General features: G+C 61.2%; 54 protein-coding genes, 1 tRNA gene and 2 pseudogenes (2 of these 57 cut by a window edge). 23 read left to right on the top strand and 34 right to left on the bottom strand.

Features of this window, described 5'->3' with window-relative positions; translation table 11 throughout:
- Positions 1-88 carry the end of an Nramp family divalent metal transporter gene (locus LG376_RS10935; RefSeq protein WP_370633389.1) on the top strand. The gene continues 1,127 nt to the left of window position 1, outside the view, so 88 of the gene's 1,215 nt are visible here — the last part of the coding sequence; its start codon lies beyond the left edge, outside the window; the stop codon is at positions 86-88.
- Positions 89-102: 14 nt separating this feature from the next.
- Here the strand turns inward: LG376_RS10935 and LG376_RS10940 are convergent, their stop codons facing one another.
- Positions 103-1,344, bottom strand: a complete 1,242-nt coding sequence (locus tag LG376_RS10940) for an MFS transporter (protein ID WP_225747136.1) — start codon at positions 1,342-1,344, stop codon at positions 103-105.
- A 112-nt stretch (positions 1,345-1,456) separates the two neighbouring features.
- Between LG376_RS10940 and LG376_RS10945 the strand changes: the two genes are divergently transcribed.
- Positions 1,457-1,975 carry a hypothetical protein gene (locus LG376_RS10945; RefSeq protein ID WP_225747137.1) on the top strand — a complete coding sequence of 173 codons (519 nt, stop codon included), beginning with the start codon at positions 1,457-1,459 and terminating at the stop codon, positions 1,973-1,975.
- On the opposite strand, the gene LG376_RS10950 is transcribed toward LG376_RS10945, so the two are convergent.
- The 3 genes from LG376_RS10950 to LG376_RS10960 form a co-directional block, all read right to left on the bottom strand.
- Entirely contained in the window at positions 1,972-2,814 is an 843-nt protein-coding gene (locus LG376_RS10950; protein ID WP_225747138.1) for a hypothetical protein, read from the bottom strand. The genes LG376_RS10945 and LG376_RS10950 overlap by 4 nt on opposite strands.
- Positions 2,815-2,941: 127 nt before the next feature.
- Positions 2,942-3,790: a DNA primase gene (locus LG376_RS10955; protein ID WP_225747139.1), complete on the bottom strand. Its 849-nt coding sequence runs from the start codon at positions 3,788-3,790 to the stop codon at positions 2,942-2,944.
- Between the two features lie 81 nt (positions 3,791-3,871).
- On the bottom strand, positions 3,872-5,575 hold the full coding sequence (locus LG376_RS10960; RefSeq protein ID WP_225747140.1) for a carboxylesterase/lipase family protein: 1,704 nt from the start codon (positions 5,573-5,575) through the stop codon (positions 3,872-3,874).
- Positions 5,576-5,691: 116 nt separating this feature from the next.
- On the opposite strand from LG376_RS10960, the gene LG376_RS10965 reads away from it, so the two are divergent.
- Both LG376_RS10965 and LG376_RS10970 read left to right on the top strand, forming a co-directional pair.
- Positions 5,692-6,426, top strand: a complete 735-nt coding sequence (locus LG376_RS10965; RefSeq protein WP_049383629.1) for a hypothetical protein — start codon at positions 5,692-5,694, stop codon at positions 6,424-6,426.
- Positions 6,427-6,585: 159 nt separating this feature from the next.
- On the top strand, positions 6,586-10,326 hold the full coding sequence (locus LG376_RS10970) for a multifunctional oxoglutarate decarboxylase/oxoglutarate dehydrogenase thiamine pyrophosphate-binding subunit/dihydrolipoyllysine-residue succinyltransferase subunit (RefSeq protein ID WP_225747141.1): 3,741 nt from the start codon (positions 6,586-6,588) through the stop codon (positions 10,324-10,326).
- 431 nt (positions 10,327-10,757) lie between these two features.
- Here the strand turns inward: LG376_RS10970 and LG376_RS10975 are convergent, their stop codons facing one another.
- Positions 10,758-11,498: a hypothetical protein gene (locus LG376_RS10975; protein WP_225747142.1), complete on the bottom strand. Its 741-nt coding sequence runs from the start codon at positions 11,496-11,498 to the stop codon at positions 10,758-10,760.
- A 105-nt stretch (positions 11,499-11,603) separates the two neighbouring features.
- Here LG376_RS10975 and LG376_RS10980 point away from each other — a divergent pair, with 105 nt between their 5' ends.
- Positions 11,604-12,734 (top strand): Mrp/NBP35 family ATP-binding protein, encoded by a 1,131-nt coding sequence (locus LG376_RS10980; protein WP_040425048.1) that lies wholly within the window; start codon positions 11,604-11,606, stop codon positions 12,732-12,734.
- Between the two features lie 4 nt (positions 12,735-12,738).
- Here the strand turns inward: LG376_RS10980 and LG376_RS10985 are convergent, their stop codons facing one another.
- The 3 genes from LG376_RS10985 to sigE all read right to left on the bottom strand — a co-directional run bounded on the left by LG376_RS10985 (position 12,739) and on the right by sigE (position 14,496).
- On the bottom strand, positions 12,739-13,293 hold the full coding sequence (locus tag LG376_RS10985; protein WP_049378319.1) for a twin-arginine translocase TatA/TatE family subunit: 555 nt from the start codon (positions 13,291-13,293) through the stop codon (positions 12,739-12,741).
- A gap of 23 nt (positions 13,294-13,316) precedes the next feature.
- Positions 13,317-13,766 (bottom strand): anti-sigma factor, encoded by a 450-nt coding sequence (locus LG376_RS10990; protein WP_225747143.1) that lies wholly within the window; start codon positions 13,764-13,766, stop codon positions 13,317-13,319.
- A gap of 100 nt (positions 13,767-13,866) precedes the next feature.
- A complete protein-coding gene (gene sigE / locus LG376_RS10995; RefSeq protein ID WP_225747144.1) occupies positions 13,867-14,496 on the bottom strand; it encodes an RNA polymerase sigma factor SigE in 630 nt (209 codons plus the stop codon).
- Between the two features lie 151 nt (positions 14,497-14,647).
- Between sigE and LG376_RS11000 the strand changes: the two genes are divergently transcribed.
- A complete protein-coding gene (locus LG376_RS11000; protein WP_225747145.1) occupies positions 14,648-15,295 on the top strand; it encodes an O-methyltransferase in 648 nt (215 codons plus the stop codon).
- On the opposite strand, the gene glgC is transcribed toward LG376_RS11000, so the two are convergent.
- On the bottom strand, positions 15,292-16,509 hold the full coding sequence (glgC, locus tag LG376_RS11005) for a glucose-1-phosphate adenylyltransferase (RefSeq protein ID WP_225747146.1): 1,218 nt from the start codon (positions 16,507-16,509) through the stop codon (positions 15,292-15,294). The two genes, LG376_RS11000 and glgC, sit on opposite strands and share 4 nt — an antisense overlap.
- 109 nt (positions 16,510-16,618) lie before the next feature.
- Between glgC and glgA the strand changes: the two genes are divergently transcribed.
- Together glgA and LG376_RS11015 are read left to right on the top strand one after the other, a co-directional pair.
- Positions 16,619-17,773: a glycogen synthase gene (glgA, locus tag LG376_RS11010; RefSeq protein ID WP_225747147.1), complete on the top strand. Its 1,155-nt coding sequence runs from the start codon at positions 16,619-16,621 to the stop codon at positions 17,771-17,773.
- 12 nt (positions 17,774-17,785) lie between these two features.
- Positions 17,786-19,228 (top strand): GH32 C-terminal domain-containing protein, encoded by a 1,443-nt coding sequence (locus tag LG376_RS11015; RefSeq protein WP_198492842.1) that lies wholly within the window; start codon positions 17,786-17,788, stop codon positions 19,226-19,228.
- A 326-nt stretch (positions 19,229-19,554) separates the two neighbouring features.
- Here the strand turns inward: LG376_RS11015 and LG376_RS11020 are convergent, their stop codons facing one another.
- Genes LG376_RS11020 through dapE form a run of 7 tightly spaced genes read right to left on the bottom strand, consistent with a single transcriptional unit; the run spans position 19,555 to position 24,310 of the window.
- Positions 19,555-20,421, bottom strand: coding sequence for a methyltransferase domain-containing protein (locus LG376_RS11020; protein WP_049377983.1), 867 nt, complete (start codon positions 20,419-20,421; stop codon positions 19,555-19,557).
- Positions 20,422-20,430: 9 nt separating this feature from the next.
- Positions 20,431-20,598 carry a DUF3117 domain-containing protein gene (locus LG376_RS11025; RefSeq protein WP_005323535.1) on the bottom strand — a complete coding sequence of 56 codons (168 nt, stop codon included), beginning with the start codon at positions 20,596-20,598 and terminating at the stop codon, positions 20,431-20,433.
- A 12-nt stretch (positions 20,599-20,610) separates the two neighbouring features.
- On the bottom strand, positions 20,611-20,904 hold the full coding sequence (locus tag LG376_RS11030) for a DivIVA domain-containing protein (RefSeq protein WP_225747148.1): 294 nt from the start codon (positions 20,902-20,904) through the stop codon (positions 20,611-20,613).
- 3 nt (positions 20,905-20,907) lie between these two features.
- A complete protein-coding gene (locus LG376_RS11035) occupies positions 20,908-21,630 on the bottom strand; it encodes a glucosyl-3-phosphoglycerate synthase (protein ID WP_225747149.1) in 723 nt (240 codons plus the stop codon).
- Positions 21,627-22,439 carry a dihydropteroate synthase gene (folP, locus tag LG376_RS11040; RefSeq protein ID WP_225747393.1) on the bottom strand — a complete coding sequence of 271 codons (813 nt, stop codon included), beginning with the start codon at positions 22,437-22,439 and terminating at the stop codon, positions 21,627-21,629. The genes LG376_RS11035 and folP overlap by 4 nt, the downstream gene beginning before the upstream one ends.
- 14 nt (positions 22,440-22,453) lie before the next feature.
- A complete protein-coding gene (locus LG376_RS11045) occupies positions 22,454-23,218 on the bottom strand; it encodes a TIGR00730 family Rossman fold protein (protein ID WP_225747150.1) in 765 nt (254 codons plus the stop codon).
- 3 nt (positions 23,219-23,221) lie between these two features.
- Positions 23,222-24,310, bottom strand: a complete 1,089-nt coding sequence (gene dapE, locus LG376_RS11050; protein WP_225747151.1) for a succinyl-diaminopimelate desuccinylase — start codon at positions 24,308-24,310, stop codon at positions 23,222-23,224.
- A gap of 89 nt (positions 24,311-24,399) precedes the next feature.
- On the opposite strand from dapE, the gene LG376_RS11055 reads away from it, so the two are divergent.
- The 4 genes from LG376_RS11055 to LG376_RS11070 all read left to right on the top strand — a co-directional run bounded on the left by LG376_RS11055 (position 24,400) and on the right by LG376_RS11070 (position 28,905).
- Entirely contained in the window at positions 24,400-25,758 is a 1,359-nt protein-coding gene (locus tag LG376_RS11055; protein ID WP_225747152.1) for an amino acid permease, read from the top strand.
- Between the two features lie 17 nt (positions 25,759-25,775).
- Positions 25,776-26,747, top strand: coding sequence for a 2,3,4,5-tetrahydropyridine-2,6-dicarboxylate N-succinyltransferase (dapD, locus tag LG376_RS11060; RefSeq protein ID WP_225747153.1), 972 nt, complete (start codon positions 25,776-25,778; stop codon positions 26,745-26,747).
- 99 nt (positions 26,748-26,846) lie between these two features.
- Positions 26,847-28,178: an amino acid permease gene (locus LG376_RS11065; protein WP_225747394.1), complete on the top strand. Its 1,332-nt coding sequence runs from the start codon at positions 26,847-26,849 to the stop codon at positions 28,176-28,178.
- Between the two features lie 298 nt (positions 28,179-28,476).
- Entirely contained in the window at positions 28,477-28,905 is a 429-nt protein-coding gene (locus tag LG376_RS11070) for a hypothetical protein (RefSeq protein ID WP_225747154.1), read from the top strand.
- Here LG376_RS11070 and LG376_RS11075 read toward each other — a convergent pair.
- Entirely contained in the window at positions 28,892-30,121 is a 1,230-nt protein-coding gene (locus LG376_RS11075) for an IS110 family transposase (RefSeq protein ID WP_005324630.1), read from the bottom strand. The genes LG376_RS11070 and LG376_RS11075 overlap by 14 nt on opposite strands.
- Before the next feature lie 309 nt (positions 30,122-30,430).
- Entirely contained in the window at positions 30,431-31,774 is a 1,344-nt protein-coding gene (locus LG376_RS11080) for an IS256 family transposase (protein WP_005326230.1), read from the bottom strand.
- 72 nt (positions 31,775-31,846) lie between these two features.
- Here LG376_RS11080 and LG376_RS11085 point away from each other — a divergent pair, with 72 nt between their 5' ends.
- The 4 genes from LG376_RS11085 (at position 31,847) to LG376_RS11100 (ending at position 34,765) form a co-directional block, all read left to right on the top strand.
- Positions 31,847-32,920 carry an IS30 family transposase gene (locus LG376_RS11085; protein WP_225747155.1) on the top strand — a complete coding sequence of 358 codons (1,074 nt, stop codon included), beginning with the start codon at positions 31,847-31,849 and terminating at the stop codon, positions 32,918-32,920.
- A gap of 245 nt (positions 32,921-33,165) precedes the next feature.
- On the top strand, positions 33,166-34,026 hold the full coding sequence (locus LG376_RS11090) for a type IV toxin-antitoxin system AbiEi family antitoxin domain-containing protein (protein WP_225747156.1): 861 nt from the start codon (positions 33,166-33,168) through the stop codon (positions 34,024-34,026).
- Between the two features lie 54 nt (positions 34,027-34,080).
- Positions 34,081-34,290: a helix-turn-helix transcriptional regulator gene (locus tag LG376_RS11095; RefSeq protein ID WP_225747157.1), complete on the top strand. Its 210-nt coding sequence runs from the start codon at positions 34,081-34,083 to the stop codon at positions 34,288-34,290.
- Entirely contained in the window at positions 34,283-34,765 is a 483-nt protein-coding gene (locus tag LG376_RS11100; protein WP_225747158.1) for a transcriptional regulator, read from the top strand. Before LG376_RS11095 ends, LG376_RS11100 begins: the two co-directional genes overlap by 8 nt.
- 282 nt (positions 34,766-35,047) lie before the next feature.
- Here LG376_RS11100 and LG376_RS11105 read toward each other — a convergent pair whose 3' ends face one another.
- The 9 genes and pseudogenes from LG376_RS11105 to LG376_RS11145 form a co-directional block, all read right to left on the bottom strand.
- Positions 35,048-35,611 (bottom strand): GtrA family protein, encoded by a 564-nt coding sequence (locus tag LG376_RS11105; RefSeq protein WP_198492831.1) that lies wholly within the window; start codon positions 35,609-35,611, stop codon positions 35,048-35,050.
- 103 nt (positions 35,612-35,714) lie between these two features.
- Positions 35,715-36,934, bottom strand: a pseudogene (locus LG376_RS11110) (IS30-like element IS1513 family transposase).
- Positions 36,935-36,953: 19 nt separating this feature from the next.
- A pseudogene (locus tag LG376_RS12700) lies at positions 36,954-37,403 on the bottom strand (helix-turn-helix domain-containing protein); the annotation flags it as partial.
- Positions 37,404-38,234 (bottom strand): pseudouridine synthase, encoded by an 831-nt coding sequence (locus tag LG376_RS11120; RefSeq protein WP_225747159.1) that lies wholly within the window; start codon positions 38,232-38,234, stop codon positions 37,404-37,406.
- Positions 38,191-39,279 (bottom strand): succinyldiaminopimelate transaminase, encoded by a 1,089-nt coding sequence (gene dapC / locus LG376_RS11125; RefSeq protein ID WP_225747160.1) that lies wholly within the window; start codon positions 39,277-39,279, stop codon positions 38,191-38,193. Before dapC ends, LG376_RS11120 begins: the two co-directional genes overlap by 44 nt.
- 3 nt (positions 39,280-39,282) lie before the next feature.
- Positions 39,283-39,606 carry a ferredoxin gene (gene fdxA, locus LG376_RS11130; protein ID WP_005327491.1) on the bottom strand — a complete coding sequence of 108 codons (324 nt, stop codon included), beginning with the start codon at positions 39,604-39,606 and terminating at the stop codon, positions 39,283-39,285.
- A 53-nt stretch (positions 39,607-39,659) separates the two neighbouring features.
- Positions 39,660-40,037: a hypothetical protein gene (locus LG376_RS11135; protein WP_225747161.1), complete on the bottom strand. Its 378-nt coding sequence runs from the start codon at positions 40,035-40,037 to the stop codon at positions 39,660-39,662.
- Positions 40,037-40,906 (bottom strand): PIG-L family deacetylase, encoded by an 870-nt coding sequence (locus LG376_RS11140; protein WP_225747162.1) that lies wholly within the window; start codon positions 40,904-40,906, stop codon positions 40,037-40,039. The genes LG376_RS11135 and LG376_RS11140 overlap by 1 nt, the downstream gene beginning before the upstream one ends.
- Positions 40,896-42,527 carry an ABC transporter family substrate-binding protein gene (locus LG376_RS11145; RefSeq protein ID WP_225747163.1) on the bottom strand — a complete coding sequence of 544 codons (1,632 nt, stop codon included), beginning with the start codon at positions 42,525-42,527 and terminating at the stop codon, positions 40,896-40,898. The genes LG376_RS11140 and LG376_RS11145 overlap by 11 nt, the downstream gene beginning before the upstream one ends.
- Before the next feature lie 89 nt (positions 42,528-42,616).
- On the opposite strand from LG376_RS11145, the gene LG376_RS11150 reads away from it, so the two are divergent.
- On the top strand, positions 42,617-43,279 hold the full coding sequence (locus LG376_RS11150; protein WP_225747164.1) for a GPP34 family phosphoprotein: 663 nt from the start codon (positions 42,617-42,619) through the stop codon (positions 43,277-43,279).
- Between the two features lie 11 nt (positions 43,280-43,290).
- On the opposite strand, the gene typA is transcribed toward LG376_RS11150, so the two are convergent.
- Positions 43,291-45,201: a translational GTPase TypA gene (typA, locus tag LG376_RS11155; protein ID WP_049377965.1), complete on the bottom strand. Its 1,911-nt coding sequence runs from the start codon at positions 45,199-45,201 to the stop codon at positions 43,291-43,293.
- A 275-nt stretch (positions 45,202-45,476) separates the two neighbouring features.
- On the opposite strand from typA, the gene LG376_RS11160 reads away from it, so the two are divergent.
- The 3 genes from LG376_RS11160 to LG376_RS11170 are packed head-to-tail and all read left to right on the top strand — an operon-like array spanning position 45,477 to position 47,693.
- Positions 45,477-46,205: a hypothetical protein gene (locus LG376_RS11160; RefSeq protein ID WP_225747165.1), complete on the top strand. Its 729-nt coding sequence runs from the start codon at positions 45,477-45,479 to the stop codon at positions 46,203-46,205.
- Complete coding sequence (locus tag LG376_RS11165) at positions 46,206-46,742, top strand: DUF402 domain-containing protein (RefSeq protein ID WP_225747166.1); 537 nt, start codon at positions 46,206-46,208, stop codon at positions 46,740-46,742.
- A 3-nt stretch (positions 46,743-46,745) separates the two neighbouring features.
- Positions 46,746-47,693, top strand: coding sequence for a DUF808 domain-containing protein (locus LG376_RS11170; RefSeq protein ID WP_049361468.1), 948 nt, complete (start codon positions 46,746-46,748; stop codon positions 47,691-47,693).
- 28 nt (positions 47,694-47,721) lie between these two features.
- Here LG376_RS11170 and zupT read toward each other — a convergent pair whose 3' ends face one another.
- Positions 47,722-48,519 (bottom strand): zinc transporter ZupT, encoded by a 798-nt coding sequence (gene zupT / locus LG376_RS11175; protein WP_049377962.1) that lies wholly within the window; start codon positions 48,517-48,519, stop codon positions 47,722-47,724.
- 34 nt (positions 48,520-48,553) lie between these two features.
- Positions 48,554-50,491 carry a BCCT family transporter gene (locus tag LG376_RS11180; RefSeq protein WP_225747167.1) on the bottom strand — a complete coding sequence of 646 codons (1,938 nt, stop codon included), beginning with the start codon at positions 50,489-50,491 and terminating at the stop codon, positions 48,554-48,556.
- Between the two features lie 194 nt (positions 50,492-50,685).
- Between LG376_RS11180 and LG376_RS11185 the strand changes: the two genes are divergently transcribed.
- Positions 50,686-51,771 (top strand): hypothetical protein, encoded by a 1,086-nt coding sequence (locus tag LG376_RS11185; protein WP_225747168.1) that lies wholly within the window; start codon positions 50,686-50,688, stop codon positions 51,769-51,771.
- Between the two features lie 31 nt (positions 51,772-51,802).
- On the opposite strand, the gene selB is transcribed toward LG376_RS11185, so the two are convergent.
- The 3 genes from selB to LG376_RS11200 all read right to left on the bottom strand — a co-directional run bounded on the left by selB (position 51,803) and on the right by LG376_RS11200 (position 55,012).
- The gene (gene selB, locus LG376_RS11190) at positions 51,803-53,575 is read right to left on the bottom strand and encodes a selenocysteine-specific translation elongation factor (protein ID WP_225747169.1); all 1,773 of its coding nucleotides are present in this window, start codon (positions 53,573-53,575) and stop codon (positions 51,803-51,805) included.
- Positions 53,576-54,892 (bottom strand): L-seryl-tRNA(Sec) selenium transferase, encoded by a 1,317-nt coding sequence (gene selA / locus LG376_RS11195; protein WP_255632149.1) that lies wholly within the window; start codon positions 54,890-54,892, stop codon positions 53,576-53,578.
- Between the two features lie 25 nt (positions 54,893-54,917).
- Positions 54,918-55,012: transfer RNA gene (locus tag LG376_RS11200), tRNA-Sec, on the bottom strand.
- Positions 55,013-55,184: 172 nt separating this feature from the next.
- Here LG376_RS11200 and selD point away from each other — a divergent pair.
- Positions 55,185-56,168 (top strand): selenide, water dikinase SelD, encoded by a 984-nt coding sequence (gene selD, locus LG376_RS11205; RefSeq protein WP_225747170.1) that lies wholly within the window; start codon positions 55,185-55,187, stop codon positions 56,166-56,168.
- A 1-nt stretch (position 56,169) separates the two neighbouring features.
- Positions 56,170-56,760 carry a hypothetical protein gene (locus LG376_RS11210; RefSeq protein WP_225747171.1) on the top strand — a complete coding sequence of 197 codons (591 nt, stop codon included), beginning with the start codon at positions 56,170-56,172 and terminating at the stop codon, positions 56,758-56,760.
- On the opposite strand, the gene nrfD is transcribed toward LG376_RS11210, so the two are convergent.
- Positions 56,757-56,934: the 3' portion of an NrfD/PsrC family molybdoenzyme membrane anchor subunit gene (gene nrfD, locus LG376_RS11215; RefSeq protein WP_225747172.1), read on the bottom strand. The gene runs 938 nt beyond the window's last position; only the last 178 of its 1,116 coding nucleotides appear in the window; the start codon falls outside the window, past its right edge; the stop codon is at positions 56,757-56,759. The two genes, LG376_RS11210 and nrfD, sit on opposite strands and share 4 nt — an antisense overlap.

The following is a 56,934-nucleotide window of genomic DNA, read 5'->3' on the forward strand; positions in this document are numbered from 1 at the left end:
AAACGGCTGGATCGTCAACACGTTGATGGCGGTAATCTCCGTTGCCTTCGTTTATCTATGTGTTTCCCAACTGGGTGAAATTCTCTAGCCGAGAATACGTGCCTACTTCCCCTGCGGCACTCGCTTCGGCTTATTCCCCACCGCGGCGTGCGGATCGCGGCCGAATGCCCAGGCAATGATGCCGATGAAGGCCATGGCGCCGCAGACGGTGAAGGCGAGGGGGAAGCCGGAGGCGTCGGCAAGCAGGCCAATGAGCATGGGCCCCAAGATTTGGCCGAAGTCTCCTGCCATCTGGAAGGTGGATAGCACCTTGCCGCCGGAGCGGTCATTGCCCACGATGTCTCCCACCGCGGCCTGCTGGGAGGGGTTGATAAGCCCGGAGGAGGCGCCGGCGAAGGCGGAAATAAGCAGGAGGAACCACACGCTGGTAGCCATGCCCATCAGCACCATGAAGATGGCTGAGCCGATAAGGCCGATGAGAATGAGTGGCTTGCGGCCGTGGATATCAGACCATTTGCCTGAAAATTGCAAGACGATGGCGTTGCCGGCCGCGAAGACCGCGAGCGCCAGGCCGGAGGCAGCCGCGCCATTGTGGAAGATGGAGGCGGCAAAAAGCGGCAGGACGGATACGCGCACGCCCATGTTGATCCAGCTATGGGCAAAGTTGGAGGTCAGCACCGCGCGGTAGGCGGTATCGCCCCAGGCCTCCTGCAGGCGCATGGGCGGCAACTTATCCTTGCTGGCTTGTTTGTGGTTCACGCGGGGCATTTGCCACCAGACGACGAACGCGGCCAGCGCCACGCCCACACCGTAGATGAAAAATGGCCAGCGAAAGCCCAGGAAGGACAGGCTGGCACCAAGAACGGGGCCGGCGACGTTACCGAGCAGGAAGGCCGTGGCGTAGGTGGCAGAACACTTGCCACGAATCGTCGGCGGGGACATGCGCACAATAAGGCCCATGGCAGAAACGGTGAACATAGTAGAGCCAATGCCGGCTATGGCACGCAGGGCCACGATGTGCCAGTAGCTTTGCGCAATGGAGACTAGCCCCGTGGTCACTGCGACGGTCATGAGCCCGATGAGGTAAACGCGGCGCGAGCCGACGCGATCCACCAAAGAACCGGACATGGGCGCGAAGATAAGGCGCGAGGCGGCGAAGATGGAAACCACCAGGCCTGCGGCGGCCATGGAGACATCGAAGCTCACCACAAACTGCGGAAGGAGCGGGGCAATGAGGCCGTAGCCCAAAGCGATAATAAAGGCGGCGGTAACCATGACCCAGATTTCGCGTGGGATCTTTGGCGCTTCCTCGTGTTCTACTTCCCCGCTGTGTGTATTCATCATATCGGCTGCAACTCTAATCCTTGGCATCAGGGAAAGCCATTTGCAGGTTGTACTCGAACATGTGTTTGCTTTTGTTGGGGCTGTGTCCGCGCTGGGTTCTAGTGTGATGGCCATGCACAACGTACAAAAGAAGTTTCCCCAGCCCACCGCAATGAACCTGCCCCAGTCCGCCTCCGAGATTGCGGCGGACTTGCTCTACCACGAATATGACACCATCAATTCCATCGCCGCCATCATGCATCACCCACGCTCCCTCGCGCGCCCCACGCCCACGTGGCGCCCACCGATAAAGCAACTGCCGACGCCCGCCGGTGGACCGAGCGGAGAGTACTGCATGAGCATTACCCGCCACCGCGTAGGCGCGCGCGTGAAGGCCCGCGTGCGCGGCTTTGGGCAAGACCGCATTCCGGCCTATCTGATTACCATCCGCATTACCGAGAACTTTGGTCAGCCGGTAGAACCGGCCGTGGCCGAGGGCTGGGTGCGCACGCTCGTGCCGGCGGAGATGGTTGGCGCAGTCCACGAGGTCTCCCGTGGCCCGAATGCCACTTATGTGTGGCTCGTGGATAGCTCCTATCAGCCGGTCCACTCCCCTGAGTCACTCTTCGCCGGCTTCAGCCAAGCCGCCTAGGCGGTCGCGCTCTGTTTCGTTGACTGCGCAGATGCGTCTGGCCCTGCATGCGGGTCAGGTGCGTGGAGCACCTTCCTCATCACCTCGTGGTTGAAGGTCACCGTGTAGTGCCGGGCGATTGCATTAGGCATAAAGCGCACGACCAAGCAGGCGATGAGGACGGTAAAGACCTTATCCAGAATGTCCGAGGTAAGGCCCTGCAAGATGATGGCTAGGCGCTCGTCTTGGAAAATCATCTCGTAGAACTTGGTGAGGTTTTGTGGCCCCTTGCGCGGTCGTCCGCTGAAGGAAAAGATGAGCACGTACACGCTCATCACGCCGGAGCAGATGCCCATTCCAAGGCCGGAGAAAATGATCCATGACAGCCTGTTGAATACCCCGCGGCGAGCCAGTAGGCCCACGGCGGCGCCGATAAAGATGCCTACGGGCGCAAAGGCGAGATCATGGGCAAAGTACACTCCGCCCAATACGGTGGTGGTAAGCCCCGCGGCCATGCCGAGCACGGGACCGGCGATGATGGCGACGATGGCGGTGCCGACAGCATCGAAGAACATCGGCACCTGCGTGCGCACCGTCAACGAGCCCAACAGCAGGTTGATGGAGGCGCCGAAGATCGGATACAGGAGGATGCAGTTAGGCACCAGCCCATGCTGCGAGGTATATAGCAGCACCGCGGCCGCTAGGAGGAGGACCCAGACGCTGGCGGTCAGGTAGGACTCGAAAGTCATATTTACCGTGGAGTACACCCCAAAGACGGTACAAAGCCACGCGGCGAGCGAGAATGCCACGGCTACTACAACAAGGACGTAGCGCCACGTGGTGTCGCGGGTCATCGCCATGGTCTCCTCCTCAGAAGGCTAGGTTTAGGGCGAATTCCCAGCTGCAGGCTGGGATTGTCCTAAAGCCTAATTGGCGGCGCGCGAAAGTAGCAACACAAAAGGGCCTCTAAAATGGGGAAGGCCGGGACTACTTTTCGTCAGCTTCGCGGGCGTCGGATTCGTCGTCCAGGTCGACATCGTCGCCGTCCAGGTAGTCCTCGTCTTCGTCCTCGTCGTCTTCGCCGAAGATATCGTAGACGTCAGGTTCTTCGTAGTCTTCGTCATCGAAGGAGACGAGCTGTGCTTCCCAGTCCAGTGCCTGCTCGGAAACGAGGCCTAGGACATCGAAGAGGCGATCGAAGTCGGTGTAGGTGCCAAGCTCGAGGGCCTCGGCCGGAACCTCCACAATGGGAACGTCATCAAACTCGGCGTTATCAAAGAGAGCGAGGCGGTCAGACTCATCGAGGTCCTCATCCTCTTCGTCCACTTCCCAGGCGAGGGCGACTGCCTCATCCTCCATGTCATCGAGATCGTCTTCGTCGAAGTCGAAGGCAAGGAAGCGCACGATGGCGGACGGGACGCCGTCGATGGTTTCCACGAGCACGCGCAGCTCCGAGTCGTTGGCCACTTCAGCCACGACGAGGTGCGGATTGAGCTCATCTTGGGCAAATTCTAGTTCTGCGATGCGCTCATCGGTGCCCTCCAGCAGGTCCCGGAGGACGGTGACGACCTGGTCGGTAGCGATGTGGCGGGACACCGCCTCCACGGCATCGTCTACCGAGAAGGCAACGGAGACGAGGACTGCCTCGAATTCCTCATCGTCTTCATCGACATCCGCCGCGGCAATGTAGACATTCGCGGCGGGAAGAAGCGGATCGATTTCAATAAATTGGATTTCCAGATCAGAGGTGATCGGAACAAACATGACGTCATCATTGACGCGGGACTCGATGCCCTCGGCATCCAATGCAGAAGCAATATCTTCGAAAAAGCTCATGGTGGTTTAAAATCCATCCTTCGGAAGCAGAGGTTCCCACGGTAGGCAAGCCGCCGCCCGCGGTCACTGTGGAGTCTACCGTTATTCCCACCCGGATGGTTGGAAGCCCAAAGATCTCACCAGCTCCGGGCGCCCGCTTCCCCACTCCAACATGTGGTATCCCTCCCAGGCTTGCCGCTTGAGCTCGTGCGGCGCGTGCTCAATATAGGCCTCGGCATCGAAGATCATGGTGGCGCGCTGAGTGGCCCCGTAGCGCGGCCAACTCATCTCAGGGCGGCCGCCATGAATGAAGGCGGACCAGTGTTGCTGCATGGTGGCGGTAAGTTCTTCCATCTCCGCACGCGAGCCCCAATTGGTAAGGAAAGATGCGCGCGAGGAGTAAGGGTCACCGAATACATTGCCCAGCTCCATCGAATGCATGGCGCCGAGGCCCAGCCACTTGAGCACGGCAGAGGCGAAGTCGAAGCGATACATCCACGTTGGTGCCACCTGCGCATGGGCGGTAGCGATGCGGGTGGAAGGTGCCCAAAAGAGGGCGTCGGCAAGCAGGTGCGCAAAGTCCTCCCGGGCCACCGCGCCGTCATAGGCGGCGACGACTTCGGGGGCGTGCTGGGGATCGAAGGAAGCCAGGAGGCGCAAGGCGGCGCGCTCGCGGGAGCTTTGGCGCTGGAAGAGGAATTTACCAAAGCTAGCCTCGTCCGAGTTCGTGCCGATGAGCAGCGGAACCTGGTGCTGGTGCCCATTTTCAAAGGCAGCTATGGGGTGTTCCGGAATGAGCTCATCATCCACCGTGGGTGCGTAGCAGGAATTGAGGTGAATGAGCTCGCCAGCCCGCCACATCATGGATTGGCCCGAGCGCACCAGATCGGCAAAGTTCTCCTGGCGCAGGTCCTCCACCGAGGTGCGACGAGGTAAGGCCATGCGGTGGACTAACTCGCGCGCCCACAAGGTGGACTGGGCGCGGGAATGGATCATGGCAATCGGCGGGGACTGGGCAATGGCCCGGTGGAAGAGGCCTTCCGCGGCCGGGCTCGTCATGAGGGTGAGAACCGCCGCGCCGCCGGCCGATTCACCCATGAGGGTGACGGATTCAGGATCGCCGCCAAAGGCCGCAATATTGTCACGCACCCACTGCAACGCCAGGATCTGATCGGCCACCGCCGGGTTAGCGCTGCAGTCTCCGCCCAGGCTGCGCAGATCCAAATAGCCCAGGGAGTTGAGGCGGAAGTTAATGGATACGTAGATCACCTCCATGCGGGTAGCCAGCTCAAAACCGCGGAGCATGAGCATGTGCGACGAGCCCATGATGAAGCTGCCGCCGTGTAGGTAGACCACCACAGGAAGCTTCTCTTCGGTGCGCGGGCGCACGATGTCGAGGTGCAGGCAGTCCTCGGAGCCGATAATGCGGTCGGTCCAGGAGTACGTGGGCTGCGGGGCCGGCGGGCCGAATTGGCTGCAATCGCGCACGCCCTCCCAAGCCGGTGCAGGCTGCGGGGCGCGGAAGCGGTTGTCCCCGGCGGTGGTATCGCCAAAGGGGATGCCGCGCCAGGTGAGCACCGGCCCGGCGCTAATGGGGCGATCGGTGCGCAGGTCCTCCTCTATAACGCCGCGCACCCACCCGGAGGTAGTGCGGACGGTGAGCTCATCTGCCAGGGCGTTTTGGGCCTCTTCGTGCGCGCGGCGGGCGCGTTCGTGGGCCTGCTTGGCTTTCAGGCGCGCCGCCGCGGAAGACTCCTCCGGAGGGAAGTTCCCGGAATCACGGGTGTTCTCGTGCGGCGTAACCATGCCTTCTAGCTTAGGTGCCTTGCACGCCCTCGGCGATCTCTCTGCGGCGCGACGGCGTATTAATAGATCCTTTATTATGCTGGACGCAGATAAGTTTTAGCGAAAGAAAAGGACATATGGGTTTCTTTACTAAAGACAAGAAGGACAACTCCACCGAGGTCGACACCGTCGATACCTATGACATCGATCCGGAAGATACCAACCGCTTTACCTCCGCGCTCCTCAATTCCCTGGACCGCGCAGTAGCCGTGCAGTCCGGTGTCATCATCAAGTACGTCGACAACCTGAAGAAGCGCAATAAGGACGCGAGCCCGCAGCAGCTACAGGAGCTCATTGACAAGCACTTCTTCAATATCACCTCCGGCACCGGTGCGGCCGCGGGCGCTTCCGCTGCCATCCCTGGTGTTGGTTTGGTAACCGGCGCAGCTACCATCGCCGGCGAATCCGTAGTCTTCTTGGAGGCGGCCGCGTGGTACATCTTGGCTTCGGCCTACCTGCGCGGCGATGACATCAAGTCCCCCGAGCGCCGCCGCGCCCTTGTACTTTTGGTGCTGACCGGCTCGAAAGGCTCCGCTTTGGTGGATACCTTTGTGGGCGATCTCAATAGCGTGGCGGGCATGCGCTCGGCCGCTAGCCTCTCCCGCTTCTCCGGCCCGACGCTATCTGGCATCAACGGCCGCCTGACCAAGCTTTTTACCAAGCAGATCACCAAGCGCCTAAAGTGGGCGTGGATCAGCAAGCTCATGCCCATGGGCATCGGCGCCGTGCTGGGCACCACCGCCAACCGCAAGCTGGCCAAGCAGGTCATCGAGCACGCCAGCGAGCAGCTTTCTCCCCTCACCCAAGCCTAGGGGTAACCGGAAACCACTAAGCGGGGCTATTGATACCCCTAACATAGTGAATTTAGGGGTATGACCCGTATCATGTAGGCAGAATCTTTGGCGAGTGACGCATGCGCTCGCGCAAAGGCCGCACTAAAGTCGAATAAACGACCATTTTAAAGCAGAGAAATGAGGCGAATACCTGCCGTGAGCACATCGAATATCTTCGGCCCCAATGCGTGGCTGATAGACGAGCAGTTCCAGCAGTACTCCAAGGACCCTAGCTCCGTAGATAAGGAGTGGCGCGACTACTTCGAGGCAAACGGCGCGCCTAAGTCTAAGGCACAAGCCAAGGAGGCTGCGGAGAAGCCGTCTAAGCCTGCCGCGAAGAAGACTGAGGGTACTAGTACCGCCCGCAAGCAGGAGGCCCGCGAGACTAACGTGGAAAAATCCGTAGCTAAGGCGCAGGAAAAGTCCGCTAAGGCCAAGCAGTCCGTAAAGAAGTCCGAGTCCCCGCTCGACCGCATCGCGGACTATAAGGGCGGCGAAGAGCGCCAGCTCAAGGGCATGTTCAAGGCCATTGCGAAGAACATGGAAGAATCCCTGGAAATTCCTACCGCTACCACCGTGCGCGATATGCCGGTCAAGCTCATGTGGGAAAACCGCTCCATGATCAATGACCACCTCAAGCGCACCCGCGGTGGCAAGATCTCCTTTACCCACATCATCGGCTACGCCATGGTTAAGGCCGTACAGCTGCACCCAGACATGAACGTGCGCTACGAGCTCAAGGACGGCAAGCCCTATGTCATCCAGCCTGAGCACATCAACCTAGGCCTGGCCATTGACCTGCCGCAGAAGGATGGCTCCCGCGCTTTGGTCGTCGCCGCCATCAAGGAGTGTGAGACCAAGTCCTTCTCCGAATTTGTTGAGGCCTACGAGGACATCGTTACCCGTTCTCGCAAGAACAAGCTCACCATGGATGATTTCTCTGGTGTGACCATTAACCTCACCAACCCAGGCGGCATCGGCACCCGCCACTCCATCGCCCGCCTGACCAAGGGCGCCGGCTCCATCATCGGCGTGGGCTCCATGGATTACCCGGCCGAGTTCGCTGGCGCTTCCGCGGACCGCTTGGCAGACTTGGGCGTCGGCCGCCTGGTTACCCTGACCTCCACCTATGACCACCGCGTCATCCAGGGTGCAGAGTCCGGTGAATTCTTGCGCACCATTGGCCAGCTGCTTGTCGACGGCGCCTTTTGGGACGACCTCTTCTCCTCCATGGGCGTGCCTTATGAGCCGTTCCGCTGGGCGCAGGACGTGCCGAACTCCGGCGTGGACAAGAACACCCGCGTCATGCAGCTCATCGAGTCCTACCGCTCCCGCGGCCACCTGCTAGCCGATACCAACCCGCTGGGCTGGATCCAGCCGGGCCTGCCTAACCCAGATCACCGCGACCTCGACATCGCAACCCACGGTCTGACCATCTGGGATCTGGACCGCACCTTCAATGTCGGTGGCTTTGGCGGCAAGGAGCAGATGACCCTGCGCGAGGTGCTCTCTCGCCTGCGCGCCGCCTACACCTTGAAGGTCGGCTCCGAATACACCCACATCCTCGACCGCGATGAGCGCGGCTGGCTGCAGGACCGCCTGGAGGCGGGCATGCCGAAGCCGACCAACGCGGAGCAGAAGTACATCCTGCAGAAGGTCAATGCCGCCGAAGCATTCGAGAACTTCCTGCAGACCAAGTACGTGGGCCAGAAGCGCTTCTCCCTCGAAGGCGCCGAGACCCTCATCCCGCTGCTGGATTCCATCATTGATACCGCCGCCGGCCAGGATCTGGACGAGGTCGTCATCGGCATGCCACACCGCGGCCGCCTAAACGTCCTGTTCAATATCGTGGGCAAACCACTGGCCGATATCTTTGGCGAGTTTGACGGCAACTACAAGGGCGGCCAGCTCGGCGGCTCCGGTGACGTGAAGTACCACCTGGGTTCCGAGGGCCACCACCTGCAGATGTTTGGCGATGGCGAAATCAAGGTCACCCTTGCCGCCAACCCATCCCACCTCGAGGCCGTCGATCCGGTCATGGAGGGCATCGCCCGCGCTAAGCAGGACATCTTGGACAAGGGCCCAGAGGGCCACACCGTTGTTCCAGTCATGCTCCACGGCGATGCTTCCTTCACCGGCCTGGGCATTGTCCAAGAGACCATCAACCTGTCTCAGCTGCGCGGTTACACTAACGGCGGCACCGTCCACATCGTGGTTAACAACCAGGTGGGCTTCACCACCACCCCGGACTCCGGCCGCTCCACCCACTACGCCACCGACCTGGCCAAGGGCTTCGACTGCCCGGTCTTCCACGTCAACGGCGATGACCCAGAGGCAGTTGTCTGGGTTGGTCAGATGGCAGCCGAGTACCGCCGCCAGTTTGGCAAGGACGTCTTCATTGACCTCATGGTCTACCGCTTGCGCGGTCACAACGAGGCCGATGACCCGTCCATGACCCAGCCGGAGCTCTACTCCGTCATCGACGAGCACAAGGCAGTGCGCGAACACTACACCAACGACCTCATCGGCCGTGGTGACCTTTCCGCCGAGGACGCCGAGGCAGCCGCTCGCGACTTCCACGACCAGATGGAATCTGTCTTTGCTGAGCATAAGGAAGCCGGCAAGGCTCGCCCGAAGGAGCAGACCGGTATCACCTCCTCCCAGGACCTCACCCGCGGCCTGGACACCTCGATTACCGCCGAGGAACTCGCCGAGCTGGGTGCCGCCTATGGCAACCCACCAGAGGACTTCGAGTACCACAAGCGCGTGGGCAAGGTAGCCAAGGAGCGCGAGAAGTCCTCCCGTGAGGGCGGCATCGACTGGGGCTGGGGCGAGCTCATTGCCTTCGGTTCCCTGGCCGGCGAGGGCAAGGTTGTCCGCCTGGCTGGTGAGGATTCCCGCCGCGGTACCTTCACCCAGCGCCACGCCGTCACCTTCGATCCACGCAACGGCAACGAGTACAACCCGTTGCACGCCGTCGCTACCTCCAAGGGCAACGGCGGCAAGTTCATGGTTTATAACTCCGCGTTGACCGAGTACGCAGGCATGGGCTTCGAGTACGGCTACACCGTGGGCAACCCAGACGCCCTCGTGGCCTGGGAGGCACAGTTCGGTGACTTTGCCAACGGCGCCCAGACCATCATCGACGAGTACATCTCCTCCGGTGAGGCGAAGTGGGGCCAGCTGTCCAGCCTGGTACTCCTCCTGCCACACGGCTACGAGGGCCAGGGCCCGGACCACTCCTCCGCCCGCATCGAGCGCTACCTGCAGCTGTGCGCTGAGGGTTCCATGACCGTGGCTCAGCCTTCCACCCCGGCTAACCACTTCCACCTGCTGCGCCGCCAGGCACTCGGTGAGATGAAGCGCCCGCTGGTCGTCTTCACCCCGAAGTCCATGCTGCGCAACAAGGCAGCTACCTCCGCCGTGGAAGACTTCACCGAAGTCAAGCGCTTCCAGTCCGTTATCAATGACCCGAACTACGTCGACATCGACGGCAATAAGGTCGGCGATACCGACAAGGTCAAGACCATCATGCTGGTCTCCGGCAAGCTGTACTGGGATCTGGAGAAGAAGCGCGAGGCCGATGGCCGCGATGACATCGCCATCGTCCGCGTGGAAATGCTCCACCCGATTCCGTTCAACCGCCTGCGCGAGGCATTCGAGGCTTACCCGAACGCCACCCAGGTCCGCTTCGTTCAGGACGAGCCGGCCAACCAGGGCCCATGGCCGTTCTACAACGAGCATCTGCGCACCCTGATTCCGGATATGCCGGAGCTGGTTCGCGTTTCCCGCCGTGCTCAGTCCTCGACTGCCACCGGTAACGCCAAAGTGCACCAGATTGAGCAGAAGAACCTGCTGGAAGAGGCCTTCGACATCTAGTCGCCTCTACCCCGTTTAAACCCCAGTGAGGAGGTCCTCACTGGGGTTTATTCACGCCGACGCCAGCACTTATAGAGCTTCTGCTCTTGCTTCTGCCAGAGCACTCCTTCGGCGTTCTTGCTCTCTCATGTCCGTTCTCATCTCCGATTCCTTCGCGCTCACCAGCGGAACACTATTGTCTTGGCGGTAGCCTTCCCATGAGCGCCAAGGGAGCGGGTTAAGAATTAGCGCCTTACTCGATATGTCTAATCGTGACACGTATGCATGTCGTTCAAACCAGGCTGCAATGAAAAAGCACTAACGCCGGTATTCACAAGCCCAGAATTGCCCCACATCGAGTCACAAGTGAGTTTGAGGGGTCAACTCCTGTGGAGGTGTTGGTCTGCCGGTTTACCCACCGTCAGCAGCTCCGAGTTGCCAACGATCAAATACTAAGAACCAGTGAGATTCGACCCGCCGGAAGAATCGGAGTCGCCCTCTTCATGGGCGATGTCGCCGCCGGAGGAATTCAACCAGGAGCGCACGACCTTCTCCGCGCTGGTGTCGTCGTTTTCTACCTCTTCGGCCATGTCAGAGAGGTCTTTTTGGGTTATGAACTTGGTCAGCGAGGCCACTGCCTGGCGCTCTTCGCGGTCGAAGAGATCGTCTTGAAAGAGCACCACGAAATTCTCTGACAATTCGGGCTCGGAACCCTCGCAGCCACTGGCACCGGAAGGCTCAACCGTGGAGGTATCCGTGGGCAAGCTCGACATGAGCGCAATGTGGGTACGGGCCAAGTAATCCTCGCCGCCGGGCTCAGAGGCTTTCTGTGCCTTCTTGTAGTCCTTCGAAATAGCCCGCGCCTCACCGGGGTTAAGGATATTGAGGAACTCGCCGGTGCAGCCCACATAGAAATTGCCGCCCGGGTTCATGGAACGCCCACCCTTGGTGTCTTGGAAGATTTCTTCCTTCACAATGGACGCATCGCGACCCTGCCCCATCAGCTCCTGACGGTAGATCTCTGCGAGGACCAGCTGGTCGGTCTCATTAGTATCGACCAAAATGCTAATGGGCTCACTCTGGGAGCTCTTAGTAAAGGGGTTGGTATCGAGCTGGGAGGAACAGCCGGAAAGCAGCGTTGCGGACAGCACCACACCGGCAATGACACGAGCGGGGCGGGCAAAGCTGCGCATGGCGATACTCTTCTCCTTTTGGTTGGCGGCGCGTGAGCGTCTAGCTGATTCTACACCGAGGGTGTGTTTACCTCCTGTTGCGGCGTGACTAAGATGGCAAGGGTTATGTCTAGCGTTATTACTGAATCCGCCGTACGCGAGGCACTCTCCCGCGTCGAAGACCCCGAAATTGGCCGCCCCATCACCGAGCTCAACATGGTGAAGTCCGTTACCGTCACCGGTAATGACGTGGCCGTGGAAATTTACCTCACCATCGCCGGCTGCCCCATGAAGTCCACCATTGAGTCCAATACCCGCGCTGCGGTAGAGGATATTGAGGGCGTTGGAAACGTCACGGTGACGATGGAAGCCATGAGCGATGAGCAGCGTCGCGAGCTCAAGAAGAAGCTACGCGGCGGCCAGGCCGAGCCCGAAATCCCGTTTGCAAAGCCGGATTCCACTACTCGCGTTTTCGCGGTGGCCTCCGGTAAAGGTGGTGTGGGCAAATCCTCCATGACCGTAAACCTGGCCGCAGCGCTGGTACAGAAGGGCCTCAAGGTTGGCATTGTGGACGCCGATATTTACGGCCACTCCGTTCCTAACCTCTTGGGCTGCACCGACGGACCTACCGTGCTCGATGATGAGATGCTACTGCCGCCGATTTCTCACGGAATTAAGCACATTTCCATCGGGCAGTTTGTGGAGGGCAATGCCCCGGTGGTCTGGCGCGGGCCTATGCTCCACCGCGCGCTACAGCAATTCCTGGCTGACGTTTTCTGGGGCGACCTCGACGTGCTGCTCTTGGATCTGCCTCCGGGCACTGGCGACGTCGCCCTATCCGTAGCCCAGCTCATTCCCAATGCAGAGCTACTCATTGTCACCACCCCGCAGGCCGCGGCCGCCGAGGTGGCAGAGCGCGCCGGTTCCATCTCCCAGCAGACCCGCCAGCGCGTGGCCGGCGTAATTGAAAACATGGGCGCCATGGTGATGCCGGATGGCTCCACCATGGACGTCTTTGGCTCCGGCGGCGGACAGATTGTGGCTGATCGCCTAGGCGTCATCTTGGGCCATGAGGTGCCGCTGCTGGCTTCCGTGCCGCTGGATCCCACCTTGCGCAGCGGTGGCGATGCCGGCACGCCGATTGTCCTCGATTCCCCCGAGTCCCCCGCCGCCCAGCAGATCCAGGCGGTGGCTGATAAGCTGGCCATCCGCTCCGATTCCCTGGTGGGTAAAAACCTCAACTTGGGCGTGAACTAACGCCTTAGGTCACATCGCCCCACATGCCGCCGCCGGTGGATTCTTCCCCACCGCGTGGCGGCTTTTTCTCGGGCGCGGGCTGCTCCGTCGGCTTGGGGGCTTCGGTGCGTTGCTGCGGCCGGGGCTCTGGCTGCGGCTGCTCAGCGTAGATCTGGGAGTAGTCGAAGCTCGGGCGCTGCTGCTGCGGTTGGGACTGCGGCTGCTCCTCCGGCTCCTGTGGAGCGGTAGCGGTCTTGACGTTTTCTGCCATTTTCTTGGGGTTGAAATCGTCCCAGGCGGAATCGTCGCCGTCGAAAAGCGCCTTGGTAATTGCCCCTTTCGGGCCGAGGCGCGTCCACTGGGCAGCTTGGGTGAGCGGGCCGCGGATATCATCGAATTCCGAGGTAATCGAGCCCATCTCGCCGTTGAGCTCCGCCTTGGCGTTATTGATGGCCTTGCGGGCCGCGTAAATGGCCGCGCGCACATCCTTAATCACCTCGGGCATGCGCTCCGGGCCAATGACGATGATGCCCAAAACCACGATGACGAAAATCTCGGGCCAACCAATGGAAGAAAACACGGTTAAATACTAGTCCCTCACTCTTAGCCGCGCTGATTGTGCTTGATTGCGCGAACCACCATTTCCACCTTGTCCAAGAAATCCCGCTGCGGCCGGTGCGCAGGCGTTGCCGCATCCGGCCCGGGCGTCACCCCTTCGGCGGCAATGCCCGCGAGCTTTGCCAGCAAGGATTGCGACGCCTTGACTTTAGCGGAATCCGCGCACTGGCGAACCCACTCTGAGGCATGGCGCTGCTGGTGAACATCCGCCCGGCACTCGGCGCAGTGCACCAAGTGAATGCGCACGCGATGCATGAATTTTGGCTCCATCTCCCCGTCTACGAAGGCAACGACAGCCTCCGGGCCAAGGTGCCCGATGGTATCGCTGCGCCGCGCCTTAGCCTTCGCCTTATCGCGGGCCTTGGCCTGGGCGGCATCGAATCCGCCGCGCACGCTCAGCGTGGACAAGGTTCGACGTCCCCGCAGCGAGTCCATCAACACCCTCCTCCAGTAGTTGCTTGGCCTTCAGTGACACGGAAAATCCCCGCCGGTAGCGGGGACTATGCAGTTTCTTTAAAGTTTAGCGCGCGGTGGTTTAACGCGTGCGCAACAGCATGCGGGTTTCCGCATTGGTTTGCGCTTCTTTTTCAAGTGCCGCACGCAGCTGCGAGCGGCCACGGTGGATGCGGGAGCGCACCGTACCCATCTTGACGCCCAAGGTCTCCGCAATCTCGTCATAGCTCATACCAACGACATCACATAGCACCACGGCCACGCGGAAATCGGGAGCCAGGCCATCGAGCGCGGATTGCAGCGCCGGGTCCAGGTTGGCCACGGTATAGGCCTGCTCCGGGGTCATATCCGTGCCAGGCACGCGTTCATAATCCTCCGGCAAGGCCTCCATGCGGATCTTGGAGCGATGGCGAACCATGTCCAAGAAGAGGTTAGTGGTAATGCGGTGCAGCCAACCCTCAAACGTACCGGCCTGGTATCTATCCAGGGAGCGGAAGACACGCATGAAGGTTTCCTGGGTGAGGTCCTCTGCATCGTGCTGGTTGCCGGAAAGGCGATACGCCAAGCGGTAGACGCCATCAGCATGTTCGGCTACGAGGTCACCCCAGGCGGGCATGTCAGCTTCGCCGGCATCGAACGCCGCGGTACCGGTCAACTCCGCATCAGAGGTGGCGGGCTGAAGGGATTCGGCATCGCGCTTCGTTGTTGTCATGCATGTCATCTTTCTATACTTCAAAGTGAAACTCCAGCCACAGTGCTGATAATTTCCTGTTAGTCCGTCACATTATCCCCACCCACCACAACCTCGCTGGCTAAGCGCGTTTTTGCCACATTTGCGGACACTTTTCCCTAAGGTTTATTGCGTGACTACTACCGCATATGAAGCACTGCGTTCTTATATTGAGACCACCAGCGAGCCCTCCGCGGCCCTGCGTGGGGCGCGCGACCACGCCGATGAGTACGGTCTGCCCGTTCCAGATGAATCAACGGGCCAACTGCTCACCACGCTGACGGCCGCCTCGGCCGGCTCTACCGAACGCCCCCAGTCCGTGGCGATCACCCCAGCCGCCAATGTGGTAGGCCTCTACCTGCTTGCCGGCATGCCCGATAATGGCATCTTGACCTGCATCGACCCCGAGGCTGAGCACCAGCGCAGCGCCAAGACCGCCTTCCGCGAGGCGGGCTATGCACCTTCGCGCGGCCGCTTCCTGCCGTCTCGCCCACTCGAGGTCATGGGCCGCCTGGCTAATGATGCCTACCAGGTCATCTACGCCGACGTCGCCGCGCTCGAGCTCCCCGCCATCATCAAGGCAGCGTGGCCACTACTGCACCAAGGCGGCACCCTGGTCTTGGCTAATTCTTTGCTCGATGGCACGCTTGCCGACGTCTCCCGGACCGACCGCGACACCGCCGCCGCCCGCGAAGCAGACGAGTACCTGCGCGAGCTGGAGGGCGCAAACGTCACCCGCTTGCCGCTGGGTTCTGGGCTCACGCTCGTGACGAAGCTCTAGACCTTCTGGTTTTTGCCGACGACAACCACGCCGCCGTCAGAAACCTTGAAGCGCTCCTCATCGCGCTCGCGGTCCACACCGATAATTGCGCCATCACTAACGACGACGTTCTTATCGAGGATCGCGCGGCGTACCACCGCACCACGACCGATGCGCACGCCCGGCAGGATGACCGATCCTTCGACCGTGGCACCATCGGCCACGTGGACATCGGACGCCAGCACGGAATTGCGCACCGTGCCGCCGGAAACAATACAGCCCGGCGCCACCATCGAGGATTGCGCGATGCCATTTTGCACGAACTTCGCCGGCGGGAAATTGGAGTCATCCGTGGAGTGAATCGGCCAATTCTGGTTATAGAGGTTAAAGATCGGGTGCACCGAAATCATGTCCATGTGCGCTTCATAGAAGGAATCGATGGTGCCCACGTCGCGCCAGTAGCCGTGATCGCGTTCGGTAGATCCCGGCACCTCATTTGCCATGAAGTCATAGACATGCGCCTGCCCACGCTTCACAAAGTACGGAATAATATCGCCGCCCATATCGTGGGCGGAGTCCTCGTTCTTTTCGTCCTCCAAGAGGGCGTCAATAAGCGCCTGCGCCGTAAAGACATAGTTGCCCATCGAGGCATAGCTCATATTCGGGTCATCCGGAGTGGCCGGTGGGTCCGCAGGCTTTTCCACGAACTCTGTGATGGTTCCCATGCCATCGGCTTGGATGCAACCAAAGGCCGTTGCCTCCGCGCGCGGCACACGAATGCCGGCCACCGAACAATCCAGTCCCGAGGCGATGTGTTCTTCTACCATCTGCGCCGGATCCATGCGGTAGACGTGGTCCGCGCCGAAGACAATGACGTAGTCCGGTTTTTCGTCATAGATGAGGTTGAGCGACTGCACAATGGCATCCGCCGAGCCGTTGTACCAACGCTTACCGCGGCGCTGCTGGGCAGGCACCGAAGCAATGTATTGCGGCGTCGGCCCCGCCAAATTCCACGCCTGGGAAATGTGGCGGTCCAAGGAGTGGGACTTGTACTGGGTCAACACCGCAATCTTGAGGTAACCGGCGTTGACCAAGTTGGACAGGACAAAGTCAATGAGGCGGTAGGATCCGCCAAAAGGCACGGCGGGTTTGGCGCGGTCTTCGGTCAGGGGAAAAAGACGCTTTCCCTCGCCGCCGGCAAGGACAATGGCTAGGACATTTGGCAGGCTTCTCACGTTTTCAAACCTATCTGCAAATCCCACATTTCGCAGCAGAAATATGCACATTTTTACCCCCATCCCGTATTTCTGCACGCGGCACCAGAGATACGTATTCTGGGTGGGCATGAGAGCCGGAATCTTTTCCAAAGAATACCCGCCGGAAATCTACGGCGGAGCCGGAGTTCACGTAGCTGAACTCACCCGTTTTATGCGCGATATCATCGATGTCTCCGTGCACTGCATGGGCTCCCCGCGCGAAGAAAAGGACGTTTTTGTGCACGGCGTGGACCCCGCACTCGAGGGTGCCAATGGAGCGCTCAAGACCTTGTCTACCGGGCTTCGCATGGCCGATGCCGCCTCCGATATCGACATCGCCCATTCGCACACGTGGTACACGGGCCTTGCCGGCCACCTCTCCGCCCAGCTATACGATATTCCGCACGTGGTCACCGCTCACTCCCTGGAGCCACACCGCCCATGGAAGCGTGAGCAGCTCGGCGGCGGCTATGACGTCTCCTCGTGGTCCGAGAAGAACGCCATGGAATATGCCGACGCCGTCATCGCTGTCTCTGCTGGCATGAAGGACTCCATCCTGGATGCCTACCCGCGCATCGACGCCTCCAAGGTCCACGTTGTCCTCAACGGCATCGACACCGAGCTGTGGCAACCGCGAGAGGGAGATGTGTTGGACAAGCTGGGCGTCGATAAGCAACGCCCCATCGCCGCCTTCGTTGGCCGCATTACCCGGCAAAAAGGCGTGAAGCACCTGCTGCAGGCAGTGCGGAAGTTCGACCCGGATATCCAGCTGGTGCTGTGCGCCGGCGCGCCCGATACGCCCGAAATCGCGGCGGAGACCGAGGCGCTGGTAGATGAGCTACGCACCCAGCGCGATGGCATTTTCTGGGTCAAGGATATGCTCCCGCGCAACGAGGTCCAGCAGATTTACTCCGGCGCGGATGTGTTTGTCTGCCCGTCTATCTACGAGCCGCTGGGCATCGTCAACCTAGAAGCTATGGCCTGCGGCACGGCCGTTGTTGCCTCCAACGTAGGCGGTATTCCGGAGGTTGTGGTCGATGGCGAGACCGGCGTACTGGTGCCTTACGACGCCGCCGATACCGCTGCCTTCGAAGCCGACCTCGCTGCCGCCGTCAATGACGTCGCCGCCAATAAAGAGCGCGCCGCGGAATTTGGCCGCGCCGGCCGCGAGCGCGCCATTCGCGATTTCTCTTGGGCTACCATTGCCGCCCAAACCGTCGATATCTACCGCAGCTTGATTTAAGGAAGGATAGCCGTGACAACTCACCGCCCTGAACTGCATTTTGTTCCTGAAGACGGCGTCCTCGACGCCCCCGCTGGTATCCTGCGCGACGGCGATACCTGGCACCTGTTCTACCAGTACCGCCCCACCGCAGACTCCCCTGCCCGCTGGGGACACACCTACTCCGAAGAGTCTCCCTTTGACTGGTTGGACTGCGACGATGTCCTTGCCCCCGTCGGCGGCGAGCTCTCCCTGCGCGCAGGATCCGTAGCCCAAGGCCCGGAAGATATCCATCTCTATTTCACCTCCGTGACCGCCGCCGGAATCGCCGTTCACCTCGCCCGCTACGCTGACGTGGACGAGATCTGCGAGGTCTCCGATGACCCCCAGGCCCTCGACCCCAATGTTGTCCGTTTTGGCGAGGTCGTAGGCAATACCCGCAACTTCGATCACTTCCGCTCCCCCTGCGTGGTGCCCGATTGGGCCTCCGAGGACCGCGATAACGGCCACGACGGCTGGCTCATGCTCGCGCTCACCGGCCACTCCGACGCCCCGGTTCCCGTCATCCTCGAATCCACCGATGGCGTGTCTTGGCGCCTGCGCGGCAGCCTCAAGTTCGACGGCGACCCTGGCTTCCTAGAGGGCGAGGTCCCCGCTACCTCGCCCATTCCGCCGGTCGTCTCCCCGCGCCTAGTCCGACTGCGCGACGAGGTTGACGGCAATATCTACGACGTCCTCTTCGTCACCCTAGAGCGCGGCGGCCGCGACGTCTCCGGCTACCTCGTCGGCCGACTGGAGGGCACCACCTTTACCGTGGTCTCCGGCTTCCGCCGCGTAGACTTCGGCCACGATTTCTCCCGCCCACGCAGTACCAACACCACCACCGGCACGCTCACCCCGGAGCAGCGCTACGAGCGCGCCGTCATCGTCGGTCTCCTCAACGGCAACGGCCGCGGCGATGATGCCACCGCACACGCCTCCTGGGAGGCCGAAGGCTGGGCCAATGCCCTCTCCCTGCCTCGCCGGGTCACCCTCGAGGGCGGCGTCCTCTACCAAGCACCCGCCCGCGGCCTGCCCGATGCCGTCAAGCTCTCCGATTACGCCCGTTCCTGGACCGGCGTCATGGAGGTCCCTTCCGGTTCCTGCGTAACGGTCACGCTTCTCGACGGCGCCGGTGACCCCGCCGCCACCATCTGCCACTCCGGCGATAACATCAGCCTCGATCGCTCCATGAACAAGGCCTTCGACCACTGTTTCGCCGATTCCGAGCCCGCCACGGCCACGCTTGCCGAAGGCGATTCCGATACCCTCACCATCATCCAAGACGGCTCCACAGTCGAGGTTTTTGTCGACGGTGGCCTCATCGCCATGGCATCCCGCGTCTACTTCGAGGGTGGCTGCTCCGGCCTGCGAGTCGAGACCTCCGGCGATGCCGTCATCGAGCAGGACTGGCAGCGCTCCGGCTCCAAGCTTTAATCCTCTAGGCTCGCCGCACCGCTCCCTCCTCACCCCCGCCCTTCGCGCTCACCGGCGCAGCCGCCCACCGCGGTTCCGCTTCCCTCAGTGAGCGGCAAGGGCGGGGTTGCGCGTTTTCGGCCTCACTCCGCTGGGCCGCGTCTCCTCTCGCTCCCTCACACGCGTCCCTCGCGCTCACGGGAAGATGCTGGGACGTCGGAAAGCGTGTGCCGGTGAGCGGCAAGGGCGAAACCTCCCCTCGCGCTCACTGGGGAGACGAAAAGAACCACCCCACGCGCTTCCGGTGAGCGCGAAGGGCGGTGGAGGTGGCTGTGGCCGGCTGGGAGCTAGACGGCGCGGAGGCGATCCAAGCGGGCGCGGGCGGTGACCGTGAGCGTCGGGGGCAGCGCGGCCATGCGCTCGGCGAGTTCGCCGGCGCTGATGTGGCGCGCGGACGGGCTCATGCCCACCTGAGCTGCGACGGAGGCCTTATCAAGCTCGATGGGGAACGAGATATCGACCGGGTCGGCCGCCTGCTCGAGGAAGCCCTCGGCCTGCTCATACATGCGCTCGACCTTGCCTTCTTCCACGCCGAGGATGCCGAGCGGCTCGCGCAGCTCATCCAGGTGTCCAGCGCCGGGCGTCAAGACGATGACCTGGCCGCCCGGGGCGAGCACGCGTTGGAATTCGGCGGGATTGCGCGGGGCGAAGACGACGGAGATTGCGTCGACGGACTCATCCCGGATGGGCAGGCGCTCCCATACATCGGCCACGACGGCGCCGACGCGCGGGTGGCACTTGGCCAAGTGCTTCGCGGCGTGCGGGGAAATGTCGAGGCCGACGCCGCGGGCCTCCGCGATGGAGTCCAGAGTATGGGCCAGGTAGTAGCCGGTGCCGGCACCCACCTCGAGGAGGGAGGCGGGCTTGGACTCAGCCAAGGAGGCGGAATCCAGTGCGTCCTGGACGGCCCCGGTTACCGCCTCAACGAAGGGCGCGAAGTGGCCCATGGCCAGATAGGTCTCACGAGCGTTGACCATATCCATGTCATCGCCCTTGTGCTTGAGCCCGGCGCCAGCGGCAAGGGTGACATAGCCTTGCTTGGCCACATCAAAAGAGTGGCCGGATTCCGAGACGAGTCGAGAGAAATCATCGGCACCAGAAAGCGCGGTGCCATCGTTGGGATCGGCCAGAATGTCGACGATATGAGAAAGCATGTACCTAGACTAGCTAGAAACCTCGGTCAACAGGGAACCGAGCTCGGCGGCTTCGTCCTTGCTCAGCTCGATGACGATGCGTCCGCCGCCATCCGAGGGGATGCGCATTACAATTTTGCGGGACTCCTCTACTGCTTCCATTTCTCCGCCCGTGGTGCGCGGCTTCATTGCTGCCATAGTGAGTCTCCTTTAGTTAACTTCTTTTCCTTCCAGCTTAGACCTTTTCTGCGCGGAAGATAGTTGTTCCTCCAATTGCGCGAGGAGATCGTCCACCTGATCCTGGCGGTATCCACGGGGAACGACCTCAAATTTTACCTGGTCAAGGCGGCCTTCACGGAGGGCGGCGCGGTTATTTTCCTGCACCTTCTGCGGCTCGTCGAGCGGGTGCATGACCTCGCCGCGGCCAAAAATGGAGCCCCAAACCCAGGTACCGATGATGGTCAGGGCGATCAGGACGAGGAGGAGCATAATCCAAGACAGCATGGCTTAAACCTTACCTTTTAGCGGCGGGCGTTGAGCAACGGGCGCGAGGACCCCGGCGCGGGCGAGCAGCGTGCGCGCGACTACCTCGGCCATCGGCGCCAGCTCGTGCAGCGGCCGGTTGCGGTGTACCCGCGTGCCCAGGTCTACCTGTGCGACTTTGCCCCGCTTGCCGACGTCCACCATTAGCCCCGCTTCCACCCCATACCCCTCCACGAAGGGCAGTTCTAGGGCGGTGGCGCGGCGCAGGGCGTATTCGCCTCCGAGGGGCTGATCGATGTGGGCCAGCTCGGGAAAGAACTGCTTGATGAGCGGCTTGGCAGTCAGTTCAGTCACGCGGCCGCCGCCGGTTGGCTGGCCGTTGAGGCTGCGGCGGTAGCGGGCTTTGACCATCTCCACCGCGGGGTCGGCGAAGGGCGCAGCCAAGGCCGAGACCATGCCGGGTGCGGCGGATTCGAGGTCGGCGTCGACAAAGACGACGATATCTCCCTTCGCCGCGGCAACCCCGCGCCAGAGGGATTCGCCCTTACCGGGTCGCGGTTCCTCAGGGAGGATATCGCGCCAATTGCGCACATCCGCTCCGGCGACGGCAGCGCGGGAGGCGGTGGCGTCGGTGGAGTCGGCGTCGATGACGAGCACCTCGAGCGGTTCATCGGCGAGGCAGGCGCGCACGACGTCTGCGACGGTGCCCTCCTCGTTGAGCGCTGGAATGATAACGGAGACGCTCATGCAAGGCCTCGCGTGGTTGCTAGCGGGGCGACCTCGCCTTGGATGGCGGCGGTCATGCGGATGACATCGGCGGTCTCGGCCACCTCGTGCACGCGGAAGGCGGCCACGCCGCGGGCGGCGGACCACGCGGTGGCGGCCAGAGTGCCGGCCACGCGCTCGCCTACCCTGCGGTCGAGCGTCTCGCCTACGAAGTCCTTATTGGATAGCGCCATGAGCACCGGCCAACCGGTGGCCACGACCTCGTCGATACGCTGCAGGAGCTCGAGCCCGTGGAAGGTGTTCTTGCCAAAGTCATGCGTCGGATCGATGAAGGTCAGTTCCTCCGGGCAGCCGAGGGTGGCGGCGCGCTCAGCCAGTTGGGTGGTTTCCGCGATGACATCGGCCACCACGTCGTCGAAGTGGACGCGATGGGGCCTGGTGCGCGGGGTGATGCCACCGGTGTGCGAACACACGTAGCCCACACGGTGGTGGCCGGCGACCTCGATGAGCTCGGGATCCCAGCCGGCCCACGTGTCATTGACTAGGCCGGCGCCGGCTGCGATGGCGGCCTCTGCCACCTCGCTGCGCCAGGTATCGACGGAGATGAGCACATCCGGGTGGCGCTCGTGCACCTTCTCGATGATCGGCACCACGCGGTCGATTTCCTCCGCCGCGCCCACGGCTTTGCCGGGGCCAGCCTTCACGCCACCAATATCGACGATTGACGCACCGGCCGCAATCACCTCATCGCAGCGGCGCAGCGCTGGGTCAAGGTCAAAGGTTGCGCCGTTGTCATAGAAGGAATCCGGGGTGCGATTGACAATCGCCATCACACGCGCGAGGCTCAACGCGGCTCCCTGATGCGCTTATCGCTCATGACTTGGTGGCGCTGAATGATGTGAGATATGGCCTCATCGGGGTCGTCGGTAAGCAGGAAAAGCTCCCGGTCGCCCTCGTTGATATAGCCGCTGGCCGCGAGCGTGTTGTCCATCCATTCCAGCAGGCCGGACCAGTACTCAGTGCCCATGAGCACGATGGGGTAATTGGTCACCTTGCCGGTCTGCACCATGCACATGACCTCGAAGAACTCATCCATCGTGCCCATGCCACCAGGTAGGCAAATGAAGGCCTGCGAATACTTCAAGAACATCGTCTTGCGCGCAAAGAAGTAGCGGAAATTCAGGCCCAGATCCACATACTCGTTAAGCCCCTGCTCGTGGGGCAGCTCGATGCCCAGGCCCACGGAGAGCCCGCCGGCCTCATGGGCGCCGCGGTTGGCCGCCTCCATAATGCCGGGGCCGCCGCCGGTGATGACGGCATAGGAGTGCTCGGCCAGCTTGCGGCCAACATCCACGCCCAACTGGTAGCTCGCATCTTCCGGTGTAGTGCGCGCGGAGCCGAAGACAGTAACGGCCTTCGGCAGCTTGGAAAGCGCATCGAAGCCAGCGACGAACTCGCCTTGGATGCGCAGGACGCGCCACGGATCAGCATGCTGCCACTCATGGTCCGCGCCGGACTCCAAGAGCCGCTGGTCAAAGGTGGAGGCCTGCTCGCCTTCGGTACGCAGCAACATCGGGCCGCGCAGGGTACGCATCTGCTCAGGGGTCATGGTCTATCCCTTCAGGTAGTTCAGGAGGGCGGTGGATACTTCGGTGATCTGCGCGGTGGGGACCTGTTCGTCCTTCTTATGCGCAAACCCAGGGTCACCAGCGCCGAAGTTTACTGCCGGGGTCCCCATTTCGGAGAAGCGGGCGACGTCGGTCCACCCGTACTTGGCGCGGACGTTGCCCCCGACGGCGTCGATAAGCGCCTTGGCTGCTGGCTGGCCCAAACCGGGCTGGGCGGCCGGTGCGATGTCGTCGATCTCGATGGTGACGTCTTCTTCCTCGCCGATAATGGACTTCATGTAGTCCAGCGCCTCGTCGCTCGTGCGGTCTGGGGCGAAGCGGAAGTTTACAAACATCCATGCCTCATCCGGCAGCGTATTGGTGGCCACGCCGGACTCGAGGTGGACGATGTTGAGGCCCTCGCGGTAGGTGCAGCCATCGATGGTGACATCGCGGGACTCATAGGTAGCGATGCGGCTCATAATGGGCGCAAGCTTGTGCGCTGCGTTGGAGCCGAGCCAGGCGCGGGCCGAGTGCGCGCGGGTGCCATGGGCGGTAACGCGCAGGCGGATGGAGCCCTGGCAACCGGCCTCCACCATGGCGCCGGAGGGCTCACCCAGCAGCGCGAAATCGCCCTCGAGCCACTCCGGGTGGTCCTTTTGCAGGTGGCCCAGGCCATTAAATTCAGTGGCTACTTCTTCGCCCTCGTAGGCGATGACAGTGAGGTCATGCTTTAGCTCGTCCGCTTCGTGCAGCTGGGCAAAGGCATTGAGGTAGACGGCCATGCCGGACTTCATATCCACGGTGCCGCAGCCCCACATAATCTCTACCCCGTCTTCAGAGGTTTCCATGTGATGCGGTACATTTTCTGCCAACGGAACGGTATCAATGTGGCCGGCGAGTACTACGCGGGAATCTAGCCCGCGATTCGTCCGGGCGCACACGGTATTGCCGTAGCGGGCAACCTCGACGTCCAATCCGCGCAGCGCTTCTTCGATGGCGTCTGCGATGGCCTCCTCATGGTGGGAGGGGCTCGGAATATCCACGAGCGCCTTGGTTAGTTCGATGGGGTCTGCATATAGATCTAAAGTCACAAAGCGCCATGCTAGCGCTCCGCGCAGCTCACCGCATTGTGTAAAGTTCACTTCACTGCAAATAATTCGTCCTCCCTAAGGTGATAACAATGGCCGAAGCCACTCAATTGAAATCCCGTCATCTCACGATGATGGGCCTTGGCTCCGCCGTGGGCGCAGGCCTCTTCCTCGGCGTGGGCCTCGGCATCCAGATTTCCGGCACCTCCGTCCTCATCTCCTATGCCGTAGCCGGCGCGCTCATCGCACTGGTGATGTGGATGCTGGGTGAAATGGCAGCCGCCCGCCCCTCTTTGGGGTCATTTTCCACCTACGCCGGCCAGGCCTTCGGTCACTGGGCGCGCTTTACCATGGGGTGGATTTACTGGTTCATGCTGATCATGGTCATGGGCGCCGAAATCACCGGCGCGGCCGCCATCATTTCCAACTGGTTCGATATTGCCCCGTGGATTCCAGCGCTTATTACCGTGGCCTTCTTCGCGGTGGTCAACTTCGCGGCCGTGGGCGGTTTTGGTGAGTTCGAGTTCTGGTTCGCCATCATCAAGGTCGGAGTCATCGTCGCCTTCCTCGTCATCGGCGCACTCATGGCGCTGGGCATCCTGCCGGGCATGGATGTCTCCTTGGCCGGTACCAATTTCACCGATAACTTCCTGCCCAATGGCATGCCTGGCTTCGCCGCCGGATTGCTGGCCGTCGCCTTTGCCTTCGGCGGCATCGAGCTGGTGACCATCGCGGCCGCCGAGTCCGAGGATCCGGCGCATAACGTCGCCACCGCGGTGCGCGCCATCATCGTGCGCATCATGATTTTCTACATCGGCTCTATCGTAGTGATCACCATGGCGCTGCCGTTTAGCTCCATCCAGGACGCCGATGTCGCGGCCGATTCCCCCTTCACCCTAGTGCTCGCGGCCGCCAAGATTCCCTTCGCGGCCGGCTTCATGGAAGCGATTATCGCCCTCGCCCTGCTCTCCGCCTTCAACGCGCAGATTTACGCCACCTCCCGCTTGGTCTTTGATATGGCCAAGGACCACTGCGCCCCGGGATTCTTCCTCAAGCGAAATCGCGCCGGCTCCCCCATCAACGCAGTCATCTTGTCCATGGTCTTCGCCTTCGCTTCGGTGGGCCTGCAGTTCTGGAACCCGCCGGGGCTCCTGGCATTCCTCTTCAACGCCGTCGGCGGGTGCCTGCTGGTCATCTGGTCCTTCATCGTGGCTTCCTTTATTAAGCTGCACCCCGTGCTGCGCAAGAACGGCGAGCTGACGGAAATCCACGTGCCCGGCTTCCCCTGGCTGCCCTGGATCACGGCCGCCGCCCTGGGCGGGCTAACCCTGCTGATGCTCTTTGATCCGGCCGCGCGCAACCAGGTAATCTCCGTGCTCATCCTCGCTGCGGTGCTCGTCATCTTGTCCTTTGTGCTTCCCACCGGCCAGCGCGCGGGGGCGCAGAAATAGTTGCTAAGCTAGCGGGCATGACTTCTGCATCCGCACGCGGCCTAGCAACCATTACCCATGACGGCACCGTCTTGGACGTATGGTTCCCGGCCGTATACACCGATAAGAACGTAGAGACCACCGAAACCAAGCGCTTGGAGGAGGTCCCCCAGCAGTTCTCCGCGCTGGCAGGCCCGGACGAGGAACGTGGAGTGGCCCGCGTTGCCGTTGAGACCTCCATCAAGGATCTGGATGACGCCCCCGTCGATACCTACGATGCTTACCTGCGCCTGCACCTCCTGTCCCACCGCGCAGTCAAGCCACACGGGTTGAATATGGACGGTATCTTCGGCCACCTCAATAATGTGGTCTGGACCAACTACGGCCCCTGCGCCGTGTCCGATTTCCAGATGGTGCGCGGCCGCCTGGCCTCCCGCGGTCCGGTCGTTGTTTACTCCGTGGACAAATTCCCCCGCATGGTGGACTACGTTGTGCCGTCCGGCGTCCGCATTGGTGACGCAGACCGCGTGCGCTTGGGCGCCCACCTGGCTGAGGGCACCACCGTCATGCACGAGGGCTTCGTCAACTTCAACGCCGGCACCTTGGGCGCCTCCATGGTGGAGGGCCGCATCTCCGCGGGCGTCGTCGTGGGCGATGGCTCCGATATCGGCGGCGGCGCGTCCATCATGGGCACCCTATCCGGCGGCGGCAAAGAGGTCATCTCCATCGGCGAGCGCTGCCTCCTCGGCGCCAACTCCGGCATTGGCATTTCGCTTGGCGACGACGCCGTGGTCGAAGCCGGCCTCTACGTCACCGCCGGCACCAAGGTAACCGTCTTTGGCAAGGTCGCGGAAGCACTGGGCGTTGATAATGGCGAGAACGTCAAGGGTTCCCAGCTCTCCGGCGCCTCCGGCATGCTGCTGCGCCGCAACTCCGTCTCCGGTGCGGTTGAGGCCGTGGAGTGGAAGTCCGAGGCCGTCGCGCTTAACGACGAGCTGCACAAGAATTAATACCCCCGATTCCTATAGCTCAATCGGGCAAAATAAGATGGAGGGGTGACTGATAACTCCTCCACCCTCGGTTCTGGTCTGAAGGTCCGCCACCTGACGATGATGGGGCTAGGCTCCACCATCGGTGCCGGACTTTTCTTGGGCACCGGCGTCGGCATCTCCGCCGCCGGCCCCGCCGTGCTCCTCGCCTACGTCATCGCTGGCTTTCTGGCCATTTTGGTGATGCAGATGCTGGGCGAGATGGGCACCGTTATCCCCGCCTCCGGCTCCTTTTCCGAATACGCCGAACACGGCATCGGCCGCTGGGCGGGCTTTACCCAGGGCTGGATTTATTGGCTAGCCACCGTCGCCGTCCTTGGCGCCGAAATCACCGGCGCGGCCGGCTTCATTGGCTCCTGGTTCAACGTCTCGCCGTGGATCCCCGCCGCCGTTTGCGTGGTCCTCTTCGGCATCATCAACCTGCTGCGCGTGCGCAGCTTCGGCGAATTCGAGTACTGGTTCGCCCTCATCAAGGTCATCGTAATCGTGGCCTTTCTCATTATCGGCGCGCTGCTCATCCTAGGCCTCCTGCCCGGCCATTCCTTCATCGGAACCTCCGTCTTCCTAGAGGACGGTTTCATGCCCAATGGCCTCGGCGGCGTCGCGGCCGGCCTGCTCGCAGTAGCCTTCGCCTTCGGCGGCATCGAGGTGGTCGCCATCGCCTCCGCCGAATCCGAAGACCCAGAAAAGTCCCTGGTCAATGCCGTGCGCTCGACCATCTTGCGCATTTCCGTGTTCTACTTGGGCTCCGTCCTCGTCATCACGTTCCTCCTGCCCTATTCCATCCTGGGCGGTGCCTCCACGGCCGCGGAATCGCCCTTCACCATGGTTCTCGAACGTGCTGGCATCCCGGGCGCGGCCGGCATCATGGAAGTCGTCATCGTCCTCGCGCTACTTTCCGCCTTCAACTCGCAGATCTACGCCTCCTCCCGCATGATGCACTCCCTAGCCTCCCGCGGTGAGGCCCCGCGCGTCTTCACCACCACCAATAAGGACGGCGTTCCCACCACCGCCATCGGCCTGTCCGTCCTTCTCTCGGCCATCATGGTCGTGCTCAACTACGCCGATACCGGTTGGCTTCTTACCTTCATGCTCAACGCCGCCGGCGCCTCCCTGCTCATCGTCTGGGTCTTCATCGCCGTCAGCCAGCTGCGCCTGCGCCGCCAGCTCGAGGCCCTCCATCCCCTCCCCATCCGCATGTGGGCCTTCCCCTACCTCACTTGGTTCGCCCTCGCCCTCTTTGCGGCCATCGCTGTGCTCATGCTTACCGACGCCACCGCCCGTACCCAACTCCTCTCCGCCGCGGCCATGTTCGCGGTGCTCGCCATCGCCGGCGTCATCAATTCCAAGGTTCGCGGCATCAACCCGACCTCGACGCTGCCTCTCACCTAGCCCCCTTATCCCAGGGGCTCACCTCGCCCCTTCCCGCCACCCTCGGCCACGCCCCGCCCTTGCACACCCCCGCCTTTGGCCACTCCCCGCCCTTCGCGCTCACCGGCACAAGGCGGGGTCTCTCTTTTTCATCACCTGCTTGATTTCTAGTGGTCGTGGAAACACCTGACATGGGTTAGGTGATTGTGTGGAGTCGAAATGGGTTCCGGATTCTGCTGTTGTGGCGCGGTTTGCGTCGTTGGTTCGGGCTGGTAGTTCAATACGGGCGGCTGCTGGGGTGGTTGGTTTAGCGCGGTCGGTGGCTTATCGGCTTGCTGGCGAGTTGGACTTGCCGCGCAAGCGCCGCAGGACTACTAGCTCGGATGACAGTGAGGAAATAGCTCGCCTGTGGCTGGAAGGTGTGGCACCGATGGATATTGCGCGCCAGCTTTCTATAGGCTCTTCTCCGGTGTACCGCATCGGTATTGAGCTTGGTTTGTGGAAGCGCAATCCACATGGCCGCAAAGCTGCGGCCACAACTGGCCGGTGTAGTTATCTGCAACTGCGTGCGAATGCTTTAGGGCGCAAAGATGCCGCTTTAGCCTGTGGCATTCATCCGCGTAATGCTGCTGATATAGACAAAGGTGTCATTAAGCTTTCCACCGGGCGTGTGCCTTTTGTCCCGGCTGGCCCAGATGTGGCGCTGTATAAGAGCGTGATGCTCCTATGTTGTGTCAAGCTGATTTGAGAAGTTCTTCATAAGCCAACCTCAACTCCGGCAAAGGGCGCTTGCCGGTTTCGATATCACTGATTCTCGCCGGGGCACACCCGAGTTTTTCAGCAACCTGGGCTTGCGATAACTGCCTCTCGATCCGTCGAGCTTTGAGTTCATCAACCTCTACCTGGCCCGTTGGAAGAACGGCCTGACCCAAGCACAACACCCGGTAGACCTCCCTGACAATGGCGCGTTTCAGACACCGTAAGATCTCCTTTTTCGACAATCCTTCCTTGGTGCGTTTGGCTACGTAGTCCCTGGTGCGTTGGTCATGATGCATCCGCACCAACGCGATCCGATGCAACGCAGAATTCGCCCGACGATCACCACCCCGGTTGAGACGGTGCCGATGAGTCCGTCCAGAACTAGCCGGAATCGGTGCGGCCCCGCACAGATGAGCTAATGCTGCCTCGGAGTGAATCCGGCCTGGATTATCCCCCACACTGACAATCAGATCAGCAGCCACCACGGAACCACACCCAAATATCGAGGTCACATGCGGATTGATCATCTCAACCAGGATACTGATGTGTTTTTCCAGCTGCGTACCCTGTTTCTGTAAATCACGATAGGTGGTGGCTAATGTCTTCAACGCGAGGAGCACCCCATTTCTGGGGTCGGCCAGGTCAGCTGATGGTCGGCACCGGGACAAGGCCTCCACCATGACCAATGTGGACATCGCACTATAGCGGCGTCGAATCTCATCGGGTGCTGTGACCAGCAACGATTTGATCGTTGTCATCAGTTTCGCTGCTGTCATCACGAGCTGACGGCGGGTGATCTGCAACCCACGGAGGGATTCCACTGGCCCGGAAGTGTCTTTCGGGATGCTTAAGGCTTCCCCGGTGAGCACCTGGCGGGCGGCAGCGACAGCATCAACGGGGTCTGATTTGCCGTCCCGGCGTCGAACGGCGCGGGTAGGGCGTAAGACTTCTACGACTGAGTATTTCTGGGTGCGAAGGTGGCGTGTCAGGCCTGCTCCATAGGAGCTGGTTCCTTCCACACCGACGGTGGTGACACCGTAGGTTGCCATGAACTCTGAAATCGCCACGTAGCCAGGGTTGGTGGCGGGGAAGGTGTCGGTGGCGATGTGCCGGCCGGTGTCCGAAATAACGGCAACAGTGTGGGTATCGGTGTGGGTGTCGATTCCGGCAACGGGGCCGGTGGGGCAGTCGAAAGTGGTAGACATTGGGGATCAGGTCCTGTCTGTGAGCAAACGTGCGGGTGACCCGCGATCCGGGGTTTCCGGGCAGACAAGACGCTGATGGGACGACTACACTAGACACCTGCCGGGGTGGTCACGGTGGAGACGTCACGCTCCTATAAGGTCATGGGCGGATTCACCAGATTGCGGTACAGGGTCGGAACTAACATGGAAGACAGATCACGCTGAAGGCACATGAGGAGATCATGGCCAGTCAAGAAGTGGGTCATTCCACGTGGTTCCGATCCTGTATTCCCATTATCAGCGTCAAGTTGTTTGTGTGTGGGGTTAGGTTTATAGGTATTTGTCGAAGCGGTCGGGGTAGGCCACGGCCATTTGGTTGATGGCTTGTTTCCAGCCGGAAACTCGGGCTCCTTCCATGAGTCTGCCGGCTGTCGCTGAGACTCGTTTGCCCTGCTTCGCTCTCTTTGCAGCTCGTTTGTCTTCGATATTGCAGATCATCAGCCACAGCGTCTTGAGCGCTGATTCATCGTTGGTGAACTGTACCCTGTTGCGGGTAGCTTTACGCAGTTCATTGTTGAATGATTCAATCGAGTTCGTCGTATAGATTACTTTTCTGGCCGCTGGTGGGAACTGCAGAAACGGTACGAAACGCGCCCAAGCATCTCGCCAGACCTTGACTGAGCGTGGATACTTTTCTCCCAATTCAGAGGCTTCAAATTCGTCTAAGGCAGCCTTAGCTGTGGTTTCATCCGTGGCGGTGTAAATCTTTTTCAACGCGGCTGATACGCCCCGGCGATCCCCGTAGGCTACCCACCGGTTAGCGGCACGAATCAGGTGCACGATACAGGTTTGCACCATAGAGTTCGGCCACGTTGCCTCAACTGCTTCAGGCAGACCTTTAAGCCCGTCACAGCAGACGATAAAGACGTCCTTGACCCCACGATTGGAAAGATTGGCACATACCTGCGCCCAAAATGAAGCGCCTTCTTCTTTGGCAATCCACAATCCCAAAATGTGCTTGATACCGTCGAGATCCACGCCGATAGCCATGTACGCGGACTTATTGACCACTCGGCCGCCATCGCGGACTTTAATGCGCAGCGCATCCAGGAAAATGACCGGGTAGAACTCGTCTAGCTGGCGGTTTTGCCAGACCATGACCTCATCGAGGACGGCATCGGTAACCGCGGAAATCGTCTCATGGGAAATATCAACACGCATCGCCGTTGCCATATGGTGCTGGATGTCCCTAATTGTCATCCCACCGGCGTACAAGCTGACTATCATGTCATCGACATCAGTCAAGCGCCTAGAACCTTTAGGAACCATAGTCGGCAAGAATGTTCCAGCCCGATCGCGTGGGACATCAACGGTGACTGGCCCGTAGTTAGAATCCACGGTCTTTGGATATGACCCGTTGCGGTGATTGTCTGTTCCAGCAGCAGCTTTAGCGCTCCTGTCGCCAGACTCGTAGCCCAGGTGGGCATCCATTTCAGCGTTGAGTCCCCTGGTAATCGAGGCTTGCAACATGCCGCGAACCAGGTCATTGGCATCCGTTGTGGATGTGCCTAGGTCATCAATCAGCTTCGCGATTTCAGGGTTAGCAAGCAGCTTCTTTTCAATCGCATCAATCTTGGCCTTATCAGCCGGATCTCGTCGTGCCACAGTAGTCATTCTGGTCCATCTCCTCATGCGGGTTAGGTACCCACACACAAACCATCAGACACTCTCCTGTATAACAGGCTTATGCAGGTAATCGAGTACGTTGATGGTCGCCAAGCAGTTCCAGTCCAGGTTATTCCACAACAGCGTATCGATAGGCGTATCTCTTCGCGCTACTTATCGATAGAAGAACGCGAGCTCATCTTTGACCTTGACCGGCAAGGCAAAGGTGTACGCGAGATAGCTCGGCGTCTTCAGCGCTCTGCTGGCACTATCAGCAAGGAACTTAAACGCAACCGGGATGAATTTGGGGTGTATCTTCCCACGCATGCGCACCGTAAATCGGTGTTGCGTAGGTTTAGACCGAAAAAGCGCAAGATTGATGCCAATCCACGTTTGCGCACCGTGGTCTGGGCGATGGTGAAAGATAGGTACTCGCCGGAGCAGATTTCTGGGAGGTTGCGCAGCTGCTACCCCGGTGATGAGACTATGTACGTGTGTCCTGAAACTATTTATCAGTCTTTGTATTTCCAGGCTAAAGGTGAGTTGAAAAAGGAAGTCGCTGCTGCACTGCGTCGCGGTCACGCCCAACGTCGACCTCGTGGCACGCGCAGTGCCCGCAGGCGGTTTGTTGACCCTATGGTGATGATTTCCGACCGGCCAGCAGAAGTAGACGACCGAGCAGTACCAGGTCATTGGGAAGGCGACCTCATTTTAGGCGCGGGTAATAAGTCTGCAATTGGCACGCTAGTAGAGCGAACCACGCGCTATGTCATCTTGCTGCATTTACCTAATGGGCATAGTGCTACCGAAGTAAATGAAGCACTTACTAAAGCGATTGCTACCTTGCCAGATCATCTCAAAGGATCACTTACCTGGGATCAGGGAAGTGAAATGGCCTGCCATAAGGCCTTTTCTGTAGCTACAAAGTGTCCCGTGTTCTTCTGCGATCCTGGTTCGCCGTGGCAGCGAGGCACCAATGAAAACACCAATGGACTACTAAGGCAGTACTTCCCTAAAGGAACAGACCTAAGCGTCCATAGTGCAGCGGACCTAGAATTCGTCGCCATGCAACTCAACCGCCGCCCCCGCAAAACCCTGGGCTTTCAAACACCAGCCGAGAAAATGGCCGCACTGATAAACTCAACCGAAACATAAGAAGTGTTTCCACGACCACTAGAATCCGCCCTGGTGAGCGCCAAGGGCGAGCTCTGCCCACGGCCCCCGCCGCGCTCACGGGGAGCACAAATCGGGGCCATCCGGGGCCGCCGGTGAGCGCGAAGGGCAGTTATCCACAGCCATCCGAACCACGCAGCGGAAGATTGCCTCCGAACCCCGGGTTATCCACAGGATGCCGCGACGCGCGTAGCTTCAGCCCAACACGACCGCTTAGGTTAAGCCCCATGGGGGAATGGACTACCGCGGAACTACGCGGGCAAGGTTTGAGCAAAGATGCGATTCGTCGCAAGGTACGCGAGGGGAAGCTCTTTCGCGTGCATCGGGGGATTTACACCGATGAATGGACGCCCTGGGCGGTGGCGCGGGCACTGGCCCATGGGCTCAGCCGCATCCACTTCACGGGAAAGACGGCGCAGGAGATTTACCTCGGCCGGCAGCTGACATTTCCTCTGGAAGCGGAGGGACCGCGCACTTTGAAGGGAAAGAACTTTCGCGTTTCACATTCGCGACTTCAAGCCACGCACAAAGTCAACGGCCTTCCGGTGGTGCAACCGTTGTGGGCCGCACGTAGGATTTCGCGTGCGTGCAGGCCTCTTTTGGAAGAACACTATCGGGGAAAGCACGGACCCGGCCGTCTAGAAATGGACAGTCGGCGAATGCGGCGTGTCCCGAGGTCTCTAAAGGAGACGATCCGGCACGCTGCGATTGGAGCGGATAGCCCACCGGAGTGCACTTTAAGCAGAAAGCTGCGCGCTGTAGGAATTTTCCCAGAACACAATGCTCTCATTGCTGGGTACCGCTTTGATCTCAGGATTGGAAGGCTCCTGGTGGAAGTCGATGGCTGGGAATACCACAAACACAGCGTGGCCTTTCAAGCTGACCGCTCCAAACAAAACGCGGCCGTCGCCCACGGGTATACGGTCTTACGCTTTACTGCCGACGACATCAACTACCACCTCAGCGAAGCCATCCTGCTTATCAAAGCCACTCTTGACGTGCTAAAAGGGCGCAACCCTGAGCTTCCGTACTCAGCAACTCAGCCCTACTGGACATGGCACCTATGCGTACAACCCTTGCCGCATTGACAATTATTCTTTACACTTGGACATGCAAGTATGACATACAGTAAAGGAGTCCGGATGGCCGACCACCCCAACATGGTCCGCAAGTGGCGCCGCTGGCTCGAATTATCACAAGCCGAACTCGCTGAAAAAGCCGGCGTCTCCCGCCAGACCATTGCCAATATCGAACGGGGCAATTACTCCCCTTCCGTGCACCTCGCGCTGGACATTTGCCACGAACTTGGAAAAACCGTCGAAGAAATCTTTGGAGCTGAACAACATGATTAACGCCATTGCTAACTACTCCCTCAATGAAATCGAGCGCACGACGCGCGATGAATTCGAACGCGATACCTGCCTCAAAGCCTGCGCAATCGGAATGACCCCGATCCCATTCCTCGAACTCGTCGTCGCCGCAATCCTCGCCTGGGTCCTCCCCGGCCAAATGAGTATGCTGTGCTTCCTCGCGCTCGCTCCATCCATCATCGGCAACACGATCGGCACCGCGTGGATGCGCCAACGCGTCGCCACCCCACCGGTAGGCCGAAATTGGACCGCAATGGCCGTCTATTTCATCCCGCTCATCGCCATGTTCGCCGGCATTGCCTATAACGCCTACGCGCCCGCCGAAGGCCACAACCCCGTCGCTTACCTCATCGGCACCGCCGTCGGTGCCATCACCGTACTCATCCTCACCCCATTCATTCGTCGCCGTCAGCACCGCCGCGACCAGGCTCGCCTCGACGCCGAGCTCGACGACTAACCTCTCGGCCCTCACCCCGCCCTTCGCGCTCACCGCAGAGGGCGGGATTACTCGTTTTGTCCTCCCGGTGAGCGTCAAGGGCTAAGTCTTTCCCTTCGCGCTCACCGAGAACCAGAATTCTGCCCCACCGCTTCTTCCAGTGAGCGGGAAGGGCGCTTTGCTTGCCGACGCCTCCCTTGCCGCTCACCGACTGCCAAAAATATCCCCGCCGCCTCACGCGGGTGAGCGCGAAGGGCGGCGGGGCTCGGGCCACGGAGCGCCGCGACCGCGTAGGCAGCAGCGCTAGGCGGGCTCTGCGTGGTCGACAACCTGCGGGGGCTTAGGCTTGGAGCGGAAGGTCCACAACTTGTTAATAACGAAGTTGATAGGCATCGCCACGATGATAGAAATCGCATTTGCCCAGTAATACATAGTGCGCAGGCCGCTGGAATCATCCAGAATATCGGCCGGCAGATGCAGCGGAGAGGTGGGATTCATTAAAAAGTGCTGGATAGCAATGGAAACGAGGAATGCCCCGAGTCCGGTAAGTAGGAACGGGAAGAAGCCGCGCAGCCAGGAAACCTTAGTTACGGATTTGAAAGTCCACATGCGGTTGAGTTGGTAGTTCCACGTATTCGCGACCAAGAAAGCGATAGTGGAATACAGCATGAACCAGCGCAGGTGAAATTGGGTTCCGAAGAGGTTGACCAGCGGGTCATTGGGCATCGCTTCGAAGAACGCCCAGCCGCATTTTTTGGCGATGACTGAGGCAACCAAGTTCACTAGGGTTCCCGAACCGCCAACGATGCCGAATTTGAGAAACTGCCCAAAATTGGACACAAAGCGCGCGACGCTGAGGTCTGCCATGGGCCGCCTTTCTAGCCAGTGATTAAATAACTACTCGATTGTAGTTCTTAAGGCCTGGGAACTGAAAAATTGACTCTCGGAATGTGATAGAGGATCGGCGGAATCAAGCGGTGGATGCGCCACGCTTGAATAGTTCGTTAAGTATTTCACGTGGGGTTGCGCCGCCGAGGATTTGTCGGGGTGTTTCGTTGAGCTCATTTTGCACCCACGCGACATGTTCGGGTGTGACGGTGGCAAAGTCGGTGCCCTTTTTGTAGAACCTGCGCCTGATCTCGCCGTTGGTGTTCTCGTTGGTTGGTCTCTGCCACGGTGAGTGCGGTTCACAGAAAAACACCTGGCAGCCGTCTTTAATCTGGACTTGTGCTGTGACAGCCATTTCTGCGCCTTGGTCCCATGTGATGGTCTTTAGCTGCTCGGTGTTGAGGTCTTTGACCATGTCCTGCAGGGTTGCGACCACGGTGTGTGAACTGTGCTCATCGGGAAGGTGTCCAAGCAGGGTGTAACGGCTGGTGCGCTCTACTAGGGTAATCAGCGCGCTTTTGCCACCTTTACCAATAACAAGGTCGCCCTCCCAGTGCCCGGGAATAGCCCTGTCATCAGCTTCCGGGCTGCGGTGGGTGATCTCAGCACCTTTGATCCAAGGGCGACCGGTTAACACGCCAGCGTTTCGGGCACGACGCTTGCGTGTTGAGCCGCCGCGGATAAGTACGTCTTTAGTCTTCATGACTTCTTCAAGCTCGGCTCGCAGGCTGCCTTTGCCTTGAATGTATAAGGCACTGTAGATCGCTTCGTGGGAAATACGCATGCTTTCATCATCGCTGAAAGCATGCTCAAGCCATGCACTAATGCGCCCAGGTGACCACCTGCGGGCAAGGCAATCGACTACTACACCCCGAAGCGTTGGGCTTTCATCGAGCTTGCGTAGTTTTGGCCGCACCATCCGACCAGCAGTAGAAACAGCAGCGTTGTGGGCGTTTTTCCGCAGCTGCTCTGTGCCGTCCTCATCGACGATCTTCCAACCATTACGGGTGATTTCACGAGCGACGACACTGTGGTGCCTATTTATTTTCTGCGCGATGGCTCGTGCCGAATCACCGACACGACATCCCGCTTCAATAGCAACACGGTCTTCAACAGTAAGCCTGCGACCACGCCCTACTAAGGCGTGTTTGTCGAATACGCCGCTAGGAAATCCATCAACGGCTTGAGTTTTCATCGGTGCTGGCATAACAGAATCTTTACCCAGCTTCTTGCCTGTATCTGGCAAAGACACCACCGCCTCATCAGGCGTTCGACGATGTCGCTGCCGGCGTAACTTCGCATACCGCTGCTTCCTTATCCACCCATACACGGTAGAAGGATGCACACCGATAGCATCAGCCACTGTCTGACAGCTCTCACCAGCAAGCACTCGCTCCACGGCCTGGGCACGTTTATCAGGTGACAAGTGGGCGCGTCTAGGCCGCACTTCGATTACACCAGCTTTCTTTAACCTGCTGTGAAGCAAGCCAGTCGATATTCCAACAGTCTGTGCTGCTTGACTGATCGACATACCTGCACGCACCAACCCAACAGCCTCACGGACAAACGGATCACGCAAACGACTCGCACGCCTGCCTGGAGGTTCGACACCTCTTACCCTCAACCAACCGTAAACCGATTCGGGGCCTACACCCACATCACGCGCGACCAGGCTAACTGCCTCGCCTGCCACCACGCGCTCAACAGCAGCATCCTTAACATCCTTCGGAGTCCAACGCGTCACAACTACCTCCCGGTCGAAGTGGCGCATTCACCCCTTGACAGCACGATCTATAAAAGTTATAGCCTCGTGGAGCAGGGCGAGCGGGGTTCGGAAGTCATAGAGGTCAAGCTCACGCGGGGTGGGATAGGTATCATCGCCGAGCAGCGGGTGGCCGAGGTAATTGAGCAGCACTCGCAGTTGGTGGGTATGGCCGGTCCGCGGCCACATGGTCACCTCCCGGCCGGCGGCGCGCACAAACGTGGAGGTGGGCGTGCCGTCAGGGACGACGAGCACTTGGCGCGAGCCGCGGGGCTTGCGCATACGCAGGGCAATTTCCCGGTCCACATAAAGCGGCCGCTTGACGACGCCCCGATACCTCTTCACCGCACTCCCCTCCAGGAAGATGCGCTGGTAGGCGGCGCGGGTTTCGGGATTGCGGGAGCAGATGACGAGGCCAGCGGTCAGGCGATCCAGGCGGTGCAGAGGTACGATGCCGTCTTCGCCAAAATCTACGCGCAGGCGGGTTTGCAGCGTTTCGCGCTGGAGGCGGCCGTTGGTGGTCGTGGGCAGGAAGTGTGGCTTATCGGCCACGATGAGGTCGCGGTCGGCGTGGACCACGGAGTAGTCGAAAGGAATCGGGCGCTCCGGCGGCACCGCAGGGTGGTACCAGGCGGGCACGGGATGCGGGAGTGCGGCGCCGGGCGACAGCGCGGTGCCGGGCGAAAAGGGAGAGTCGCCGGCACGGGCGGCGAAGTACTCCCCCTCCTCGGGCACGCGGCCGCGCAGGACCGTTTTGCGCGGCGAAATGCCCGCGCGGGCGGGAGGCCTACCGGAATTAGGCACCGGCGAGGCGGTCCACGGCGGCATCGATGCGCTCATCGGTGCCATTGAGGCCAATGCGCACGTGCTTCTCGCCGGCTGGGCCGTAAAAGTCACCCGGGGCCGCGAGGATGCCCCGCTCGGCAAGCCAGTCGATGGTCTCGCGGCAATTCTCGCCCCGGGTGGCCCACAGGTACATGCCGGCATCGGAGTGGTCGATGGTAAAGCCGGCGTCGACAAGCGCGTGCATGAGCACCGCACGGCGGGAAGCGTAGCGGTTGCGCTGGAGTGCCTCGGTGTCGTCGTCGTTTAGCGCGGCGACCATGGCGGCCTGGATGGGACCTGGAACGATGAGGCCGGCGTGCTTGCGCAGCTGGAGCAGCTCAGCAATGAGGTCATTATCACCCGCGAAGAAGCCGGCGCGGTAAGAGGCCATATTCGCGGTCTTGGACAGCGAATGCATGGCGATAAGCCCGGTGTTATCGCCATCGGTCACGCGCGGATCCAGGATGGATACCGGCGGGTTATCGTCATTCCAGCCCAAGCTCATATAGCACTCATCGGAGGCGATGATGGCGCCGGTCTCCCGCGCCCACGCCACGATGCGGCGCAGCTCCTCCACGCCGAGCACGCGGCCGGTGGGATTGGACGGCGAATTCAAAAAGACCAGGGAGGCATCCTGGAAATCGGAATCCGCGCGCAGCGGCGTGGCGCCGGCGAGCAGGGAGCCCACCTCGTAGGTGGGATAGGCCACCGAGGGGAAAGCGACGGTCTCGCCGCGCATGCCCAAAAGCGTAGGCAGCCAGGCGATGGCCTCCTTGGTGCCGACCACCGGGAGCACACGGTCAACCTGCATGTTATAGCGGCGAGTGAGCGCGGCGGCGATGGCTTCGCGCAGCTCCGGGGTGCCGGCGGTCTGCGGGTAACCAGGGTCCTGCGCGGCTGCGGTCAACGCAAGCTGCACGCCTGGGGATACAGGGTCAACGGGGTTGCCCACCGAGAGGTCAACGATTCCACCCGGGTGGGCCTGGGCCTTCTTCTTGGCGCCGGCCAGCGAATCCCAGGGGAAGTCTGGAAGCGTCTTTCCTAGCGGTGTGCGTGCCATGTCTTACTCCTGATTCTGTGGCGGAAGCGCGGCAATCATCGGGACGTCAAAGTCCTGTGGCCCAAGGGCCGCCGCGCCGCCCGGGGAGCCCAGGTCATCGAAGAAGGCGGCGTTGGCGTCGTTGTAGTCCAGCCACTCATCGGGAACGTCATCCTCGTAGAAGATGGCCTCAACCGGGCAAGCCGGCTCGCAGGCACCGCAGTCCACGCACTCATCCGGGTGGATGTAGAGCATGCGCTTGCCCTCGTAGATGCAGTCAACAGGGCATTCCTCAACGCAGCCGCGGTCCATTACGTCAACGCAAGGCTGTGCGATCGTATAAGTCATGGAGATTCCTTGAAGCTTCCTGATTTCTCGGATTTGGGGTGATTAATAGTATGTCACTTCTGCTTGAAAAATGGCCAAACGCCCCCGCCTATCCCGGCCAAAAGCAGGAGCAGGCTGAGAATATTATTGGCCAAGAGCATGTCTCCTGTCATCGGTACGAGGAGCATGAAGGCGAAAAAGCCCAGGCACCAGACGATGAGCGGGATGGCGCCGACCGCCGGCGCGGGACTCCATAGCCGGGCAGTGCGGGTAAGCACGGAATTAAACCACCACGCAAGCAGGATGGTGATGGGAAAGGCCACGCTCGCCCCATTGGATAGCGGAATTCGCGCGGTGAGGTAGATGACCTCGAGGAAGACCGATAGCAACGCGCCGATGGCCAGCCACACTAGGCCGGTGACCTGCTCGCCGCGACTAAAATCCGTGCGCATTACAGGCCGCCCAGCAGGTCATCGGCCGGCTCACCCTGTCCCAGCTGGAAGTACTCGGCGCGCAGCAGGGGCATGACCAGCAGATTGGATAGTCCATAGGCCCCGGGCACCTGCTCGGGTTCGTGCAGCGCGGCCACGGCGGCCTCGGGGTTGGTGCGGGTGGTGGAGCCATCGGCCACCCAGATTTGGGAGGCGTGGGCGCGCATGGCGCAGCGCTTGGCGTCAAGGGCGGCGTCGGAAAGAGCGACGGTGACATCGGCGCCCTCGTTGGTGAAATTGTCTAGGTACTCCTGGCTGGGCTTGGTCCACCCGGCCGGCGCATCCAGGGTGTCCAAGCCGGCATAGTTGGCGGCGCGTTCAAAAATGCCGTACCAAATGCGCGTGCTTGGCGCAGCCGCCTTCATCACCGCCTCATGCACCGCAATGTGGTCCGGGTGCCCGTAGCCGCCATCGGGCCCGTAGGTGAGGATGGCGTGGGGCTGGATGGCTTCGAGCTCGTCGCTGAGAAACTCGGCGGCCTCCTCGATGCGATTGACCAACGCACGGGGGTTATCGTGCGAGGGAGAACCCGCCATGCCAGAGTCGCGGAAATGCCCGAATCCGCCCAATTGAACTCCCTTGACGCCCAGCGCATCGAGGGCATTGGCCAATTCGCGGGCGCGGAAACCGCCGAGCTGATCATGATCGGCCAGGCCTTGGTAAGGCTCGCCGATGACCTCGCCATCCTCGCCCAAGGTAAGCGTAATGACGGAAACTTCGGCGCCGCGTGCGGCTAGAGTGGCCAGGGTGCCACCCATAAAGAGGGTTTCATCATCCGGGTGGGCGTGCACTGCCACCACGCGGTAGCCGGTTAAGTCCTTAGTCTTCATCTATCCTCCAGCGGGGCGCGGTGATAAGACCCTCGTCCCAATCATCAATGCTCTGGCCGGGGCCTACAATACCCTCCCCGAGCGCGTGGATACGCGTCTCATCCACCAAAGGCACGTAGAGGGCCTCCTTAGAGTTCACATCTCGAATGCGTCCGAGCGCTTCCTTCGGGCTCATGGCTCCGGACAAAATCTCCTCGCGAATCTCATCCGCGTTCTCCGGACAGATTCCGGACAGGTCGCCGGCGAGCGGCTGTTTGTCATCGCAGCTGAAGATATTCGCCGCGGACACCGAGTTCAGTGAGATATCCTCCCAGGTCACTACCGCATCCACCTCGCCTTCGGGCAGGAGCTTGGAGGTGATCGTGGTCAGGCGTTCGGACACCACCTCGGCAGCGATCCCGTGGGCTTCGAGGACGTCATAAAGCGTATTGGCCGCAGCCAAGGCCGTGGGGCTGGTGGGGTCTACCGCAAAGCGAATCGGCTTCTTACTAGCGCGGGTGCGCAGCGCAGTGAGATCCACATCCTTGCTTATCGGGTTATTCCCGGGCTCTAGGTTGGAAGCGCGGCCGGTGGCCAAGCGCGCGACCTGGTCCGTATCAATCAGCGAGGCCAATCCGCGGCGCGCTGCCCTTTCTTCCAGCGCTCCATCCGCGGTGGACATGTGCAGGCGCAGTTGGCGCGGGCGGGTCAGTGTCTTATCGGAAACATGCCCTAAAAGACCCAGTGCCTCCTGCGAGGTTTGATCCGGGGTAAAGTCCGCGAAACCAATCTGCCCGGAGCGCAGCATATTGAGCGCCTGGGTGCTATCGCGTACCTCGCGCAGCTGAATGACGTCCACCTGGGCCGGATTAGCACCCCAGAAGCGGTCGTTTCGGTTCAAGGTAATGACTCCGCGGCCGCGGTCCACGCTATCGACGAGGAAGCGCCCGGCCGATGCCGGAATCTTATCGGCTAACGCAGAGCCAAAGTTATCGTCCTGCAGCAGGTGGGAAGGCAGCAAATTATGGAAAAGCAGGTGCCAATCTTTCACCTTCTGGGAAAAGTCCACGGTGACTACGCGGCCACCATCGGAGGTATTGACGGCCGATATGGCGTGGTAGCCGGCGGGATCGCGCACACCAGCGGTGGTGGTCATCTGCTTCCACAGGTAGCTAAAGTCCGCGCCGGAAATGGGGGTGCCATCGGACCATTGTGCGGGCGAGGCAATGACGTAGCGCACCCGCTGCGCCACGCCCTTAGGAGCGGTGACCTCAGAGGCGGATTCGAGGATATCGGCATCCCTTTGCCCGTCGTGGAACGCCGAGGGCAACACCAGTTCTGCAATCTGGTCGACCAGCTCGGAATTATTGGCCACCAAGTGCGGGTTCAATCCCGCACGCAGAGGGTCCACACCCACCGAGATGGTGGGGCGCTTGGCGGAGTCGGCATCCTGCGGCTGCTCTTCTTCCGGGGTAGCCGTGGTCGTGGTCTGCTCTTCTTGCAGCGCGGAGGCATTGTCCTCCACCACCGGTGGTGGGCCGGGGTTAGCCGCGCAGGCGCTAAGTATTGCAATGCTGGCGGTGCTGAGTACCGCTGCGATTGCCGACGCCGCGCGCCTTGGTGAAGCCGGATTCTTTTTCATCGCGGACTACTTTAGTCCCTCCACCCCGCCGAAACGAAGATTTTTGGCGCTAGACTTGGCCACAGACCGCAACTATTAAGGAGACCCCAATGCTCATCTGCCAAGAAATGTTTCTTCTACTGACCAAGGACAACGGCAAGAAGGAAGACTGGGTGTCCAATAATGAGGCCGCTCTGCGCGCCACCGTACTCGCGGACCTGCTACTGGGCGGGCACGTAGAGCTCGGTGAGAAAAAGAAGGTAGAGACTACTCCACAGCGCCCGGAGCACCCCGTCTTGGCATGGGCTTGGGAGGAGCTGCAGGAGCACAAGGCCACCAGCATGCAGAGCCTGTTGGAGGCTTCGTGGTTTACCCCGCGGGAAATCATCGCTTTGGATTTCCACGCGAATGGACTGCTCGATGTGGAAAAGGCCAAGTGGTGGCAGATAAGCGGCGACCGCTACATCATGACGGACCTGGAGCTAGAAAAGGAACTGCGCGAGCGGTTGGTTGCAGTCCTAGAGGCGCAGCGCCCAGCCACGGTCAATGACGTCATTATTCTCGATATTCTCCGCGAGGTCAGCGGTGCCTATACCCTGCTGAAAAACGATGCGGAGGGAATGAAGCGCCGGGAGATGCGGGCACGCATTCAGGAAATCAAAAAAGAGGTCGAGTATGACAAAACCGCCTCCTCTGCGGTCAAGGCCGTAGTTGAGGAGGCGGCAGCGGTTGCGGCGATGGTGGCCACGTCAGCGGCAATCACCACCACCTAGGGTGCGGCTTTTTACTTATTCATCTGCTTGGCGCGGGCGGCGGCACGCTTGCGGTCGGTAGCGGAAAGCTCTACCTTGCGCACGCGCAGGACGTCCGGGGCGACCTCGACGCACTCGTCGTTGCCACAGAATTCCAGTGCTTCTTCCAAAGAGAGGGTGTGTGCCTTGGCCAGGGTGACCGTGGCATCCGCAGTAGCGGAGCGCATATTGGTCAGCTTCTTTTCCTTGGTGATATTGATGTCAATATCCTCATCACGGTTATTGGCACCAACGACCATGCCCTCATAAGCCTCGGCGCCCGGCTCGACGAAGAAGTTGCCGCGGTCAGCCAGCTGCATCAGCGCGTACTGGGTGATCTGGCCGGTGCGGTCAGCCACCAGGGAACCGGTCGGGCGGGACTTGATCTCGCCGGCCCAGACATCCAGGCCATCAGAGATGGAGTTAGCGATACCGGCACCGCGGGTCTCGGTCATGAACTGGGTGCGGAAGCCGATGAGGCCGCGGGCAGGAACGCGGAAGACCATACGTACCCAGTCGCCCTCGCGCACGTCCATGGCCTGCATCTGGCCCTTGCGGGAGGCCAGCAGCTGGGTGATAGCACCCTGGTGCTCAGACGGGGAGTCAATGGTGAGGATCTCGTATGGCTCGTAGGTCTTGCCGTCGATCTCCTTGGTCACAACCTGCGGCTTACCAACCGTCAGCTCGAAGCCTTCGCGGCGCATGGACTCAATAAGCACGGACAGCGCCATTTCGCCACGGCCCTGGACCTCCCAAGCGTCGGGGCGCTCGGTGGGCAGCACGCGCAGGGAAACGTTACCGATGAGCTCTTGCTCCAAGCGGGCCTTGACCATACGCGCGGTGAGCTTATCGCCGCCGCCCTGGCCTGCCATCGGGGAGGTGTTTACGCCAATGGTCATGGAGATGGCCGGCTCGTCTACGGTGATGCGTGGCAAAGCCTCAGGGTGCTCCGGATCGGCGATGGTGTCACCAATCATGACGTCAGAAATGCCGGAGATAGCCACGATGTCACCGGCGATGGCTTCCTCGGCCGGCTGACGCTCGAAGCCGACGGTACGCAGCAGCTCGGCGACCTTCACGGTCTTGGTGTGCTGGTTGCCATCCTCGTCGTAGTGGATCCAGGCCACCTGCTGGCCCTTCTTAATGCGGCCGGCGTAGATACGCAGCAGCGCGATACGGCCTAGGAAGTCGGAGGCGTCCAGGTTGGTCACGTGTGCCTGCAGTGGGGCGTCGACGGTAGCGGAAGGCTCTGGGAGGACGTTATAGATGACGTCGAAAAGCGGCTGCAGATCCTCGCCCTCAGGGACGTTGCCATCGCCTGGGTTCTCGGTGGAGGCAACGCCGGCGCGGCCGGAAGCGTAGAGAACCGGCAGGTCCAGCAGCTCCTCGGCGGCGGCTGCAGCCTCCTCATCCTCGAGGCCGGCGGCGATTTCCAGCAGGAGGTCTTGGGATTCGGAGACAACCTCGTCGATGCGGGCATCCGGACGGTCAGTCTTGTTCACGCAGATGATAACCGGCAGCTTAGCTTCCAGTGCCTTGGTGAGCACGAAGCGGGTCTGCGGCAGCGGACCCTCGGAGGCATCGACGAGCAAGACGACGCCATCCACCATGGAAATACCGCGCTCGACCTCGCCACCGAAGTCGGCGTGGCCTGGGGTGTCGATGACGTTAATAATCAGGTCCTGGCCGTCCTTGCCCAGACCCTTGCGGTGAATCGCCGTGTTCTTGGCCAGAATGGTAATGCCGCGCTCGCGCTCCTGATCATTGGAGTCCATGACGCGGTCCGTGTGTTCACCGTGGTCACCAAAGGCGCCGGACTGCTCCAGCATGCCGTTGACCAGGGTGGTCTTGCCATGGTCAACGTGCGCGACGATGGCAACATTACGGAACTCGGTATTACTCACTAGTGGGGTTCTCCTTCGGAGGATCTACAGCGCTTGCGCGCGCGAAATTGATCTTGAACGAGCTCCCACGATACCCCCTTAAAGGGCCAAGTGCAGCATTGGGGTTGGCTTTACCCCGTAACGCACCGTATAGGGAGAGCGAAAATTCTTATAGATTGCCAAAGTACTTGACACCGCCCTTGCCATCACTATCGTTACTGTAGGTAATATTGTTACAGATGTGACAACTGGGGTTTGACGCCCCTTTCCGAGACCGCACCCAAGGAATTGATAACGTGAGCTACGCCCGCACCACCTGGCGCCTGTCCGGCCGTACCGGTTATATCGCCGCTGCCACGGCCGCGCTCATCGGCCTCGCTTCTCCGCTCGTCGCCCCTGCGCAGGCATCCGCACCGGATCTTTCTTCCTTAGTGCAGCAGGCATCCTCCCATAGCCCGCTGGACGAGCTCGGCCGCCCCAATCAGGAAACCCAGGACCGCATCCGCGCTTTTGCGGCACAACCTTGGATTCCCGAGGATGTTCGCAACGCTATCCTCTCGGGCCTCGCGTTCTTCGCCGGCGGCGGCGATGGCAAGGGCGGCGTAGCCATGCCGGAGGGCAATAACCCGAACTTCCGCCAGTTCTACTGGCCCACAGTCTCCGCACAGTGCATTGGCGGCACTAGCGATGCCATGGGCTCGGCCATCGCCGTTCCTGGCCCCACCGAAATGCCGGCACCGGGTGCAAAGTCCGGCGAAACCGTCTTCCTCTTCACCGCCCTCGGCACCCCACCGGCCGCACGAGAACAAGGCGGGATGAACGTGCAGTGGTTCAACCTTGACACCCTGCGCAGCGGCATCACCCCACTAAATAACAATGGCATCAATCAGGACGGCCCTACCACCTTGTCCGGTACCGCCCAGACCGGCAAGGGCACCGTCATCGCGCTGCTTTCTGGCAGCGTGAACACCCAGGAATCCCGCTGCAATTTTGCCCCGACCGCCGCCTTCCTTGAGGTGAAGTAAATGCCGGTGGATCTCCATCCGGTCAAGCGCGAGACCTTTAATACCGCCGAGTACACCAATATCGACCCCAAGGGGTTCCGGCGAGAGGTCGACACGTACACCGAGACGGATTTCGGCCTCTACATGGCGCGCGGGGCCGATCATCCGCGCTTCGGGTACCTGGAATCGTGGCTGCTGCCCGATCTCAACCTGCGTGCGAATATCTTCCACTTCCGCCCCGGGGTGGACGTCCACCAGGACTTTTATATTGATGTGGCCGAAATCCAGCGCGATGGCGCGGTGTGGACCACCCGCGATCTTTATGTGGATCTTGTTGCCACCCGCAGCGAGCCCATTTCCGTGCTCGATATTGATGAGCTCTCTGCCGCGGCCTCCGCCGGCTTGATTTCTGCCGAGGACACAGAGAAAGCCATCGACACTACACTTGCCGCAGTCGAGGGCATTACTCGCAGCGGTGACGATGCGATGGCTTGGTTGGCGCATCAGGGAATACACTTAACGTGGTCCGATAACATCACCCTAACCCCAGAAGGATAATTTATGGCCGGTGGCCTTTTTGCTCTGCTTGACGACGTCGCCCTGATCGCCCGCTCCGCTGCCTCTAGCGTTGACGATGTGGCCGCCCTTGCAGGCAAGACCTCCGTGAAGGCCGCAGGCGTGGTGGTCGACGATGCTGCCGTAACCCCACAATACGTGGAGGGAATTAAGCCCCAGCGCGAGTTGCCGATGATCTGGCGCATTACCAAGGGCTCGCTCATCAATAAGCTCGTAATCATCTTGCCCATCGCCATGATCCTCTCTTGGATCGCGCCGTGGGCGCTCACGCCCATCTTAATGTGCGGCGGTACCTATCTATGCTTTGAAGGCGCGGAAAAAATCCTGCATCACCTTCTTCCCCACCGAGAGAAGGAAACTGAATCAGTCCAGGAAAAGGGCGCAGACGCCGAAGATAGCTTGGTCAAGTCCGCGATTACCACTGACCTCATCTTGTCATCTGAGATCATGGTTATCTCCTTAAACGAGGTCATCGACCAGCCATTCTGGATGCGCCTGGCAGCCCTCATTTTCGTCGGCATCTTACTGACCCTGGGTGTCTACGGCGCCGTTGGCCTCTTGGTCAAGATGGACGATATTGGCATGGCCCTTAATAAGCGCCACAATGGCAAGTCCACGGTGGGCAACGCCTTGGTTAAGGGCATGCCGATCGTTCTCGATATCATCGGCGTCATCGGTACCGCCGCCATGCTGTGGGTAGGCGGCCACATCGTGGTCAAGGGCCTGCACGAATTCGGTATGGATCAGCCCCACGAGTTCATTGCGTCCGTGACCGACAAGATCTCCAATGGCGCCTTGGCGTGGCTGGCAGATACCGGCATGTCCATGGTCTGCGGCCTGGTGCTTGGCGTAGTGGTTGCCACCATCGTGATGGCGGTCAAGGCCTCCTTTGGCAAGACCTCGGCCACCTCCGCCCAGCCGGCGGAGGCTTAAAACGCCGTAGCCCGGCTGCATAGCCGGGCTACATAAATAGCATCAGCGAAACCGCCATCACGGCCATGCCGGCAATCAAGCCGTAGATAGCGTGATGGTGCTCGCCGGTCTCCTCAGCGGTGGGCAATAGCTCATCCAGCGAGATGAAGACCATAATGCCGGCGATGGCGGCGAAGCTAATGCCCATCGTCGCCGGCCCAATAACCGGCAAGAGAAGGCCGAAGCCGATGAGCGCGCCGAGCGGCTCGGCCAGGCCAGACAAGGTGGCCCACCAAAAGGCCTTCTTGCGGGAGCCAGTGGCCTCGCGCAGCGGAACAGCCACCGCAATGCCTTCCGGGATATTGTGAATGGCGATGGCCACCGCCACCGGCACCGCAACTTCCTTAGAATCCAGGCCGGATAGGAAGGTGGCAAACCCCTCGGGGAAATTGTGCAGGCCCAGCGCGCAGGCGGTAAATACGCCGGTTTTCATTAGCTTTTTGCGGCGGGCTTCTTCGGCCGTGGTGGCCGGCTCATGGGGGTTAATCTCCTCCGGCACGAGCCGGTCAATGATGGCGATGACGGCGATGCCAGCAAAGAACGCCCCGACGGCGGCCCAGGTGCCGGTGGTTTCCTCGCCGAGGGCGTCGGAAAGCTGCGCAATGCCTTCCGGCAGGATCTCCATAAAGGAGACATACAGCATCACGCCGGCCGAAAGCCCCAGTGCAGCGGCCATAAAAGCCGGCCCCGGCTGGCGCCTTCCCACCGCCAAAGCGCCGCCAATCGAGGTCGATAGACCCGACAGCAGCACCAAGGCGAAGGCAAAGGCAAAGGTACTAAAAGTCATAGCTGGCACCCTACCAGCCAATAATTGTCAAGTATTAATTTTCTTCCTTATCTTCCGGTACCGGAGAGATGAACTCGCCATTCTTGATAGATGGATCGTTGTCCACATACTCGCCTGCCTCATAGTCATAGCCCACGGCGCGGCCCTCTTCGTCCGTGCGCGCGTACCAATCGGTCACCTCTGCTGCAGTGGAGTTAAAGTGCGCGCCCGTTGCGTAGTCGCCGTCCGTCGGCTCGATAGACAGGGCAAAGTTATCGCCATAATCGCGCACGCCGCGCACGATCGCATTAGAGACAGCTTCGTCCTCGTAGAAATGACGGATGGAGGCAGGATCATGGCGCAGCTCGCGCACCAACGCGATGCACATGAGCACGATGATGACCGCGAAAGGCAAAGCCGTCACCGTAATAAGGTTCTGCAGGCCCTGCAGCGCATTACGGCCACCGGCAAGCAAAATGACCACGGCAATGCCAGCCATACATACCACCCAAAAGACCGTAACCACCGGGTTTGGCTTGGGGTTGCCGCGCTGGGTGAGCTGCGAGTTCACAATGGATGCGGAGTCAGCCGTGGTAATGAAGAAGACCACCAGCATGACGATGACGATGGGCGCCATCCACTCCGCTCCTGGGAAGTGATCCAAGACCTTGAAAAAGATGTCTTCTGCCGCCGGCATGGAATCAATGGTGCCATCTGGGGCGATATCGCCATCGCGGCGCTGCAGCCAAATGGTGGTGCCGCCCAGGATGGTAAAAGCGGCAACAATGATAGCCGAGGGAATAAGCAACACACCGAGCACGAACTGGCGGATGGTTCGCCCGCGGGAAATCTTGGCTACGAAGACGCCCACGAATGGCGACCAGGATACCCACCAAGCCCAGTAGAAGGTGGTCCAGGAGGACAGGAAGGCCACCATGTCTTCCCCCTCGCCCATGTTGGCCGAGAGCATCTGTGGCATTTCATCGAGATATTCAATCACTACGGCCGGCAGCATATTGGCCAAGAAGGCGGTCGGCCCCACGACGAAGAAGAACAAGGCCAGCGCCATGGCCAGCACCAGGTTGATATTGGAGAGCCACCGAATGCCCTTGGCCACGCCGGAGACGGCCGAGAAGATCGTTCCGATGGACAGCACTACGATGATTACCAGCGCCGCGGTGTTGCCGGTGGTAGACCAGCCGCTGACCAATTCCACGCCGCGACCGATCTGCAGCGCACCGATGCCCAGCGTGGCGGCGGTGCCGAAGAGAGTGGCAATAATGGCTAAGCCATCGATGATGCGCGCGGGCAGGGAATCAGAGGAGCGATTGCCAAAGAGCGGCATCAGGATGGAGCTCATCAGCGGCACACGGCCGCGACGGAAGGACACGTAGGCCACGCATAGACCCACGATGGCATAAATCGCCCAGGCATTAAAGCCCCAGTGCATGGCGGCCTGCGCCATGGCGCCCAGCACCGCTTCATCGCTCGCAGCCTCATAGGCACCAGGGCGCGGCGAAAGGTAGTAGCTCAGCGGCTCGAAGGGGCCGAAGAAGATAATGCCGATGCCAATGCCGGCACCAAAGAGCATCGCGGCCCAGCTCACCGTGGAAAATTCCGGCTTCTCCCCATCTAGCCCGAGAGGGATTTTGCCATACTTTGAAAAAGCCAAGATGATAAGCAAGAACATCAGGAACGTCGCCAGGGCGGTAAAGATCCAGCCCAGATTGCGCATCACCCAATCGAGTGCTGCCGAAGAAGCATCGAAAACCTGCTCGGGCGCAATCACACCCCAGATTACGAAGGCGACGACCAGTCCGCCGACCACAAAGAGGATCGGCTTGTCTACTCCATACTTGACCTTCTGGTCCTCAATGGCAACGCCCGGTACCAGCGCGGGGTGGATATTATGCGGGTACATAATGTCTTTGAGAATGCGCTTGGCGTTGCGGGTGCGCTTTTTGCTTTCCTCCGAATTATTCACCCCACGCACAGGGCGGGATGAGGAAGACGGTGAAGAAGAGATGGTTCTACTCCTATTCTGTTTTCCGGGTTTCACTTTTAAGAGAGCTGTCTACACATTAATAGAAACTCGCAGGATATAAAGCTGGCGCCAGCCCTATCCCCTATATGCGTAAAATGAGCTACGCATTGTTTACCGGCCTTTAACCTTGGGAGTGACTTTCTATGGCGCTATACCCGCTCGCGACTAGTTACTTCGGCGTGGAGCATGTTGCGGTCCTCGAGCACCCAGTGCTGGGCACCGCATTGAGTATCCCCGGCGTGGCGAAGCACGCTGCGCTTGTCGACGTCTCCCTAGAACCCGATACCTACACCAACGGCTGGCGCGTTCGCTCGGACTTCGGCTTCTTGGGGTTTCTGGACGAGGTCGAGGCGGCGGAGTATCCCGCCTTGGAGCGTTTAAAGGCCTCCTCCGCACAGCCGCAGACGATCGCCACCGTGGAAGTAGTAGACGGCGAGGTTGAGGTTGCCGTGTCACTGGGCCTGTGGCCGTGGATGGTGCCGGTCAACGACCAAACGCAAGGAACCGCACTGCTCTCCGGTGGGCAAGGCGTGCTCATCGATGCCGCCGCCGGCGACCTATCGCCCGCCCAGCTGGAGAGCATGGGCACGCAGCAATTCTTCGTCACGCTGGAAGACCTTGCCGGCACCGCAGTGGCCACCTGCGACGATATGGTGCTCGGCCCCATCGGCGACATTCCTGCGTTCCCCGGCCTGCGCGCCGCTTTCGCCGCGGCCAGCGGCTCTGGAGCGGGGCTTTCCGCCCGCGCCTACGCGAGCCACGGCATGCTTGCCGTCGATATCCCCGCCGATGAGGCTACCCCCGCAGAGCTCTTCTCCCCCGCCGTTCCGCCACTGCGCGTGCCCGCGCCTCAGCCGGCGATCCCCGCCAATGCGCCCGTCGCCGCGCCCGCACAGCCCGAGGTCTGGGAGCACACGCTCTCCGCCGAGGCCATCGTGACGGCGCTGCCCACCGGCTCACGCCGCCCGAAAGGGCCACAGGCCCAGCCGCCTGCACCCGCTGAGCCAGATGCGCCAGCTCAGCAGCACAATGAGCGATCACAACAACCGCAGGCCAGCGCCAAGCTGGCGGAGTTGGTCTCCTCCATCCCGGGCGATCAGAATTTCAGCTGGCGTGCGCTGCCGGTAGCCGAAGAACCGGGCCGCTTTTCCTCCGAATCCGCGCGCGTGCGGGCCCGGCGCGTAGCCCGCGAAACCTCCCACCACCGCGGGGGCAATCACCGCAAATAGGTGCGGCCCTGGGTGGCAGAGCCCCGCGCCTCTAGCGCAGGGTGCGTTGGCCCCCGTCGCCGCGCCGGGTAATCCGCTGGGCGTCGAGGTATTCCAGCAGCGGGATGGCTACCCGCCGCGTGGTACCTAGCGCCTGGCGGGCAGCCGAGAGAGTAAAGGGTTGTTCCAGTCCGGCAAGGCGCCGGCGCGCCTCCTCAGGAGCTGAGGGCAAGAGCACGATTCCCTGCTTGAGGCGCAGGAGGCGCCCGGCGCGCTCGGCGGCGGCAAGCTCCTTGGGCCCCAGGCCTAGCTCCGTGAGGTCATCTGCTTCGGGTGCCGCAAACGGTTCTGCCTTGAGTCTTTCCTCAATGGCAGCGACCCCGCGCTCCGCCGCGCCGAGGTCCGCCCGCTGCCCAGGAAGGCGCAGCACTCCCTCACTGCTTTCCGCCTTCGCAGCGGCGATGGCAAGGCCCAGCAAGCCTTCTTCTTGCAGGCCGAGGGCGTCCATGGCCGCCTTGCGGGGCATTCCCGGCGCTAGGGGATGGGCGGCGGTGTGGGCATGCAGGGCGTCGGTAAGCGTGTGCTTCCACCGCGTAACTTGGGAGGCGGCAATCCACCAGTCGCGGAAAGCAATAATGCCTTGCGGCGGCGCTGCGGTAGTAAAGCCATCGCGGGCTAGGTCATCCACCCGGGCGAAGCCGACCCGGCGCAGGTAGGAGGCAGGATCACGGAATGAGCCCTGGGCACTGAGCTCCTTTGCGCGGCGGCGGGCGGCTCCGCGCCGGTTAAGCTCTGGCGGGCGCAGGTCTACTGCCTCTACGCCGGCGACGACGTGCCGGCCGCCAGGGCTGCGCACTACGAAGCGATCAAGGAGCCGCAGCGGCAGCGGGTGCGCCAGGCTGATGCGCGCGAAATCGGCAGACAGGGGACGCAGGTGGGCCTCTACCCCGGCGGTACCGGTGTGCACGACGAGGTTATCGGGCAGCCCGTCGAGCTCCGCGCCAAAGGTGCGGCGGACATCGAGGTGGTCCACCAAGCGCCACGCACTCGGGGTAAGCAGCACGTCGCCGCGGTGGATATCGGTGGCATCCGCCCCACGCAGGTTGACGGCCGCGCGAGTGACGGGGCCGAGTGAATCCTGCGCGCGATTTTCACTATGCAGGCCGCGGACTTCCACGTCCCTTTCCCCACCAGCCGTGGCTATCTTAAGGCTATCGCCTACGCGCAGAGTGCCCGCGGCGAGCGTTCCGGTAACCACGGTGCCCGCGCCCTTCACGCTAAAGGCGCGGTCCACCCACAGGCGCACGGGTGCCTGTGCATCGGGAACGGGCACAGCGGCCAGGACCTCATCGAGCGCCTGCCGCAGCGCCGCAATGCCGTCGCCGGTAGGAGCGGATACGGGGATAATGGGGGCGTCGGCAAGCGGGGTGCCGGCCAGCTGCGTTCGGATTTCTGCGGTGCGGTCCACGGTGGCGCGATCGCTGCGAGTGAGCGCAATAATGCCGTGCTCTACTCCCAGCGCACGCAAGGCATCGCGGTGGTCGGTGGACTGGGCCTGCCATCCCTCATCGGCCGCAACCACAAAGAGGACCACCGGGGCTGGGCCCACGCCAGCGAGCATATTGCCTAAGAATTTTTCATGGCCGGGCACATCTACGAAAGCCACATCCGCGCCAGAAGGCAGCGTAGTCCAGGCAAATCCCAAATCAATGGTGAGCCCGCGGCGCTGTTCTTCCTCCCACCGGTCCGGGTCCATCTCCGTAAGTGCACGCACCAGGGTGGACTTGCCGTGGTCCACATGGCCGGCAGTAGCGACGACGTACACCTAGCTCACCGCCTTAATAGCGGCAATAACTGCGGCGTCGTGGTCGACAGGAACGCAGCGAATATCCACCAAGCAGCGGCCCTGATGCACGCGACCTACCACGGGCGGGTCCTGGCGGCGCAGCGCGTCCGCATAGCGCTCGGGCAGGCTCACCGCGAAGCCGGGCAGCGGGTATTCGGGCGCCCCGCCACCGCCCACGCGGCCATCATGAGACACCACTTCTGCCCCGACTGCCTGTGCAATGGCTTCCGTGCGCTCGCGGTGTGTCTGGGGATCGAGGTGGAGGGCGTCCTGCACCGCATTCGAGGGCGTCGAAATGGCCGCCTCCAACGCGTTGAGGCGCAGCTTATCTATGCGCACCGCACGCGCCAGCGGGTGCTTCTTCACCGCAGCAATCGCCTCCTTGGTACCGAGTAAGATTCCTGCCTGCGGACCGCCAAGCAGCTTATCGCCGGAGGCTATGACGATATCGGCGCCGGCGCGCAGCTGGGCCTGGATATCTGGTTCTTCTGGCAGCGCCGGGTCATGGGTGAGCAGGCCGGAGCCCAAGTCCACGATGAGTCGCGTATCGTGCTCCACCGCTAGGCGGTGCAGTTCTTCTACCCCGACTGCGGAGGTAAAGCCCTCGATGCGGAAATTAGAAGGGTGCACCTTCAAAATAGCGCCGATGTTATCGCCCAGCGCGCGCTCGTAGTCGGCCAGGTGCGTGCGGTTAGTCGCCCCAATTTCTTTAAGGCGCGTGGCCGTGGACTCGATGAGCTCCGGCAGGCGGAAGCCAGCTCCTATCTCAATGAGCTCGCCGCGCGAGATGATGACTTCTTTGCCGGGAGCGAGCGCAGCGGTAGCCAGCAGCAAGGCGCTAGCGCCGTTATTGACCACCAGGGCATCTTCTGCACCGGGGCAGGCCGCAAGCAGCGCGGCCGTGGCGCCGGCACCGCGGTTTCTTGATCGCTTGCCCGAGTCCAGGTCCATTTCCACATCGGTATAGGAAGCGGCGGCTTGGAGGGCCTCTACCGCGGCGCTGGGAAGCGGGGCACGCCCTAAGTTCGTATGAATGATGACGCCGGTGGCGTTAATGACTGGTTGCAGGGAATGCGCATTCTTTTGTTCCAGGCGCCGCGCAATTTCTGCGGGTATATCGCTGACCGGCAGCTGACCGCGGCGTGCTTGGGTGACTGCACCCTGGATTATCGCGCGGATGGTGTGCTCGGCAAGGCGCTGGCGCGCGGATTCTACTTCCGGCAGCTGGAGCAGCTCGTCCATGCGCGGAATATTCCTGCGGGGATCCGAGCTGGCAGCAGGCGTGGGCGTGGGCACTGTGGCATTCCTCCTTGCGCGCGAGTGGCGGAGACGGACAGGAATCGAACCTGCCAGACCGAGATGCTCGGCCTCACCGGTTTTGAAGACCGGGGCGCCCACCAGGACACGTACGCCTCCGTATGCTCACCTTACACGGGCATTCCCCGGTGCCGGCACACCTGTCACGCAATACCTCCACCATGCCGCTCCGAGGTGGAAACCTCGGCGCCCTATGTCCTATCGCGCCACACACAGGTTCCCTACCTTGCTGTGCAGCCAAATAGTTCCTCGGGATGAGTAAAATGGCGATATGACCGAAGATATTAAACTCACCTCTTTCGCCGCAGGCGGCGGTTGCGCCTGCAAGATTCCCGCTGGACAGTTGGAATCCGCCGTCGAAGGCCTCATTGGCAAGGCCGACCCCAACGTGCTGGTCGGCTTGGACGATGGCGATGATGCCGCGGCCGTAAAAATTCAAGATGGCCTGGCGGTCATCTCCACCGCGGACTTTTTTACGCCCATGCTCAATGACCCCTACGATTGGGGGCGAGTGGCTGCGGCCAATGCACTCTCTGATGTCTATGCCATGGGTGGCACCCCGGTTACCGCCATTAACCTGGTGGGCTGGCCCAATGAAAAGCTCGGACTCGATGTGCTGCGCGAGGTCCTGCGCGGCGGCATGGATATAGCCACCGAGGCCGGTATCTCCGTTACCGGTGGCCATTCCATCACCGCGCCCGAGCCGCTGTACGGCATGGCGGCTACCGGCATCGTGGCCCCCGACAAGCTCATGCGCAATGACGCCGCCGAGCCCGGCCTGCCCATCACCCTGACCAAGCCCATTGGCGTGGGCATCCTCAACAACAAGCACAAGGCCACCGGCGAGGTCTCCCAGGCCGCGGTCGATTCCATGACCACCTTGAACCGTGAGGCCGCCCGCGCCGCGGTGGAGGCGGGCGTGCGCGCCGCCACGGACGTCACCGGCTTCGGGCTGCTCGGCCACCTATACAAGATGTGCCGTGCCTCCGGCATCGCCGCGGAGCTCGACTTTTCCGCCGTGCCCACCATCGAAGGCGCAAAGGAGGCGCTGGCGGAGGGCTTCATCCCCGGCGGCTCTCGCCGCAATCTCGACTGGGTGTGCCCACACCTCGATTCCTCTTTGAGCGAGGAAGAGCTAGTGCTGCTTGCCGACGCCCAAACTTCCGGCGGCCTCCTCCTCATCGGCGAGGTTCCTGGCTACCCCATCATCGGCCACACCACCGAGCGCACCGGCGATGCGTTCATTAAGGCTTAAAATGCGCCGACGCCTCCCCGCTTTCCTCGCCCTCGCCTCCACCGCCCTTGCCACAGCAGGGCTGGTGGGGTGCTCGTCCGAGGGGGCATCGCCAAGCGGATGCTCCCCTGTTGATAGTGCCGCGGTGCGCGAGGCCCTGCCGGATTCGCTCGGTGAAGCTAAGCTCGACCCCCAGTCAGCTGAAAACGATGATCATTCCTTTTCCGCGCTCTACCGCGCAGAGGATAAAGAGCAGGTCAGCCTGCTGGGGACGAAGTATGAGGCCGAGGGCGCACCTGTTTGCCCCGATGACCCCAATGAGGCAGCGCAGCGCTACCTAGAGCTACTGCACGACGATCTCGATGCCAAAAACGCCGCCCAGCAGCGCCCCGCCAATGACTACTCCCCCTTCGAATTCACCTCCGCTGACCGGCACTTTTATTGCAGCGCTTGGCCGGTGAAGGATTCGGTATCTACCACCTGCGTGACCACCGTGGGCGATGTGGCGCTGAACTACTACCTCCACCGTGATGGCCGCGACTCCGCAGCCGAGCAACAACGCATGGAAGACATCGGCGCGGAGCTCGCCCCCGCCCTGCAGGACCTGGACTAGTCCGGGCTCACCACATCGTGGTCGAGGCCCTGCCCGCGCCGGCGCCTTTCCGCCCGGCGCTTTTGCGGCCCGATGGTAGTCTCCGGATTCTTCACTGCTTGTAGACCCGCGTTGAGCACGCCAAAACGCGTGCACGCCGAGCCTGCCAGGAGCGATATCCCCGCAGCCACAGAG

The sequence above is a fragment of the Corynebacterium sp. Marseille-P4611 genome, assembly GCF_916618765.1.
Taxonomy (GTDB): domain Bacteria; phylum Actinomycetota; class Actinomycetes; order Mycobacteriales; family Mycobacteriaceae; genus Corynebacterium; species Corynebacterium marquesiae.

Bases quoted from the DNA above. Each gene is read 5' to 3' on its own strand.
- LG376_RS10940 (WP_225747136.1), bottom strand. From the start codon at position 1,344: ATGATGAATACACACAGCGGGGAAGTAGAACACGAGGAAGCGCCAAAG.
- LG376_RS10945 (WP_225747137.1), top strand. From the start codon at position 1,457: ATGCACAACGTACAAAAGAAGTTTCCCCAGCCCACCGCAATGAACCTG.
- LG376_RS10950 (WP_225747138.1), bottom strand. From the start codon at position 2,814: ATGGCGATGACCCGCGACACCACGTGGCGCTACGTCCTTGTTGTAGTA.
- LG376_RS10955 (WP_225747139.1), bottom strand. From the start codon at position 3,790: ATGAGCTTTTTCGAAGATATTGCTTCTGCATTGGATGCCGAGGGCATC.
- LG376_RS10960 (WP_225747140.1), bottom strand. From the start codon at position 5,575: ATGGTTACGCCGCACGAGAACACCCGTGATTCCGGGAACTTCCCTCCG.
- LG376_RS10965 (WP_049383629.1), top strand. From the start codon at position 5,692: ATGGGTTTCTTTACTAAAGACAAGAAGGACAACTCCACCGAGGTCGAC.
- LG376_RS10970 (WP_225747141.1), top strand. From the start codon at position 6,586: ATGAGGCGAATACCTGCCGTGAGCACATCGAATATCTTCGGCCCCAAT.
- LG376_RS10975 (WP_225747142.1), bottom strand. From the start codon at position 11,498: ATGCGCAGCTTTGCCCGCCCCGCTCGTGTCATTGCCGGTGTGGTGCTG.
- LG376_RS10980 (WP_040425048.1), top strand. From the start codon at position 11,604: ATGTCTAGCGTTATTACTGAATCCGCCGTACGCGAGGCACTCTCCCGC.
- LG376_RS10990 (WP_225747143.1), bottom strand. From the start codon at position 13,766: ATGGACTCGCTGCGGGGACGTCGAACCTTGTCCACGCTGAGCGTGCGC.
- sigE (WP_225747144.1), bottom strand. From the start codon at position 14,496: ATGACAACAACGAAGCGCGATGCCGAATCCCTTCAGCCCGCCACCTCT.
- glgA (WP_225747147.1), top strand. From the start codon at position 16,619: ATGAGAGCCGGAATCTTTTCCAAAGAATACCCGCCGGAAATCTACGGC.
- LG376_RS11020 (WP_049377983.1), bottom strand. From the start codon at position 20,421: ATGCTTTCTCATATCGTCGACATTCTGGCCGATCCCAACGATGGCACC.
- LG376_RS11025 (WP_005323535.1), bottom strand. From the start codon at position 20,598: ATGGCAGCAATGAAGCCGCGCACCACGGGCGGAGAAATGGAAGCAGTA.
- LG376_RS11030 (WP_225747148.1), bottom strand. From the start codon at position 20,904: ATGCTGTCTTGGATTATGCTCCTCCTCGTCCTGATCGCCCTGACCATC.
- LG376_RS11035 (WP_225747149.1), bottom strand. From the start codon at position 21,630: ATGAGCGTCTCCGTTATCATTCCAGCGCTCAACGAGGAGGGCACCGTC.
- folP (WP_225747393.1), bottom strand. From the start codon at position 22,439: ATGGCGATTGTCAATCGCACCCCGGATTCCTTCTATGACAACGGCGCA.
- LG376_RS11045 (WP_225747150.1), bottom strand. From the start codon at position 23,218: ATGACCCCTGAGCAGATGCGTACCCTGCGCGGCCCGATGTTGCTGCGT.
- LG376_RS11055 (WP_225747152.1), top strand. From the start codon at position 24,400: ATGGCCGAAGCCACTCAATTGAAATCCCGTCATCTCACGATGATGGGC.
- dapD (WP_225747153.1), top strand. From the start codon at position 25,776: ATGACTTCTGCATCCGCACGCGGCCTAGCAACCATTACCCATGACGGC.
- LG376_RS11065 (WP_225747394.1), top strand. From the start codon at position 26,847: ATGATGGGGCTAGGCTCCACCATCGGTGCCGGACTTTTCTTGGGCACC.
- LG376_RS11075 (WP_005324630.1), bottom strand. From the start codon at position 30,121: ATGTCTACCACTTTCGACTGCCCCACCGGCCCCGTTGCCGGAATCGAC.
- LG376_RS11080 (WP_005326230.1), bottom strand. From the start codon at position 31,774: ATGACTACTGTGGCACGACGAGATCCGGCTGATAAGGCCAAGATTGAT.
- LG376_RS11085 (WP_225747155.1), top strand. From the start codon at position 31,847: ATGCAGGTAATCGAGTACGTTGATGGTCGCCAAGCAGTTCCAGTCCAG.
- LG376_RS11090 (WP_225747156.1), top strand. From the start codon at position 33,166: ATGGGGGAATGGACTACCGCGGAACTACGCGGGCAAGGTTTGAGCAAA.
- LG376_RS11095 (WP_225747157.1), top strand. From the start codon at position 34,081: ATGGCCGACCACCCCAACATGGTCCGCAAGTGGCGCCGCTGGCTCGAA.
- LG376_RS11100 (WP_225747158.1), top strand. From the start codon at position 34,283: ATGATTAACGCCATTGCTAACTACTCCCTCAATGAAATCGAGCGCACG.
- LG376_RS11105 (WP_198492831.1), bottom strand. From the start codon at position 35,611: ATGGCAGACCTCAGCGTCGCGCGCTTTGTGTCCAATTTTGGGCAGTTT.
- LG376_RS11120 (WP_225747159.1), bottom strand. From the start codon at position 38,234: ATGAGCGCATCGATGCCGCCGTGGACCGCCTCGCCGGTGCCTAATTCC.
- dapC (WP_225747160.1), bottom strand. From the start codon at position 39,279: ATGGCACGCACACCGCTAGGAAAGACGCTTCCAGACTTCCCCTGGGAT.
- fdxA (WP_005327491.1), bottom strand. From the start codon at position 39,606: ATGACTTATACGATCGCACAGCCTTGCGTTGACGTAATGGACCGCGGC.
- LG376_RS11135 (WP_225747161.1), bottom strand. From the start codon at position 40,037: ATGCGCACGGATTTTAGTCGCGGCGAGCAGGTCACCGGCCTAGTGTGG.
- LG376_RS11140 (WP_225747162.1), bottom strand. From the start codon at position 40,906: ATGAAGACTAAGGACTTAACCGGCTACCGCGTGGTGGCAGTGCACGCC.
- LG376_RS11145 (WP_225747163.1), bottom strand. From the start codon at position 42,527: ATGAAAAAGAATCCGGCTTCACCAAGGCGCGCGGCGTCGGCAATCGCA.
- LG376_RS11150 (WP_225747164.1), top strand. From the start codon at position 42,617: ATGCTCATCTGCCAAGAAATGTTTCTTCTACTGACCAAGGACAACGGC.
- LG376_RS11165 (WP_225747166.1), top strand. From the start codon at position 46,206: ATGCCGGTGGATCTCCATCCGGTCAAGCGCGAGACCTTTAATACCGCC.
- LG376_RS11170 (WP_049361468.1), top strand. From the start codon at position 46,746: ATGGCCGGTGGCCTTTTTGCTCTGCTTGACGACGTCGCCCTGATCGCC.
- zupT (WP_049377962.1), bottom strand. From the start codon at position 48,519: ATGACTTTTAGTACCTTTGCCTTTGCCTTCGCCTTGGTGCTGCTGTCG.
- LG376_RS11185 (WP_225747168.1), top strand. From the start codon at position 50,686: ATGGCGCTATACCCGCTCGCGACTAGTTACTTCGGCGTGGAGCATGTT.
- selD (WP_225747170.1), top strand. From the start codon at position 55,185: ATGACCGAAGATATTAAACTCACCTCTTTCGCCGCAGGCGGCGGTTGC.
- LG376_RS11210 (WP_225747171.1), top strand. From the start codon at position 56,170: ATGCGCCGACGCCTCCCCGCTTTCCTCGCCCTCGCCTCCACCGCCCTT.